Here is a 56,725-nt window from a genome sequence, read left to right as displayed (position 1 = left end):
CTCAAGGAAAAGATGGCCAGTGTCTGCAGGAAAGTTTAAAAAAGAGGCGTTTAACCACCTGATCCCATCCGCCTTTTCTTGCAAGCGTTCAGAAGTGACTCTTTACTCGCCATCGCCGATGGTCGTCCCTAAACGGGATAAGTATGTGGAGCTCTTTATAACAGACAAGCATCCCGCAAGGGGCAGTCATGTTGGGCAGACAAAAACAATATGCTAGATAGTTGACTTCTTTAAATATTAAATTACTTATTAAATACGTTCTTGTCGATAACTTCTTGGTGTCAGTGCAAATTGAGCCTTAAATACTCTACTAAAATAGGTCATGTCATTAAATCCCCAACGATAAGCAATTTGACTAATTTGTTGATGAGGAAGTTGTCTCAATTGTTCCGCGCAATGGTTAAGGCGGCATCTTAAGATATATCTACTACAGGTTGTATGCTCTCGCTGAAATAAGCTGCTCATGTAGCGCATACTTATTTTAAATTGCCTAGCTAATAAAGATGGGCATAGATCTGGGTTATGTAAATTTCTATGAATGTACTCTTTAATCGCCATGAGTTGAGTGGCGGCATAATCGCTTAAATTTATGTCTCTGCAGGATTTTTCAGCGAGAGCAATGGATAGTAGATCTAGTGCTAATTCAGCGAGCTGTTGTTGCTGAATAATCTGCATATTATTTTCTAGCTTTCCTAATCCAAGCAGGAAGTCAAACGCTAGTCTCTCCAATGGATTATTTCGGCTAAGTGGGATAGCAGTAAGTCTTTTCAAATTACCTAATCGCTGTTGTAGATTTTCTCTGGGGATTTGGATGACGGTCTGGTTAAATGCCCCTTCAAAATTCAATTGATAAGGATCACAAGTATCATATATTGAGAAGTCACCAGCATGTAATATGGCCTCGCGTTCACCTTGTCTTAACTGTGATGTTCCTTCAGTGACTAGGCTAATCAGTATAAATTGAGCGTCACTGCGAGCAATTTGTTTATTATTACGATTGACGGACTGTGCTGAGGATACTACTTCTACTGTGGTTAAGTCGGCTAAACTTTGAGCATGAATATGACCCTGAAATAGCTCAGGAGTTGGAATACGACAGTCTAATTCGACAAAGGTTTTGCTTACAACATCTTGCTAATACGACTGACGTTCGTGTGGTGCAACCTGCTGTGTATTATAGAGAGTGCGCACAGATCAATCCTCTTTTTTTATCTAGTTTAGACTCTTTTAAAATGAAATTGCAAAAGATTTGCCAGTCTTAGTGGATGTGGCCGTCGTTGTTCCTATTTATCCGAAAATGACTTCTTTCTAGTCCTAATAGCTTGTATCACATCATTGTTAGTGTAGATATCACCTTAACAACTGATCGGAGATACTCTATGAAAACGTCCTTTAAAGTGGCATGTGTTCAAGCTGCTCCAGCCTTTCTTGATTTAGAAAGAGGCATTGAAAAAACCATTGCTCTAATGGAGTGCGCTAGCGAGAACGGAGCCAAACTGATTGCCTTTCCTGAAACTTGGCTTCCCGGATACCCATGGTTTTTATGGTTAGATTCGCCGGCGGCGAATATGCCTCTAGTGTATCGATATCATCAAGAGTCATTAGTATTAGGCAGTGAACAGGCCGAGCTTATAAGCAAAGCGGCAGCTAGGCTTGGTTTATATGTTGTTTTGGGTTACAGCGAACGGGATAAAGGTAGCCTTTATATTGGCCAGTGGTTGATTAATGATCATGGTGAGACGATTGGAGTGCGCCGTAAATTGAAAGCGACTCATGTTGAACGTACTTTGTTTGGTGAAAGTGATGGTTCTTCTCTTACTACTTACGATACACCACTTGGTACACTTGGGGCTCTGTGTTGTTGGGAGCACTTACAGCCTTTATCAAAATATTCGTTATTTGCTCAGCACGAAGAAATTCATATTGGTGCTTGGCCTAGTTTTAGTCTCTATAAAGGGGCTGCTAATGCCTTAGGTGCTGAAGTTAATACGGCGATATCTCGTACTTATGCTGTGGAGGGGCAGTGTTTTGTTATCGCACCATGTGCTCTCGTTTCTCAAGAAATGCTTGATTTGCTTTGTACCGATGAGAAAAAAAGTGCCTTATTAGACATTGGTGGTGGGCAAGCCCGTATTTATGGTCCCGATGGCAGTGATATCGCATCACCGCTTGGCGAGAATGAAGAAGGTTTACTCTATGCTGAATTAGACCCTGTAGCCTTGATCTTTGCTAAGATGGCGGCGGATCCTGTAGGTCATTACTCTCGTCCAGATGTTACTCAGCTATTGCTTGATCGTCGATCCAGAAAACCAATGTTAACGATTGATCAGCCTAAAGTTAGAGAAGAAGTTGATGAGCTATGTGACACATCAGTGGATGATAAAAGCGCATCTCTCAATTTAGGGGAGAAGTAATATGGAAAGTGCAATTCCTTCACATCTTCAACAGGAGCGGCGAGTTGCTAAGAACACAGAACAAGGATATGAGCCTCTATTTCCTGCTTGGACGGCCCGCTTTGATCCGCTTGTGGATCAAGTCGTTATGGCATACTTCGGCGTGCAATCGAAAGAGTATACGGATTTATTCAGTTTAATTCCCATTACGTCGCTGTTCAATACAGACTTTGCCCCACTCTATTGGGATCCTGCTCATTATGTTGATGCGCAGTGTTTCCATAACTGCATTGCTATTGCTTATTGGCGTGATGTGGCTAGCTTCGATAAATGGCGCAAGCTGAGTGGCTTTGACAAGTGGTGGAATGATCCAATAAGGGAGAAAGAAACGACAGGTTGGTTTTTGGAGGTGGTTAGTCCCGCAGCTGATAGATTTGAGACACTGTTTTCTACTTTGGGCGTCGTCGAAGGGTTGGCGAATTTAGCGCAGGGGATGAGTGAACCTATTCAAGAACATGCTTATTGGGGAAGCATGAGGGATCGTTTGCCTATTGCCCAAACTGAAGAGCTTGCGTCTACAGATACATTGTACGCCTCTCAAGTATCCAATCGAATTCAGGTTAAGGGGCGAGATAACTTATGCTTGATTCGTTCGGGCCAAGATTGGTCAGAAACAAAAGGGAAAGAGCGTGCTATGTATACACAAGATATGCAGCCAGTCCTGATTAAAGGAATGGACTTTCTTCGTGACTATGGAATAGAAGCTGGCTGTATAAGCTGTCGTTTTATGACAGTACTTGATCCGATAACAGGACAGAAAATTGAAAAGACTTTTGGTCTTGCTCATTTTGATGCTCTTTCTAGCCTTGAGAGCTGGGCTAAAACCCATCCTACTCATGTTGCTATTTTTGGTAGTTTTATGAAGTACGCACAGGCATTGGAATTTAATATGGCGATACGTCTGTATCATGAGGTTGCGGTGATTCCGGCATCCGCACAGTTTTTTGAATACATAAACTGCCATTCTAATACTGGTTTGCTGTCTAATTGAAACGGTGGTGTGATGTAAGCAAATAGTTATTTAATTTCTTTAAAAGCCTTCATAATAAATAAAAAGAACCAGTGCTGTATGTTGCACTGGTTCTTTTTATAGCTGCTTTATTCTTTCGAAGTATTTTGACTAATACCTGAAGCACGACAACTAAGGAGTTTCGTACTCGTCATCTTTCGCATAGATACGTTGCATATAGATACCTGCAATCGCAAGGAAAACCCCCGTTACTGCACTAATAAAGGCCAATGAGGCAAACCATACCAAAGCAACTAATCCAACAGTTGACTTAGGAACGTCAATCGCTTGCTCTTTATTACTGACGTAAGCCGCAAGACGATAGATTTGGTTTGAGTTAACCAAGCGGTTAATATCATTTTTCAGTAATGTTTGTTCTTGTTTAAGACCATAAATTTGATTATCAATGGCTCTCACTTCTATTTGAATTTCATCATATTGTGCTAGCTGAGAGTCTTTTTCGCTGGCTGATCGCGAAACTGTTCCATTACGGTTTTGAGCAGCTTGCTGAGCAACTTTATCGTAGTTGGTTCTATAGCTATCGCGTTTTTCTTCAAGCCCTTTTGTTTGAGATAAAATTTGCTCTTCTAAATAAGCCATGCGCTGACGCCCTAAATCGATACGCTTCTGATAATCTTGTCCGAGTACTTGTAGTTGATCCTGAAGCTGCTGTTCACTTTTGGTTTGTTTAGCAAGTGCATCATCGCCAATAGTCCGATCTGCTACTGTGTACAGACGATTTTCTTTTTCGGTGATTAGTTGGCGATATTTTTTCTCAACAGTTGGGCGTGTAAAGAAGTTAGCATCGTCCATTTCTTGCTGCATTTCTGCTTTAAGTTTGTCTAGCTCTCTTTGTAGTTTTTCTTTATCGTTTTCTGAACCTGCAACATAGCTATTTAATAAGCCGCGTAAGCGCTTTTGTAAGGCGCTTCTTTCTACATCCCAAGCGTCATAAATTTCACGTTCTTTTTGATTAAGCTCAGTAATTTCTGTTTGATAACCTCGAATTGCTTCGTTATCTGAGCTGAGCTTGGTAATTTGACGATTGATGTATTCTCGTTCTTTTTCTAAGGTTTGATAATATGCTGAGTTCGCATTTTGAATACTGTTTTGGTAATTATTATCTACTTCCAGAGGATCAATAATATCAATATCTTTTTTACGACGATCAAAATCATCGATTTTTCCTTGTAGTAATAAGGAGGCATTCTTTTTATCGTCGATGGCAATATTCAAACCAGAAAAGTTACGTTCAAAGCCATTGAGCATGGTTTCAAAGGTGATAGAGGCAAGCAGAACTAGGCCAATAAAGAAGAGGATGCGCCAAGAAGTATGCTTTGCATACATCATAGCTGTAGCCACAGGAATTTTAGAGGCTTCAACTACTGCTACTAGTACGAAAGGTAACGCCGCAACTAATATGCTGCTGTAGTCGCCAAAGTTGAGGGTTCTATCCATTTTATCAAGTTCAGCATAGACAGAAAATGATACGATGATGGAAATAAGAAAGCCGATGCTGACGGCGAGTATTTCCACAACCCAGGCAAATTTTACCAGCCTAACGCCGATATTAAAGAGTTTGTGATTTGAGAGTTTATTGTTTGATTCCATGGTTAGAAATGATTTCCCGTACAGTAAGCTGATTTTTACAAATTTAATCATGTGAGTGTTAGATATACATGACAAAAACTGTGACTGGATTCGAAATGTATTTAACTTTTGTTACTTTATGTAAGTCATTGCAGTGAACGAAATTTATGACACCTGATATTTTTATTAAACGACAATGCAAAGCCCGTACCGTTAAGCGTGAAGAAGTGATTCAATCTTTATGGAGTGGTTATGGCGCAGTGATTCGCTATTCATTGACGGGGAATGATTCTGTCTCTTTTGTTATTGCTAAGCACTGTTTGATACCTTTAGAGGTAGATCACCCTAAAGGCTGGCATTCTAATCATGGGCACCAACGTAAAGTTCGTTCATATGAAGTAGAACAGAATTGGTATCGAAATTGGGCGTCACGATGCCACATATCGGCTCGTGTCGCACTCTGTTATGGCGATTTTTATGATAAACATACTGGACAGCGATTAACCTTATTGGAAGATTTAGACGCTGCTGGTTATTCAGACCGATACAATGCCCATAATAGTGATTATTTAATCTCTTGTATTAACTGGTTAGCTGCGTTGCATGCAGGCTTTATTTACCAAACGCCTCCTTTAGAGTGGCCGCATGATTTATGGAAAAAGGGGACTTATTGGCACTTCGATACTCGACAAGAAGAATGGTTTGCAATGGCTGAGGGAGAATTGAAATCTTCTGCGGCTGAGCTTGCTAAATATCTTGATCAGGCTTGCTTTAAGACCCTAGTTCATGGCGATGCTAAAGTGGCTAATTTTTGCTTTTCTCCGCTTGATAATCAGGTTGCCGCTGTTGATTTTCAATATGCTGGTGGTGGTGTTGGCGTTCAAGACTTAGCGTATCTTTTAGGAAGTGCTTTGTCTGGATCTGAGTTGACTGAGAATATAGATTACTTGCTGGAGCATTATTTTTCGGAATTGGGGCGTGAACTAATGGCGCAAGGGGAATCACAGGCTTTTGCCCAAGAGGTTATTGAAGAGTGGCAATATCTGTTCCCTATCGCTTGGGCAGATTTTCATCGCTTTATTATGGGTTGGTCACCAACTCATCCTAAGAACTCGCCTTTTAGCCAGAAAATCACCGAGCAAGCACTAAGTCAATTAAGACGATCTTAGCGCTCGATTGGTTTTCGCAGTGGCTTGTGCACTTATAGGATCTTCTGGCCAAGGATGTTTCGGATATCTCCCCCGCATTTCTTTACGTACTTCTGGGTAAGCTTCACGCCAAAAGAAAGCCAAATCTTGTGTTACCGCAAGCGGTCGCTGTCCCGGTGAGAGCAGTTCTATACGTACGATTTGATTGAGCACGGTTGGGCTATTTGTGTAGCCAAACATTTCTTGAAGTTTCACTCTTAGGGTTGGCTGTTGCTCACAGTAATCAATCGCATGACTCGACCCAGATGGCACAGTTATTCGAGCGGGCACTTTTCGATTAAGAAATTGCTGTAGGTTCCAATCTAATCTACTTAACAATATATCGTTTAGTGCGAGCTTGCTCATGGCTTGTTGATTGGTCACTTTGCCAAGATAAGGTCCGAGCCATTCTTCTAGCTCATTTAATAAGGCGTCGTCAGAACAATCTGGCCAGAGGTTTTGCTTATCGTGTATAAAGGCGAATTGCATACGCGCTCGTAGTTGATCACTGGATTCGTTCCAAGGTAGAACGGAAAGACCTTCTTGGCGAATATATTGGCAAATCGCTTGGCAGATGTCGGCTTCAGAAGGTTTGCTGAGCTTTTGCTTATCAATACAAAGTTTGCCTATCCAGCGTTGTGATTCACTTAATAAACGCGCGTCTTTTTTTGACCACGCGAGATGATTCTTAATACTAAGTAAGTCCGCAAAGTCTTGCGTTAGCATGGCGAGCTGAATTGGGTAAGCGAGGAAAATACGATCCTCTTCTTGACCATGATGGCCGCCGATATCCAGTGCAATAAGCCACTCACTTTGTGCGCAAGGATCAAGAGACGACAGGCTTGCCATTCGCCCATTCGCTAGTTTGTAACGCGTTTTGTCATGGTCTTGTCCAACGCGTTGAGCAATTCTATCCGCAAAAGCTCGAATCAGTAAAAAGGCGATATCGTTTTTATTATCTAATGAAGCTTGTTGAATACTGATCTGCTGACTGCGTCTGTGCCACTGTTGTTGAGCGTTTAAATAGTTCTGTCTCGGGCGTTTGCTCTGCGCCTGATTGTGGCCTGCTAACCAATTTAATCGATCAGACAAATCGCTATGATAATTCGCAAACGGATCGCCTTCCGACAAAATAGTGCAGATAGCGCTGGCTGAATCGCTGTTGCGGTTTTGTTTGCCATCCAATAATAATCGAGCAAGTCTAGGTTCAATACCGAGGCTACTCATTTGCTCACCGAGTGCGCTTAATACTAAGAATGGCTGTGACGTTTGATTCTGTTCAAGAGCTTGCAAGTTGGTTAGCAAGTCGATCGATTGTTGCCAGTGGCTGTTCGGTGGCGGCGTAATCCAATCTAATTCAAGGCGTTCTTGTACACCCCATTTTGCTAAATCCATCACCAAACTACTGAGGTCACTGATCTCTATCTGAGGCTGCGCCTGGAGTGCGAGCTGATGTTGCTGACCTTCACTCCACCAACGATAGCAAATGCCTTCCTCGGTACGTCCAGCTCGTCCCATGCGTTGAATAGTTTCTGCTTGTGTCGCTCGACGAGTGTGTAATCGTGTGGTGGCGGTACTGGCATCAAAGCGAGCTTCGCGACTTAGACCGCTGTCGATCACCACACGAATGCCATCAATGGTTAAGCTGGTTTGCGCGATAGCTGTGGCGAGTACGATTTTACGATTGGGTGCGATAGAGGGTTCAATCACCGCTTCTTGTTCTTTTAAGCTTAATTCTCCATACAAAGGCAAAATGCTTAAATGAGCTTCATGGCCTAAGCGTTGTTGAAGCTGGCTTGCCGCCTGACGAATTTCTTTTTGGCCTGGCAGGAAAACTAATAGGCTGCCAGACTCTTCGTAAAAGGCTTGGCAAGTGAGACGCACAACTTCGTCGGTGATTTGAAATGCCTTGAGTGATTTATTACTGTAATGCGTAGTGATAGGAAAGCTTCGACCTTGACTGGTGAGTGTCGGACAGCCAAGTCGTGTTTCGAGTGCTTCAGTATCTAGTGTCGCGGACATGACCAAGAGTTTGAGTGGGTCTTCGTCGCGATACAGTTCTCGTGCTTGTAGGCACAAGGCAAAGGCTAAATCCGAATGCAGGTTACGCTCGTGAAATTCATCAAAGATGACCAAGGCAATGTCATCTAAACTTGGATCGTCATGCAACATGCGGGTTAACACGCCTTCGGTGACAACCAGCACTTTCGTCTGTGGGCTTTCTTTTCCTTCATGGCGAATGCGATAACCAATGCGTTGTCCAAGCGGTTCTTTCAAAGTATCTGCAAGGCGCTTTGCCGCCGCTTTGGCTGCTAAGCGTCTTGGTTCTAACATGATGATCTTGCGACTTTTAAGCCAAACTTCATCCATTAAGGCAATCGGCACTACCGTGGTTTTACCTGCACCGGGAGCGGCTTCTAATATCGCTTCGTGGTGATGCAATAGTTGGTGCTTTAGCTGAGGAATCAGTTGGTAAATTGGCAGTTCGCTGGACATAAGACGGCTCATTAATTCGCTGCGCTCATGATAACGTTTTTAGGCAGTTAGCGCAGTCTCACTTTAGGCCTGTCGATGGAGATATCGCTTTTGCATGTGGCAATGCAAGGTAGGAAGTAGCCATTCTGCTTTTCTTTTTCGTTTAATCCGTGAGGTTGTCGATTGGCGTAATCAATTTCACCGGATAACAACGGCGTCAGACAAACACCGCAAACACCATTGGTGCATGCTTGCTTAATCGGGATACCTGCAGACACTAACGCAGTTAGCACGATTTCATCCTTCTCGACTAGAATGGACTGCTCAGGATCTACAAAAGCGAGATGGATCTGTTTCTTCTGAGAGATGAGTTTTTGCTGCACGAGAAGCTTTTCCTTTTGTTAATTGTCTATTAACTTTAACATGATATTAATAGCGCAATAATAGCCTCTTCTCTAGCTTGGTGTGCGTCTAATAACAATGATAATGGATTCCAGCCCAGACAATGACAGAACAACATAAAAAAACCTTATTGGTAGTGGATGACGATCAAGATATTCGTCAGTTGCTTTGTGATGCCTTATCGCAAAAGGGTTATAAGGTATTGGAAGCAGAAAATGGTACTCAGATGTGGCTCCATCTTGAAGCTGAGCCCGTTGATTTAGTGCTGATGGATTTATATCTGCGCGAAGAAGATGGTTTGAATCTCGCTCGTGATATTCGAGAGCGTTTTGTGATGCCAATCATGATGTTAACCGGTAAAGGTGACGAAACAGATCGAATCTTAGGTCTAGAGTTAGCCGCAGACGATTACATGATGAAGCCGTTTAATTTACGTGAACTCACGGCGCGAATTCATGCTTTGTTGCGTCGTTCTTACCAAGTGCCACCAACGACGGGAAGTACGATTAATCAAGATCACGACTGTTTAAAATTTGGTAGCTGGACGTTGGATTTAACCGCGCGTCTTTTGCATGATCCAAACGGCAAGCTGGTGACCTTAACCTTGGGTGAGTTTTCTTTGTTGGAAGTGTTGGCTCGGCATCCAGATCGTATTTTTTCTCGTGAACAATTAATAGAGCAAAGCCGAGGCTTAGAAACCGAGGTGTTTGATCGAACCGTTGATGTATTGATTCTACGCCTAAGACGAAAGATAGAGGCGAACCCTAAAACGCCGGAGTTCATTAAAACGCAACGTGGACTCGGTTATTTTTTCCAAGGCCCAGTGCGGATTAATTAGATGCGCTTTACCAGTATCCGTCAAAAAGCTTCTTTGTCTATCTTAGCGATTAGCTTAGTGGCATTTTTTATGGTTGGTATCGGCTGGCAATCCATGCGAGTCAGTGAAGCCTCTTTGTCAGAATTCGAATCAGAAACCCTACCTGAAATCAGCACGTCTTTAACCTTAGCCGAAGGTGTTGCTCAGTTGGCCGCTATCGCGCCTTATACCGCAGGTTCTGGGCGTCCGTTTCAATTACAAACAGAATCTGAACGTATTCATCGACGTATTCTTGAACTTCGTGGTGTTGCAGACAGTTTGACGGATTCTGTTTTTCAACGTGATATCGACGAGCGATTAGACGATCTACAAACCACGCTTGAAGAGCTTGTTGCCTTGGTGCGAGAAGAGCTGTACTTGCGCGAAGACAGTTTGGCTCAGCAATTTCGTATTCGTCAGTTACCTCTTAATGATGATGCTGCCAGCGTAAACAGCCAGCAGGGTTTGGTCTGGTTATTGCAATTATTAGAATCGCCTAGTTTAGTGCCTGAAAGCATACTGAAAAACTTAAAGTTATCAGAGCAAAACGAGCAAGTTGCAAGCATTGCAGAAGACTTACTGATGGCACATCGACGTTTGAATCAAATCCAAGAGCGTAAAAATTACCTACTGATTTCTATTCGAGCTAAATCCGAGCAGCTGAGTAAACAAGTCAGTGATTTTGTGGGCGGATTGCAAAAGAAAGTGAGTCGTCAGCGACAAGCTGTGTCTTCGTTTGTTGCTCGTGGTCAAAACTGGATTATTGGTATATCCGTGTTTCTCTTGTTGGGTCTGACTCGTTTGTATTGGTATAGCCAGCGGATGACCAAAGATTTAGGTGTTGTTACTAACGATATGGAGCAGCTTTCCTTAGGTCGTGTTGATTCAAAACACACAGGAATACGTCGTAATGACGAAATAGGCACGTTAGCCGACACGTTCGAGGTATTCCGCCGTGATGCTTTAAGGCGTTTGGAAGTCACCGCCGAATTGTCGGAACAAAAACGCTTGCTTGAAACCATCTTCGATAACATGAATGATGGCCTGAGCGTGTTTTCCTCAAAAGGCACTCTGATTGCTTGGAACTCGGGTTATCAGAAATTGTTTGATTTATCGGATGATGATTTGAGTGTCGGCATGTCCATTGACCAAGTGCAAAACTTAATAAACCAAGGACAGCATAAAAACCTAAATCTAGAGAACCAGCAAGTTCATATGGAAGAAGTGAATGTCTCTCGTCATTTACGTTTTCAAAGTTTCGAGCGCCATTTTGATTCGGGAAAAATTATCGAGTTTCGTTCCAAGCCGATGCCTGAAGGTGGTTTTGTTACCTTATATACGGATTTAACTGAGCGTAAGAGTGTTGAAAGTCAGTTACGTCAGGCGCAAAAAATGGAGATGTTAGGGCAACTGACTGGTGGCGTTGCCCATGACTTTAATAATCTCTTGGCAGCGATCATGGGGAATCTACAAATGCTGTCTGACTCGCGTCCACAGACCACCGATCAAGCCCGTTACATAGAGCGAGCACTTGTTGTTTCGGAAAAAAGTAGCAACCTAGTGCAGCGTTTATTGGCTTTTAGTCGTCGTCAGCAGCTTTTCCCAGTGTCGATTGCAATAGATGACTTGATCGAAGGTATGCTGGATTTGGTCGAATACAGCGTTGGCTCGCATATTGTTGTCGAGAGTGATTTACAATGTCCTGATGTGGTGAGTCTGATTGATCCGTCCCAGCTAGAAAATGCCTTATTGAATTTATCCTTGAATAGCGCCAGTGCTATGCCTGACGGCGGCCGTTTAGCCTTTTCAACTAAGTTATGTACTTTGCCAGACAGTGAGATTCCTGCGATTCGTATTCGAGTAGAAGATTCAGGCGAAGGTATTGACGATGAAGTGATTGGTCGCATTTTTGAGCCTTTCTTTACCACTAAACCAGTCGGCAAGGGCAGTGGTTTGGGTTTGAGTATGATTTATGGTTTTGTGAAACAAAGCGGAGGTGAAATCAAAGTGACCTCTGAAAAAGGCAAATGGACGCGTGTTTGCCTGTTCTTACCTCAACAAATTACATCGATTGATCTTTTAGCAGAAGATAAAAGGGTATTCGAAGAAAAAGCGAGCAAACAAGACATCATTCTTTTACCGGAGTTTAGTTTAGTGTGGTTGGTGGAAGATGATGAAGAAGTGTGTCGAGTGATGCGCGAGCAATTGGAAAAAATGGGCTTTATGGTTCAAACCTTTGATTGTGCCGAAGCTGTGATGAACGCATTAAGTAAGGCGATTGTTCCTGATGCCATTGTTTCGGATGTAAACCTAGCAGGAACCATGAGTGGTGTTGAGCTGGCGCACAGCCTGAATTCCGATTCGTTTGGCTTTACCGGACCAATATTACTGATGTCTGGTTTGCCAAGAGACGAATTGAAACAAAAATATCAATTAAAAGATGAAGATTTGTTTATTTCAAAACCTTTTACCATCAAGGAGTTAAGTGGAATATTTCAGATCGAATATTGAATTGTTACAAATATTACAAAAAAAGATTAAATGATGAAATTATTCATTAGTTTTTTATCTTCATAGTGTTTTATCAAAGCAGAGTCGGGGCTGGATCTGTTTTTGAATGGCATCGCTGCCAATAATAAAAACAAAAATTGGAGTTATAAAAACAATGAAATTCATGCATCTTATTCCGTACAAAAAATTGGCTTGTCTAGTTGCTGCTGGCACACTGTCAACCGTGGCTATGGCTGAAGCCCCAATTATCGGTCTTATCACCAAAACTAATACCAACCCATTTTTCGTAAAAATGAAAGAAGGCGCACAGCAAAAAGCCACTGAGCTTGGTGTTGAATTGCGTACCTTCGCGGGTCGCTACGATGGCGACAACGAAACTCAGGTTCAAGCAATCGAAAATCTAATTGCCGCTGGTGCTAAAGGTATTCTTATTACACCTAGCGATACCGCAGCTATTGTACCCACTATTCAAAAAGCACGTGATGCAGGTTTGCTTGTTATCGCGTTAGATACCGCCCTTAGTCCTGCTAGTGCAGCAGACATGACATTTGCAACGGATAACTTTAAAGCCGGTGAAATGATTGGTATGTGGGCAAAAGCGAAAATGGGCGATAAAGCCAAAGACGCTAAAATTGCCATGTTAGATTTGAGCACAAGCCAAATTACTGTAGACGTTGCGCGTGACCAAGGTTTCTTGCAAGGTTTTGGTATCGATCTTAAAAATCCCAATCGCATGGGCGATGAAACAGACCCACGTATTGTTGGCAACGATGTGACTCAAGGTTCTGAAGAAGGCGGCCGTCGTGCGATGGAAAACCTACTTCAAAAAGATCCAGAAATTAACTTGGTTTATACCATTAACGAACCCGCTGCTGCTGGTGCGTATGAAGCATTGAAATCTTTCGGACTTGAAAAAGACGTATTGATCGTTTCTGTTGATGGTGGTTGCCCAGGTGTTCGTAATATCAAAGATGGCGTTATCGGCGCTACTTCTATGCAATTCCCTCTTAAAATGGCCTCTGAAGGTGTAACAGCGATTGTTGAGTTTGCTAAATCTGGCTCACGTCCTTCTGCGTCAAATGGTCTAGATTTCTTCGATACAGGCGTTCAGTTAATTACTGATGAACCAGTGAAAGGTGTTAACTCTGTTAGCTCTACAACTGGTTTAGCGATGTGTTGGGGCTAATCAATCTCTTGTGATAGATGGGTGTGAAGGTGCCCTTATTTGCCGTTAGCCGGGAGTTTGGCTAACGGCACTTTTTCTGTCTAGCGCAATGTTTCCTGTCTGGAGTAGTCTATGAGTTCTACCAACACAAAACCGTCCACAGCGGTACTTGATCACGATAAAGTCGCAGATCAGGCACAGTCTTATGTGGCACAATTTGAGCGCCGAGAAACCCCTTTGCAGCGCTTCAAGAAGTTTCTTCATCATTATCCAATTGCTGCGCCTTTGATTGTGTTGCTGTTGGCTGTTATCAGTTTTAGTGTCATTGTCGGTGACCGTTTTTTGCACCCATTTAATTTGTCATTAGTGCTACAGCAAGTGACTATTATTGGCGTGATTGGTGTAGCGCAGACATTGATTATCTTAACCGCAGGCATTGACTTGTCTGTAGGTGCCATTATGGTTCTGACCTCCGTTGTTATGGGGCGGATGGCGGTAAACCATGGTATTGATCCAAGTTTGTCGATTTTGATAGGTATCGGGGTTGGTGCTTTAGCCGGTTTTATTAATGGTTTATTGATAACGCGCTTAAAAATACCGCCTTTTATTGCAACTTTGGGTTCTTGGAATGTGTTCTTTGCGCTGAATCTTTGGTACTCAAAAAGTGAAACCATTCGCTCGCAGGACATCAGTAATATTGCGCCATTGTTGCAATGGACAGGCCAAACAATTGATTTCTTCGGGGCAAGACTGACTTATGGGTCCCTGTTGATGTTGGGGATTTTCTTTCTTATTTGGTACGCCCTAAATTGGACAGCATGGGGGCGTCATGTTTACGCCACGGGTGATGATCCAGAAGCTGCGAAATTAGCAGGCATTCGTACCACTCGTATTTTGATGTCTGTCTATGTCTTGGCTGGCGTGGTATGTGCTATCGGTGCATGGGTACTTATTGGTCGTATTGGTTCGGTCAGTCCACAAGCCGGCACTATGACAAACCTCGACAGTATTACTGCGGTGGTTATTGGTGGCTGTAGTCTATTTGGTGGGCGAGGTTCTATTTATGGGACGCTTATTGGTGCCTTGGTTGTTGGTGTCTTCCGAAATGGTTTAGCGCTTGCTGGTGTTGATGTGCTATGGCAAGAGTTTACTGTCGGTATTTTGATTATTTCGGCTGTGGGCATTGATCAGTGGATTCGAAGAGGGACAGCATAATGACTGCACAATACGATAAAACTCCAGTGTTACAAACAAAGAATTTGGTCAAACGCTATGGCAGTGTGACAGCCATTGATCATGCTGACTTTGAACTCTACCCAGGTGAAATATTAGCGGTGATTGGTGATAACGGTGCAGGTAAATCCTCCTTGATCAAAGCCTTGTCTGGCGCTTTGATTCCAGACGAAGGCGAAATTTTATTAGATGGTAAACCTGTGCATTTCTCTTCACCAATGGAAGCTCGCGCATTAGGCATCGAAACCGTTTATCAAAATTTAGCGGTATCACCAGCATTAAACATTGCGGACAATTTATTCTTGGGAAGAGAGCTGCGTAAGCCAGGTATTTTGGGTTCGGTGTTCCGCATGCTTGATAAGAAAGAAATGGAGCGCCGCGCTAAGGATAAAATGACCGAGCTGGGCTTAATGACTATTCAAAATATCAGCCAAGCGGTTGAGTCACTTTCGGGTGGTCAGCGTCAGGGTGTAGCGGTTGCTCGTTCTGCCTTGTTTGGTAGCAAAGTGGTGATAATGGATGAGCCAACCGCAGCGCTTGGTGTAAAAGAATCGCGTCGAGTGTTGAACTTGATCAAAGAGGTTCGTGATCGCGGATTACCAATTATCTTGATTAGCCATAACATGCCGCATGTGTTTGAAGTCGCGGATCGTATCCACATCCATCGTTTGGGTAAGCGAGCGGCGATTGTCACGCCTCAGTCTCATACTATGTCCGATGCCGTTGCCATTATGACAGGTGCGATGGAAGTTAGTGAGTCAGAGGAAGAAGCGGCCTAAGATAAAAGCCCAGTCGCTATTTTTATCTGCCGTCAGGTAGGGCAAAATAGCGGCCTTTCATCAGGGGAAACAAAATGAGCCTAATTAAACAGTCAATATCGCGTTTTTATAAAGTGCGACAGCTTTGGAAGGGCTATCGCCTGATGCCAAGCCTATTGGCGGTTTCTATTGTCGCTGTTTCACTTTCCCCTTTGGCTTCACAATCCTCAGAGCCTCAGCCACTTAAATCGATTGGTATTAGTGTTGCTGATTTGGGCAATCCTTACTTTGTCCAGCTCGTGGACACGGTTTCATCAAAAGCGGAAGAGCTGGCGGGTGAGCCAGTAAAAATGCTTATTCGTTCAGATGCGTATGATTGGCAACGCCAAATAGGTCAAATCAATGACTTTATTGAGCAAAAAGTTGATTTGATCATATTAACCGCAGCGGACGAATATAAGGTCGCTGCCGTCGTCGCAAAAGCTCAACGAGCTGGGATCAAAGTGATTGCGGTGGATGTAAATGCCCAAGGTGCAGACGCGACTATTACGACAGATAATGTTCAAGCTGGCGCTATAGCGTGTGAGAAACTGGCGGAGAAAATCGGCTACCAAGGTAACTTTGTCATTATTAATGGCGTCTTAGTATCGTCTGTCATTGAACGAGTCGCTGGTTGTAAATCCGCATTAAATAAATACCCAGATATCACGCTGTTAAGCGATCGAATGAACGGTACGGGCAGTGTAGAGGGCGGAATGGAAGCCATGACGTATTTAATGGAAGAATACCATCACATCGATGCGGTATTTACTATTAATGATCCAACAGCATTTGGTGCTTTGCGTGCTGCTCAACAAGCGAATCGTAATGAATTCGTATTGGCATCGATTGACGGTGCGCCATTTGCTGCCGAGCTTATTAAGCAAAAGGGTAACCCTTGGATTGCCACTGCCGTTCAGCGCCCTATTCCTATGGCAGAAAAAGCCATCGAAATTGGTATGGATTTATTGAAGGGGAAAGAGGTAGCCCAGCGTTTTATTTTGATCCCCTCAACGCTTATTGAGAAAAACTAATCGCTATTCCATCTTGGTCTTTTAATGCAAGGGCGTTAAGCTATTGCCCTTCGGGATAGAGGCTATTAATGGACACTTCGACGATATTCTTACAAATCTTTAATACGGTTTTTCCACTGGCCAGTATAGTGCTGGTGGCATTCTTTTATGCACGGGTTCGCCCAACTGACATGACGGTGGCAAACCGCATTAATATCAGTGTGTTTTGCCCCGCGTTGATTTTTTCAGTTATGGCGTCGAAAGATTTCCACATAGCTCAATATGTCGATCTGATTATCGCGGCCACAGTCGTTGTTTTAGGCTCAGGATTACTCGTTTGGCCTCTTTGTAAGTGGCTAAAAATCTCGCCAAAGACATTGGTTCCGCCAATGATGTTTAATAACAGTGGTAACTTAGGTATTCCATTGATTGTTTTGGCGTTTGGTGAATCCGCTTTACCTATCGCTGTAGTGCTGTTTCTCACCGAAAACTTGCTGCATTTTACTGTTGGCATGTATTTGCTCAATCCAAAAACCAACCTGCTTAATGTGCTAAAAATGCCGATGATCATCGCGACGATACTTGGTTTAGTTTGGAGTTTACAAGGTTGGACGGTAATCCCTGCAGTGAAGGTGTCTGTGGATATGATGGGGCAAATAGCCATTCCTCTGATGCTATTTGCGCTTGGTGTTCGTATGACGAATGTGGACTTTAGTGAGTGGAAGCTTGGTGTTATCAGCGGCTTTTTATGTCCGTTAAGCGGTCTGATAATTGCTGCTATTTGGTATTATGTTGTTGGCATGTCGCCAGAAAATTTCGCCTATTTGTTGATCTTTGCCTGTTTACCGCCTGCCGTGTTGAATTACATGGTGGCGGAGTTATACCAACAAGAGCCACATAAAGTGGCGTCGATTGTGTTGATTAGTAATTTGATGAGTGTAGGTATCATCCCTTGTGTGTTGTTTTATGTTTTATAAATCCGTATTAGGAGAAAAAGCATGATGGTGCAAATTGGCTTAATCGCTTTATTGGTGGTGGCTTACATCATTGTTTCTCGCATCTTGAAATCCAGTGTCACATTATTAGGGCAAAAGAAATTCGCGAACGAAGTGCGAATAACCTATGTTTCGAAAATGCTAAACCTTGGCTTTACTGCGATTTTTATTTTATTGATTTGTTTAGTTCTTGGTATTGGGTATGGCCAGCTAGCGATCTTTTTCTCGTCTGTGTTTGCCGTCGTTGGTGTGGCGTTGTTTGCTCAATGGTCCATTTTAAGCAACATTACCGCTAGCTTGATTATCTTCTTTGGTTTTCCTTATCGAGTGGGGGATTGGGTCAAGGTTGTAGATAAAGACGATGAGATCTTAGGGCAAGTGTCAGAAATATCGACCTTCCATGTAATTATTCATCGGTTGTCAGGCGATGTAGTGACTTATCCAAACAGTTTGATTCTACAAAAAGCGGTTATACGCTTTGAAAGTCGAGAAGCAGCGCAGGCAATGAGTCAATTTACAGCATCTAGTACCTCAACTAATAAAGTTGAGGACCAAAGTACTTCTTCTTAACGTTGAGTGAAAAATAATCAATTTTTTAAGATCTCAGATATTTGTGTCATACTAAGAGGCTTTCATCTTTAAGAAAGGAAGTCTCTTGTGAAATCCGATCCTGAGTCTTTGTTAAAAAACAATGATGCGCTTATTCATTCAGATGCGCTGAAAGTGAAATCTCATGCTCAACGCCCTCAAGAAGATTGGGTGCTGCACACCTTAATGATAGAAGGTTACGACGTGCCTTTTCGTTTCAAACGCCAAGGCAAATATCGCACTTTGCGCGGTGCTCGTGTCAACCTAACCTATTACCCTACACAAGAAATGGTTGCGGGAATTCCTGTTGAGATCATGAAGGTTGTGAGAGTAAAACGAACTTAATCATCAAGCGCTACAACTTAACTCGCTTCTGCTTTTCTTCTGCATGATATGAACTTAATATGGCGCCACCTGTCTTTATTGCAGGTTTTCAATATTGCATATTAGGTGTAGAAAAGCATGGAAATGAGTCGTTCTGGAAGTTGGTTTACTACGATGAAGCGCATTGAGCGCAGTGCGTGGTTCCAAGGTTTTATTATTAGCATCATTGTGGTTGCAGCATTAACGGTTGGTGCAAAAACCTATTCCTTACCTTATGGCATCGATAAAGCCATTAATTACTTAGATAACTTCATTACCGTCTTCTTTCTGATTGAACTTTCCCTGCGCTTTATTGCTTGTGATGATAAGCGCCGCTTCTTTACAGACCCTTGGAATATTTTCGATACTGTTATTGTTGTCGGTAGTTTGATGCCGATTTCTGAGACCGAGATGATTCTTGTCGCACGTTTGTTACGAGTGTTCCGAGTTTTGCGTCTGGTGTCTATTATCCCTGATCTGCGCTTCCTGATTAATGCTTTGCTTAAAGCCATCCCGAAAATGGGCTACATTGCCTTGCTGATGTTTATCATCTTTTACATCTTCGCGGCGGTTGGCTCTATCTTTTTCCATCAAGTGAATGAAACGCTTTGGGGTGATATTGCTATCTCTATGCTGACATTGTTTCGCGTTGCAACGTTTGAAGATTGGACGGATGTCATGTACGAAACCATGGAAGTGTATCCGTTTAGTTGGATCTTCTACATCATCTTCATATTCTTAACCGCGTTTGTGTTTTTAAACATGATGGTCGGTGTAGTATTGGATGTGATGACTCGCGAAACAGCACTGGAAGAACATGAGAACCAAGAAAATCACCATCAGGCTTTGGTGACGCAGATTTCAGAGCTACAGGCTCAGGTTGCACGCCTCGCGGATAAAATCGACGCGCAACAGGATCGAAAAGATTAACCAGTCTTTTATTTCCTAACCGTTTTTAAGCGGCGTGCTGGCTTACCTTCTTTAGCCAGCGCCCGCCGAATGTGTTCAGCATTAAGCCAAGCAATACGACTAAAATTCCTACCCATTGCATAGCGCTAACCGTTTCAGACAGGAATACTTCCGCTGAGGTTAGGCCGACAACAGGCACCCCCAAGGTTAACGGAGCAACCGTTGCCGCTGGGTAGCGGGACAATAAATGGCTCCATAAACCGTAGCCGATGAATGTTGCAAAGATTGACAAATAAGCCAGTGATGCAAGGGATTTGAAGTTCAAATTAACGATGTTACTCCACATAACGTCGCCGCCATCAATGAAGTAAGCACACAGAAAGAAAGGCACAGGCGGAACCCAGCTAGACCAAACAATAAGGTTGAGGTTGGCATCGTAGCCTTTTCGGCTGATGACTTTAGTAAAAATATTGCCCATTGCCCAGCTTGAGCCGGCGGCTAAGGTTAAACCAAAACCAAGTGCAGTCATGGTGGTGTCTTCATTGTCTAATCCGATGACCGCCAAGCCACCAATCGCAATACCGATAGCAAGTACTTGATAAGGGCGTACGGTTTCTTTCAACAATAAAATAGCGAACACGAGCGTAAAAATCGCCTGAGATTGCAGCACCAAAGACGCAAGTCCCGCAGGCATACCAAACGACATGGCGCTGAATAAAAACGCAAATTGCCCGAAGTTCAATGATAAGGCGTAGCCAATACACCAAAGTAGTGGTGTATTTGGGCGAGAGAAAAAGAAACAGCCAATCATACCGATGACCAGGAAGCGTAAGCCACCCAACATCATCGGTGTTAGCTCGTCCAAGCCCCAGCGCATAACGATAAAGTTAAAGCCCCATGCGACGATAATAATCAGCGCCAAAAACATATCTTTGCGAATCATGTTGAGTCCTTAACCGTACAATAGTGAGGCGAAAAATAAGCCAATCACTTTACGTGTTTTCGATAAGTTTGCACATGGACAGATAACAAAAGAATGAAGGACACAGACCGAGAATGGTCCCTTTAATTGCAAAAGGCTCCGTATTCATTTTCCATTTCATGTATTGATAGAAGAGATAGCCCATTCTTTCACGCCGGAATATAGGCTAAATTGACAAAGTTCCGAGTAAGAAACTGAATATCACACACATTCAATTTGCCTTATAAAAATAAAGACGTCACAAGAGCATCAGTATTATGCGTATTTTAGTAGTGGAAGATGACCGTATTTTAGGCGAAGCCATTAGCCAAAGAATCAGTCGAATGGGGCATGGTCTTGATCTTGCTCAGACCGGTTTACAGGCAAATCAGATGTTGGCCTTGCAAGAATACGATCTCATGCTACTAGATCTAAATTTGCCGGATATGACAGGCAATCAAATTTTACAAACTCTGCGAAAAAAACACTCTAATACGCCTGTGATTGTGCTAACTGCGCGTGACGGAATTAAAGATCGCATTGAGTTATTGGATTTAGGTGCAGATGACTATATGACTAAGCCAGTGGACTTTGGAGAGCTTGAGGCTCGTTGTCGTGCCTTACTGCGTCGTAGCCAAGGACAAGCGCAAAACACCATAGAATATGGAAATGTCAGTTTAGATCTTCAAGCATGTTCGGTAACCGTTGACGGTAATCTAATTGACCTAAAACAACGAGAGTTTCGTTTATTAGAGGTGTTTATCAGTCACACTGGGCGGGTTTTAAGCAAAGAGGCATTGATCGAACATATTTATAACTTTAATGAAAATCCAAACTCAAGTGTGATTGAAATCTACGTAGCACGCATACGGAAATCCCTGCAAGACAGTGATATCAATATCAGAACCATTCGTGGTCTTGGTTATTTGTTGGAAAAACATCATGGCTAAGGCGACCACGTCGATTCGTCGGCAATTGATCCTAATGGTTGCGACGGTGCTGATCGTCATTAACGTTGTGGCTCTTTGGAGCGCACATATCTACGCGAATAGAGCGGCAAAAGAGTCTTATGACCGACTTTTATATGGTTCAGCTTTACAGATGGCCGAAAACATTAATATTTTGGATTCGCAGTTTTTTATCGATTTGCCCGTTTCCGCTTTTGAAACCTTGGCGTTATCTACCTCTGATCGTGCCTTCTATTCTATTATGAATGGACAATATCAGGTGCTGACAGGTTATAAAGATCTTCCCAATATTCCGTTTACCCAGTTACTTCAGCAATCCAGCGAGAAAGAAAAATTTATTCCTATTTATTATGAAGCCATGTATCACGGTGAGACGGTGCGTTTTGTTGCGTTGGGAAAACGCTTGCTAGAAGCGGATAGTGTGAACGATGTTTTTATTATTGTCGGGCAAACATTGGACGCACGACGCGCAGCCGCGACTGAAATCAGCCAAATGGCATTGCAGTTTGTTACCTTATTTTTCTTTATTACCTTGCTCTTACTACTCTTTGTTATTTGGCGGGTATTGCAGCCTTTACAAGCGATCAAGCAAGCCATAACCGAACGTTCCCCTCAAGAATTATCGCCTTTAGAAGCCAATGTACCCAGCGAAATAGCGCCTTTATTAAAGAGCATTAATTACTTTATGGCTCAGTTGGATAATACATTAAGCCGTTTAAAACGCTTCACGGCAGAAGCCGCCCATCAGATACGAACACCCTTGGCTGGTTTGAATTCACAGGCGCAAAATGCTCTAGATGAAACCGATGAAGTGTTACGTCAAAAGCAACTACAACATATTTTAGAAAGCAGTAATGTATTGACTAACACGGTCAACCAACTTCTTAGTCGCGCTACGTTGACACATCGTTATCAGAGTCATCCTTTTAGTCCGGTGTCTTTGGATCATGTGACCAAAGAGACTTGTCGCGAGCTGGTGGTTTGGGCACTAGAACAACAGGTTGAAATTGAATATTTAGGAGACATCCAAGTTACTATTAACGGTGATGAATTCGCACTAAAGCAGATGCTGCAAAATATCATTGAAAATGCCATTAAATACAGTCCGAAGGGCAGCGTTGTTGAAGTTGAGCTAATGGTGATGGATGAGCTATCTGAGACTTCAGTAGTGTTGCAAATTCGAGATCAAGGTATTGGCGTTCCTGACCAGGATAAAGAGCATATTTTTGAGTATTTTTATCGTAGTCCAGATAACTTTGCCTCTGGTTCTGGGATTGGTTTATCCATTGCCAAAGAAGTCGCAGAGCATCATGACGCCAGATTCCATTTAAAAGACAACCAGCCAACCGGATTGATTGTGGAAGTTATTTTTCCCCAACGAAAAGGACTTTCTTATGAAAGTTAGTTACGTGCTGGGACTTTGTTTAATCTTGGTTAGTCGTATGGTATTCGCTGATGCGGTGCAACAAACTACATATATTACTTTTCCAAGTTTGAATAAACAGCCAAAGTATCAAGAAGATGTACTGGCTATTTATGGCGCTATAAATCATCAGGCGATCTCGCCTTTGTTTAAGGCTTATCAAGAAAAATACCCGAATGTAGCAATTCATTACACTGAATCGAATACTCGTCATTTATACGAGCAATTTATCTCGCAACCTAATGTTAGGCCGGATGTGATGCTTAGTCCCGCGATGGATCTTCAATTTAAATTGGCAAACGATGGTTACGCATTGGCTTATGATTCGCCAGAGCTTAGTAATGTCCCCAAGGATTCACATTGGCGAAATGAGCTGTTTGGGTTTACCTACGAACCTATCGTAACGGCGCTAAATAGCGATATTTTGGCTGGAGAGGCTTTGCCGCTGAGTCGCGAGCAGTTATTGAATTTGATTCGTAGTAAAAATCACCTTCTAGACGATAAAATCGGCTTATTTGATATTCAGCAGTCAGGTTTAGGTTATTTGGCGTGGGCCTATGATGGACAACAATCTCGCAGTTATGGACGATTGTTAGAAGCTTTTGGTACGCATCAAGCTCGGCTTTATACAGATACTTCGTCGATGCTTAATGCGCTATTAAAAGGTCAGATATTTATCGCCTATAATCTTGTTGGTGCTTATTCATATCAGTGGTCACAAAAGTATGCATGGATAAAAACCATCATGCCGACGGATTATACGACAATCATTATGCGCACGGCGTTTATTCCTCGTGATGCTCAACAGCCGACATTAGCGAAGCGTTTTATCGATCTTTTATTGTCCCCAGAAGGGCAGCATATACTTGCTAATCAATCTGGCATTACGCCAATTAGTACCAAGGTAAAAGGTCCATATAGTCGTGATGAGTTGAGTAAGTTACCGCATGGGATTTTTCGCCCAATTCCTCTAGGCCTTGAACTACTGATTCAAACAGATGATGCCAAAAAACAGCTCATTTATCATGAGTGGGATAATGCTATGTTTACTGTTCCTAACGATTCTTCAGCATTACCGTAGATTTAATTTTTATGGGTTATTAAAGGCCCATGAAAGGTTCATGAAAGGTTTCCTCGCTAAAGTGTTCTAGGCAATAACAAAACAAAAATAAGTTGGAGAATACTATGTTTAAAAAACTGCTTATAGCGAGCGCTTTGTGTGCGACCTTAGTAAATAGCCCTTTACAAGCTGCTGAGCGCGTATCCATTGGTACCGGCGGAACCGGTGGTTTGTTTTATGTGATTGGCGCGGGCATTTCTGAAACACTTAACAAATATATGGAAAATACCACGGCACGAGCTGAAGTAACTGGTGCATCTGTTGAAAACAATCACCGAGTTGCAGCGGGTCAAATGACGCTAGGGCTTTCATCATCTTCTACACTGTTTGAAGCTAAGAATGGCGAAGGCCCATTTAAAGTAAGTGGGCCATTGGATGTTGCCGGTATTGCCTATTTATATCCAGCCGTATTGCAAGTTGCGACGATTTCCGGAAATGGAGTTGACTCTTTTGAACAGTTAAAAGGCAAGCGTGTCAGCATGGGACCTCCAGGAAGTAATGCTGCTGTATTAGCAACTCGCTTGTTGCAAGAATACGGTGTCTTTGACGATATCACACCACGTTTTCTTTCATACAATGAAGGTGTAAAAGCACTGGTGAACGGTCAAGTTGACGCTACTGTGGTTTTGGCTGGTGCACCAACTTCTTCTTTGATTGACCTAGATTCACAGACAGATATGAAGCTTTTGTCTGCCAGTATTGAGAAACTAGATAGTTTGATTCAAAAGTATCCTTTCTACCAAGCTTTCTCTTTGCCAGCAGGCACTTATCCAGATCAGAACAAACAAGTCTTGATGATTAACGATCCAGCGATTTTGTTTACGAGCGGTAAAGAAGATCAGAGCAAAATTTATAACATCACCAAAACTATTTTTTCTCATCTAGATGAACTAGGTCAAATTCACCCGCAGGCAAAAGCAATTTCGTTAGAAACGGCGAAACGTACTCCTATTGCTTTGCACCCAGGTGCGAAAAAATATTATGACGAAGTAAACGGAAAATAGGAGCGTCATTATGTTGAACTCAGGTTCCAGCAATGGCTTTCAAAGCTTGCTCCTTGAATCAAAATTCGCTGGTAGCAAGGAACGTCTAGCAGTCTCTTTATTATTTAGTGTGATCGCCGCTGGAATCGCCGGTCTTGTACTTTATGGCGCGTATTATGGCGGCATTACCGCGTTGTTATTGAGATCGTCGTTTTTCTCTTTAGTCGCGGCGGCTGCCATGCTGTTTTATGCGCTTAGATACAAAAGTGTTGCGGGTCGTGGAGCGTTTTATCTATTGGCTCTATTGGCGTTAATTCCGGGACCTTATTTGTGGCATTACTATATTGATATTGTCATGCGTGGCGCTATGTCGGTTGAGCAAGATAGGTTGATCTTTATTGCTCTCATTGTGGTGGTGTTTGTCTTTGTTCGTATCGCGGTAGGCTGGGCATTGATTACCCTAATGACCCTCGCTTTCCTTTACGCGTACTTTGGCTATTTGATCCCCGGTAAATATGGTCACGGTGGTTATGACATTAGTCGTTTTACCTCAACTCTGATGTTATCAACAGAAGGGGTTTATGGTGTGCCAATGGGCGTCGCCGTTGAGTATATTTTCCTATTTGGTTTGTTTGGTGCCATCTTAACTAAGATTGGCACTGGTGAGGTTTTTGTTGATTTAGCCCGTGGTTTGACAGGGCGTGTGCAAGGTGGTCCTGGATTGTCTGCTGCTTTGTCTAGTGCATTGCTTGGTTCGCTTAACGGTAGTGCCGTCGCGAACGTAGTGACCACAGGTACCTTTACCATTCCATTAATGAAGCGTGTCGGCTACAGCGCGAAATTGGCTGGTGCGATTGAAGCCGCTGCGTCTTCGGCTGGGCAAATTATGCCGCCGGTTATGGGCGCAGCTGCTTTCTTGATGGCGGAAATGATTGGGATTCCTTATGCTGAAGTTGCAATGGCGGCCTTGGTTCCCGCTCTTTTGTATATTTTAGCCTTGATGATTTCGGTTCGCCTTGAGGCAGGACGTCTTAACTTAGCAAGAGATACAGAAGCTGGCTTACAGCTGTTACTAAGAACTCTTAGAACGAAGAGCTATCTTCTGCTTCCATTGGTGGTTTTGATCGGCCTGATGATTTCAGGCAAGTCACCAACTCAAGCCGCTGTTATGGGGATTCTAGCTGGTTTGTTAGTTTGTCCTTGGAAAAAAGCCACTCGTATAAATGCGCTAGATATTATAGCTGCTTGTAAAGAGACATTGTCTTCAACCTTACCAATCGTTGCAGCTGTGGCGGCGGCAGGCGTTATTATCGGGATATTGAATTTAACTGGTATGGGCTTGATGTTGTCAGGTTTGATCATTGAACTAGGCGACGGCAATTTGTGGGCTGTCTTGTTGCTCACTGCGTTGGCGTCTTTTGTCTTAGGAATGGGATTACCGACATCGGCAGCGTATTTATTGCTCGCGGTATTGGTTGCTCCGGCGATGACTCAGTTAGGTATGGAAACCTTGTCTGCGCATATGTTTATTTTTTACTTTGGTTTGGTATCAGCGATTACTCCTCCTGTCGCATTGGCTGCTTACGCTGCTTCTACTATTTCCGGAGCAGATCCTAATGAGACAGCGATTGAATCTATGCGTTTGGGTTTTGTAAAGCTCTTGGTGCCGTTCTTGTTCGTCACTATGCCGGGGGTTTTGTTGATAGGAACAACTGCTAGTGTTATCGCAGCGATCTCGTTTGCGACTTTGGCAACCTCATCAATGAGTATCGGCTTTTCTGGCTGGTTACGTGAGAACTTATCTTGGCCTACTCGGTTAGCCTATGTGGTCGCAGCGGTATTAATTGCATGGCCTGCAGCGGCAACGGACACGTCTATTGCTGTGTTGGGCGCTCGCGTTATCGGTATTGTGTTATTTGCTGGATTACTGTTCAAAGCAAGCATTCAAACAAAGCCCAATACCATGAAAGCTGAAGCTTAGTAGTCTAGGGTACTAAATAACCAATACTAAAAAAGCGCATATTTCTATAAATGAAATATGCGCTTCTTTTAATCAATTTTCTTGGTAACTATGCCTTTTTAAGGCAACCCAGTCATCAGTAGTTTAATGCCGTAAGACGCAGTTAATACTGCAATAAAACCGACACCGTATAAGAGCAAAAACCATTGCCACGATTTGAGTTTGGCGGCTTTTTCTTTCAGGCTTTTTAACAGCATTAGTACCCCTCCTGATAATCTTCCACCTTACCAGCAAAAACGCGATAGCCCCATAAAGTGTAGGCACAAATCAATGGTACGAAAATGCATATACCTGGTAGCAAGAAGAGTAAGCTGCTGTCTGGCGATGCGGCTTCCATAAAGGTTAATTGTCTTGGTATCAGATATGGAAACAAACCGACAACAAGACCTGCGAAGCCCAGTAAGAACAGCGTTGCGGCATACCAAAAAGGTCGACCTTCATGATGAACGGTTCCTGTAGCGTGACTGTTTAGATCTCTCCAGGCCAAAACCGCGACCACCAAGGTGATAATAGGTAAGGGCGATAACCACAAGAAATTCAAACCAGAGAACCAACGCTGACGAATGTCTACTTGATTTGCCACTGTCCACAAGCTCACTATTACCATGGCTAAAATGGTGATCAGCAAGAGGCGTTTGCCTAACTTAGCTGCGTGATCTTGAATGCGGCCACGACTTTTCATAAACAAATAACAAGCGGCTAATAGAGCATAACCAGCCATTACGGCAAAGCCAGTTAATATAGAAAAAGGCGTTAGCCAATGTAGGCTGGATAAGCTGTCGACACCGACTGGAACGCCTTGAACGATTGAGCCTAGCAACATGCCTTGGCAAAACGCCGCGATAGCAGAGCCTGCGCTAAAAGCGAAATCCCAATAAGGTCGAGAGGTATCGGACTTAAAGCGATACTCGAACGCCACGCCACGAAAGATCAAAGCAAACAGCATCAGCATGATAGGCAGATAAAAGGTTGAGGTAATACCAGCATAAGCGGCTGGAAACGCCGCAAACAACACCACACCACCAAAGACCAACCAGGTTTCGTTGCCATCCCAAACGTGTGAAATAGAACGCATTAAATGGTCGCGCTCGCCTTCTTGGTTAAACCAAGGGTAGAGAATGCCAATCCCTAGGTCGAAGCCATCGAGTAACACGTACATAAAAATGGCAAAGCCTAAGACAAGGAAGTAGAAAAGAGCCAAATCCATCATTTATCTCCTTGTTCTATTGTTGATTGATCTTTTGTTTTCAAATCTGTCGAATGCTGTTCTTTCGTTTTCAGCGACTTCACCCAAGCCAATGCATAGCCCGGCGCTTTCATACCAATAAGTTGCTGCTCTAGTGTTTCCATTGATGGCGGTCCTTTCTTAATCAGCTTACGCATGAAGTAGAGATAAACACCGATCAGCAGACTGTAAATGATGACAAACATGGTTAAGGTAAACAGCACACGTTCTGGAGGAAGTGGCGATACAATCTCGGATGTTCTAACAAGGTTGTAGACAATCCAAGGCTGACGACCGATTTCGACCACATACCAACCTGCCAGTACTGCAATGACACCCATAGGTGTAAATAATGTTACGAGAGACAGGAAGGCTTTGTTTTCATATAGGCGGCCTTTACGGCGTAACAAGAGCGCTAGTGCCGCGATACCCATCATGCCAAATCCAATACCCACCATGACACGGAAAGACCAAAACACTAACGGTACATTCGGTCTGTCTTCTGGTGGTACGGCTTTTAAGCCTTGCACAGCGCCATCCCAAGAGTGAGTCAGGATCAAGCTACCTAGGTTTGGAATACCGACTTCATAATCGTTCGACTCGGTTTGCATATTCGGCATAGCGAATAACAATAACGGAACGTTTTCTTCTTCCGCTGGCCAAATGCCTTCCATCGCCGCCAATTTAGTTGGCTGATGTTCTCTTACGTTCAAACCATGCATATCACCAATCCAGGCTTGTAGTGGTGTTAGTACCAAGGCAAACCACATGCACATGGACAAGCCTTTTTTCGCAAAAGGAATGTTTTTCTTTTTCAATAAGTAATAAGCACTAATACCAGCGACCACGAAAGTCGCGGTAATTAATGACGCAACTACCATGTGAGTAAGGCGATATGGCATAGATGGATTGAAGATCACTTCCATCCAGCTTTCGACTTCAAACTTGCCATTGATGATCTTGTAGCCTGTTGGTGTTTGCATCCAAGAGTTCGCCACAATGATCCAAAACGCTGAAATCCAAGTACCTATCATAACGGTGAGCGTCGCGAAGAAATGCAGCTTGCGACCAACACGTTGCCAACCGAACAGCATGACGCCAAGAAAACCGGCTTCCATAAAGAAAGCGGTCAGTACTTCGTAGGCCATCAATGGCCCAAGCACCGCGCCGGTAATCTCCGAGAATTTGGAGAAGTTGGTACCAAATTCATAGGACAAGACGATGCCAGAAACCACGCCCATGCCGAATGTAATCGCAAAGGGTTTGATCCAAAACTTGGCTAGCTGCAAATAGTAAGGGTTGTGGGTTTTAAGCCATAAGCCTTCCCAAATGGCAATCAGCGTCGCCAAACCAATGGTGATGCTGGGGAAAATAATGTGAAAGCTCACAGTAAAAGCAAACTGTATGCGAGATAAGATGGCGACGTCGAGGTCCATAATGGCTCCCTTGGGAATCAATAAGCGTTAAGAGATATATAGATAAGGTTAGGAGTTTCTCTTAACTCTTAGCGTACGCATTTGCTGCAAAGCCAGAGGTAGTAGCGCTAAGCCTACAATGCTAAAAAGCGCGATGATTTCGGTCATTAAAAAGCCAGTATTCATGATGCTTGTCCTATAAGTTGATAATAGTTTGATATGGATCAAAGATTGCTTTTAGTAGAGCAAAGGACAGGCCAACTATTAATGGGATTTATGTATTTGATTTTAAAGGGAAAAAATATATCTTTGCTTGAGGTGTAAAAAAGGTTTACGATTTTCTCACTTTTAGGTGTAAACGAGGTTTACGATTTTGACGCTTTCATTGATGTTTGAAGTTGCCATGCTGGTGACGAGCGTGTGCGGCGTATTGGTAGCTGTTTGGTTATTGTGGCGAGCGAGAAAGCAAAGTGATCTGCAAGCCTTGGCAGGTTTCGCCATCATGATGGCGATTTGGTGCTTCGGGCATGTGGTTTTGTTCCAAGGCTACGAGCAAATTGGTATTCATATCATTCTTGCTAACCCGTTTATGCCGACCTTCTTCTTACACTTTGCGATTCGTTTTGTGAACTCTGGCTCGGTTAAAGAGCCGATGCTAGAACGCTTATATCAAGCGGTACCTTGGTTTTATCTGACCAGTTTTGCGGTGGTTTTACAGAGCTGGTGGATTGGTGCGGGCGATGCTATCAGTACGCTCGACACGCGTTCATTTTTTATCTTTACCGAGGCGGGGACATGGAACCTCGCCTATACAGTGTTGATCGGCATGCTGGCTCATGGCGTGCTGTTATTTGGTTGGTATCGACATTCTGGTAACAAGAAACGCTCCATTCTCGCCATGTTTGGTGTTGGAGCTTGGGGCTTGTTGTTGGCGACCAGTTTTGTATTTCCCTCCTTTGGCATAAGTTGGTTTCCGTACCCTATGTTACTGCTGCCAACTTATTTGCTGTTGTTGGTCTACGCGGTGGTGCGCTATCAGATTTTATCGGTGAATGCGTTCGCCAATCGTGCCTTGCTTTGGGTTGCCATGATGCTGGTGATTCTCTGTGTCATCGCAGTGATAAGCGTTGTGTCTGGACGCATAGGTTTACAGGCGTTAGCAAATGTTCCCAGTTGGCAGCTTTGGTTGTATTCCTTGTTTATCTTGGTCGTCGCAGCTGTCATTTATCAGCCTCTGAGTCGCTTGGTGTCACGTCTTATTTATCCCGGAGCCTCCTTGAATGAAGCTGTGTTGGATACCTGGTCAACGCAATTAAAAGAAGCGCAAGATTGGCCGCAACTGATTGCTATTGGTGAACGCTTACTTTCGCTACAAATTAGACATAGCGTGGCAATACAACTAAAAAGTTCTGCTTATCCCGTTAAGGAACAGAATGACGCTTTGGCAATTCGAGTATCGCGATCAGATTCTGATTGGCACTTTGTTTTGATCGGTTGGGAAGATGCCAGTCCTGGTATGCGTTTAACAGCGGAAGTGTTTGCTTCCTTGTTTTCGACCAGCTGTGGTTTGCTTGAAAGGTCGTTGGCCTTGGCGGTAGCGGAACGAAAACGCATGGACGAACAGCATTTGGTTGAGCTGGGCAGTTTGTCTGCGGCCATGGCTCACGAGTTGCGTAATCCTCTGAACATTATTTCTATGGCCGCCTATGATGCACCAGCCGAGACGCGTCAGCATATTCAGACTCAGCTAAAACGTGCGGATCGTTTGGTGAGCGATATGTTGGTCTATTCCGGTGGCTTGACGTTGCAAGTTGTCGCCACGCCGTTACGATCTTTAATAGCGAGTATTCTGGCGCAAGCTCAGCTAGAAGGAGTGGCGTTTGAGCTTGATATCGATGAAACGATAGAACTGGATGCAGACCCACAACGATTACAACAGGTGTTTATTAATCTGATCGATAACGCCGTATCTTTTTTGCGCAATATGCCAGATGGAAAGTTATCCATTGAAGCCAAAGAACAAGATCAACAGATAGTCATCCAAGTGCATAACAACGGGCCAGCAATCGACTCAAGTCTGCAAGGTGAGGCTTTGTTTCAACCCTTTGTGACTAAGCGAGCAGGCGGCAGTGGTCTTGGTTTAGCGATTGTGCGTCGTATTGTCGATGCTCATGACGGAAAGATTAGACATCTGTCTGATTCGGCTTGGCCAGTGACCTTCGAGCTTATTTTACCTCGCCACTTTTCTGGCGCTGCGATTTCAAATAGAGAATTTCATGACACAAAATAAAATATTACTGGTTGACGACGAACCAGCTTTTCGTGAATTGGCTAGCCGCTGGTTAGCGAATCAAGATTACCATGTCAAAACAGCAGGTAGCCTAGACGAAGCGCGAAAAGCGTTGGCGTCGTTTGATGCGGATTTGGTGTTATTAGACTTGTCCATGCCGCCGCATTTTGACCCGCAAGTAACCTTGGATGCTATGGACGATTTTGCTGGTCGTCCGGTGATTATTATTACTGGTCATGCGGATCGGGATTTGGCACTTAAAGCCATTGAACTTGGCGCATGGGATTTTATTGCTAAGCCGATTGACCCAGATATGTTAGCGGTTGTGGTGCGTCGAGCAATCACCAAAACCACCTTAGAGCGAGAGCTCACTCAGCTAAAACAAGTTAGTAATTCCTCCCAAGGTGCGTCTGCGTATATCGGTCATTCGATGAGTTCGCAAAAGGTCAGGGCGCTGGTGGAACGAATCGCACCGACGGATGTTCGGGTCTTGGTTACTGGCCCATCGGGAACCGGTAAAGAAGTCATTTCTCGCACCTTGCACGACTTGAGTCATCGCGCTGCCAAGCCGTTTGTTTCTGTGCATTGCGGCGCTATTCCTGCGGATTTATTGGAAAGCGAGTTGTTTGGTTACGTGAAAGGCGCTTTTACTGGGGCGGAAAAAGACAAAGTTGGTCTATTAAGTTTAGCCGATGGCGGCACCTTGTTCTTGGATGAAATCGGCGAAATGCCGTTGGCTATGCAGGTGAAACTGCTGCGAGTGCTGCAAGAGGGCACCTTCTTCCCTGTCGGTGGCCGAGAGCAGAAATACATCGACATCCGTGTGATTTCCGCGACCAACGCCGACTTACTTGAAAAAGTCCGAGAAGGTAGCTTCCGAGAAGATTTGTATTATCGAATTAAGGGCGTGAACATTGAAACGCAATCCCTTGCTGAACGGCTAGAAGACGTCCCCGTATTGCTACAGTCATTTCTACAGCGTTTGCAAAGTCAGCAAGCTAAACAATTACAACTCAGTCCGGAAGCTGTGCAATGGTTCCGAGATCAGTCATGGCCGGGTAACGTGCGTGAATTGAAAAACGCCCTAGAAAGCGTCGCATCTATTTGTCCACAAGGCCGAATCACCATGGAAGATATCCAGCTGTTATACCCAAGTGGCGAACCTGTTCGTCAAACCATGGCAAGCTTACTAACGAGCGACGCCTCATTAGATGAACAAGTTCGAGACCTTGAAATTCGATTAATTAACCAAGCCTTAGAAAAAAGCCAAGGCAACCGCACCCAAGCCGCCAAGCAACTGGGTATTTCTCGGCAAGGGCTGATTAAAAAAATTGAGAGATATGGCTTGTGAGGCCTCAAAGATGAATTTTGTTTTTCTTGATGACTATCAATGTTTTCGATTATTAATAGCTTTGTTATTTATAGTAAGAAAATTGTTTTGTTTTTGTCATTAACTGCGGTGTAGTATCTGACGATAAACTTACAATAAGAAAGAATAATAAGGATGTTATTATGAAGTGGCAAAGTCTATCCATTAGAAGTCGCATGTTCTCTGTTCTTGCTGTGTTGCTTGTTGCCAGCACAGTTGTCTCAGTCAGTACTCAGGCTCTTTCCACACTGGACACAGAGCTAGAGCAGTTAAAAAAAGAAGTTTTACCAACCCATCTCAGTAATCTAGCCTCGCAAATCAGTACAGAAATTACCCCTTTAATTACAGCCTCTCATCTCATGACAAACGACAACTTCGTTGAAGATTGGGTTCGTAATGGTGCAGCTGATAATCAGCTTTCTTTCATCGAAAACAAATTGAAATCCGTTAAGGAAATCGCGGGCAGTGATTCGACCTTTTATGTTGTAAATGGTGAAAATGGGCTGGAATATTTTGGTTATGAAAAAGCATTTTTTAAAACCTTGTTAAAAGACTATCCGTACAAAGAGTTCTATCCGAATTTTTTGGCCACAGGTCACGATTATGAGCTGAATTTACAGTACGAGCATCAAATGCTGTTTATTAACTATCGTAGTGATGCTATGGATCCGAATACCAATAAACCTTTTTCGGTAGCGGGTTTAGGGATTAAAGCTGATAAGCTTATTAATATGATTAAGAAGCTAAATGTTGGTCAGCAAGGTCGTGCCATGTTGGTAACAAGTGATGGCTTGATTCAAGCAAAAGGTGATTCTGCATTTATGGAGATTGTCGATAAAAGCCATATTTCTAGCTTGCTTAACAATAAAACCGACGTTGTCATTGATGATATAACGATTAATGGGCAGGTTTATTACCTTGGCTCATTGTGGGTACCAGTGTTAGATAGATTTATCATGCTAGCCGTGCCAAAACAGCAAATTATGATGCCGATTTATACGCAGTTACAGAATGCGTTTCTCTACTCTATCGTTTTTATTTTAATTTCTCTGCTCATTCTTCATTTCGTGATTGGCTCTCTGACTCGTCCTATTGTCGCTATTGGCAAGGACGTTCGTTATGTATCGGATAATTTGGATCTCAACTATCAAATTAAGAGCTCTGATAAGGCTGAAATAGGTGCATTAGCCGATGCTATTAACTCTTTGCTACTGACATTAAAAGGCTCTCTGATTACCGTGAATGATGCGGTTAAGACAACTGATAGCGCGATTGAAGGCTTGAATCAGCAAGTGGATGAGCTTTCCCAGGCCTCTGAGGCGGAGAAGCAATCGGTAGAGCAGATCTTTATCTCTACTCAAGATATTACTGAGCAAAGCGCTCAGGTAAAAGATTTGGCAACAAGAGCGGGAGAAATGTCGGATCTGAGTAATGCCGAACTTCAGCAAGCCAACAAAGAAGTTCAGAGTAGCTTAGTTTTCTTAGAAGCTTTAGAAGTCGATATGATGCAAAGCAAAACGAGCCTAACTGAGCTAAACGGAAATATTGAGAAGATTGTTTCAGTATTGAATGTTATTAGTTCCATATCAGAACAAACTAATTTATTAGCTCTAAATGCTGCCATAGAAGCCGCTCGTGCTGGCGAACATGGCCGAGGTTTCGCCGTTGTATCTGATGAGGTTCGCATGCTTTCCCAGCGTACGAGTGAATCGACTAATGAAATTCAAAGCATTATTTCGCAGTTGCGAGCCGCATCGACTCAAGTCACCTCACAAATGGACGTGGCGTGTGAAAAAAGCATTCAGACGTTAGGCAGTCAAAAATTGGTATCGGAAAAATTCATCGCGCTTGATGCATTCTTGCAGCAATTGTTTGATATGAACGAGCAAGTGGCTGAACGTGCCGGAATCCAGAATGCTTCCGTTGAGGATATCAACCAGCATCTCTCTATGTTGGCTGCACAAAGTGAGCAGACAGTAGAATTGTTCCATCAAAGTCGAGCGGCAACTAATGCCATTGGCGATGAAATGAGACATTTGAAAGATAAAGTAGAGCTGTTCAAAGTAACGTGATGCAAGCTAATGATTGGAACCAAGCCTAGTTTATTAGGTTTGGTTCCAATTTACTTATGCGTGGCGCTAGCCTTGGTTTTTAAGTGACTCGGTGAGGTGAGTTAGAAAATACCTTACGATAACAGGGAGCTTTCTTCTCGACATAATTTGCACCTGCAGGCTGCGCTGAGCTAACGACGGTTCGCGCATTGGCCGTATAACTAGACCATCTCGTTTTGCCCGTCTCGCAACCGTTAACTCCCCACAAAGGGCGATAGCGTTTTCACTTTCGCTCGCAAAGGTATAAATAGAACCCGCAGAGTCGCTAGACAAGGCTGGGATGATTTGTACACCTTCAATATGACAAGCTATATCAAATAAGTAACTGAGTGTTGTTCCTGATCCGGATGTGGCAATAGGGTATTCGGTTAAATCCCTTACGCTAATGTCTTGCTGGCTGGCTAGCGGGTGATTTTTGGATAATAAGGCGACGATCGGAGAAGGCACTTGCAGCGACACTTCAACGCCTTGCTCAGGTTGCAAATTGAAGGTAAACGCAGCATCTACTCGGCCTTCTCTAACCAGTTGAGTTGCTCTGCTTGAGTCGACAACTTGTAGTGAAAAGCGAGCACTTGGGTATTCCAAGCGGAATTTTGCGATTACATGCGGGAGAAAGTCCCAAGCCATGCCTTCCGGGCAAGCCAGAGCGATAGATTGCTGCTGGATATTACTGATGCCTTTCATTTCTGACATCACGTTTTTAAATTCCAACGTATTACGCAGCGAATAGGTATAAAGAATATCGCCTGCTGGTGTTAGAGACATGCCTCTGGCTTTGCGTTCGAACAACGTTAGCTGAAGTTTTTCCTCTAACTGGGTTATTTGTCGACTGATAGCCGAAACCGCGACGTGGAGTTCTTCCGAAGCGGCAGACAAAGAGCCTGTTTTCGCAACAGCATGAAAGTATTTTAACGAGATATCATTCATAAGCTTTCTATTTTATAGAAGGTTTTATTGTGTAATTGATAATTGTTGTAAAGCTTATTACATCTTAAGCTAAATGACATAATAAATTCGCGTATTTTGGAGAGATTATGTCCCAAGCAACGAGTCAAAGTGGCCGTCAAGCAGCCTTACAACAGGCCGTTTCGACCATTAAAAACGGTCAGTTTATCGAAACTCTAACGCGTCGCGTGGCGTTTGCTAGTGAAAGTCAAAACCCAAGCGCCAGTGCTGAACTAATGAAGTATCTAACCGATGAAATTCAGCCAACGTTAGTTAAGCTGGGTTTTGAATGTGAGATATTTGCAAATCCGATGGCGTCTTGCCCGCCGTTATTAATTGCAAAACGCATTGAAGATGAATCTTTACCGACACTATTAACTTATGGTCATGGTGATGTCACCAATGGGCAAGCTGAATTATGGCAAGAAGGTACTCATCCTTGGGAATTGTCTCAGATTGGCGAGAAAATTTTTGGCCGTGGTACCGCAGATAACAAAGGGCAGCACACGATTAACCTGCTAGCGCTAGAATCGGTATTAAACGCTCGTGAGGGGAAGCTGGGTTACAACGTTAAAATCTTATTCGAAATGAGTGAAGAAGTTGGCTCTAAAGGGTTAGAGCTTTTTTGTCATGAGCAAAAAGAATCGTTAAAAGCTGATTTGTTTTTAGCATCTGATGGTCCTAGATTAAATGCTCAAACGCCGACTATTTTTTTAGGTTCTCGTGGCGTTTGCCAGTTTCGCTTGCGTTGTGAAACCGGCAACGGTGTACGCCATTCTGGCAACTGGGGGGGAGTTATCACTAATCCAGTGACTCGCTTACAACATGCTCTTTCTAGCTTGACGACAGCCGATGGGCGAATCACTGCTGAGTGCTTACGAGCGCCTTTGCCAAGTGGTTTGACTGCTGAAATGATGCGTGAATTAACGGTTGGTGGTTATGCTGGTGATCCAACATTGAATGACCAATGGGGCGAGAAAGAGCTTACCGCTGGCGAGCGATTGTTTGGTTGTAATACCCTCGAAGTAATCGCTCTTGGTGCAGGAGATATTCAAAAGCCTATTGGTGCGATCCCTGATGTTGCTGAAGCTGTATGTCACTTGCGTATTGTGCCGGGAACAGACTGGCATAATCTGGTTGCTAACCTATCAACCTTTTTAGAAGAGAAAGGTTTAGGTGATGTTAAGGTGATTTTTGAGGGTGGTTACAGTGCGACGCGTTTAGACCCGACTCATCCTTGGGTTGGATTTGTTAAGCGTTCTATGGAAACCTCGTTAGAGCAAACGGTGACCGTTCTACCTAATTTAGGTGGTACTATTCCAAATCATTGTTTCGCAGATGTGTTGGCGCTGCCTACGGTATGGATGCCACATTCTTATCCATCCTGTAAACAGCACGCGCCTGATGAGCATCTTCTTGAAAGCGTAGTGGAGCAAGGGCTTCTGGCTGCTGCTGGTTTGCTTTGGGATCTAGGTGAACATTGGCCTGAATAATGGCGCGGTTTTTTTACGTCTGAAACGGTGGCCCAATGAGGCCACCGTTTTTCTTTGTATTGGTCCATGATGACCTAATTTTTTGTGAATAAACTTTATGATGGATTTTCTTTTGTACCTAGTGTTGGGTTCCTGCTCTGGACTAATGGCAGGACTGTTTGGTATCGGCGGTGGGCTGATTATTGTGCCTGTGCTGGTATTTAGTTTTACCTTACAAGGCATATCGACTGAGATTTTGACGCACCTTGCAGTAGGAACATCACTCAGTGCCATTTTCTTTACCTCGATTAATTCGGTGATGGCGCACCATAAAAAAGGCGCGGTAGAATGGCGAATGGTTATCTGGCTTAGCGCTGGGATTTTGTTTGGTAGCGCGTTGGGTGGCGTGACTGCGTCTTATATCCCAGGAGCGAATCTGCAGCAAATTATTGGTGTATTTTCCTTGCTGATGTCACTACAAATGGCGGCGAATTGGCACCCTAAAGGCCAAGGTTCTGGCTTAACGAAACCGTTGATGTCTGTGGCTGGCGTAGTCATTGGTTGGGTGTCGGCAATATTCGGCATTGGTGGTGGTTCTTTGATGGTGCCATTTTTATCTTGGAAGGGAATTGATATCAAAAAAGCGGTAGCGACCTCAGCGGCTTGCGGATTACCTATTGCTTTGTCAGGTACTCTTTCCTTTATGGTTATCGGTTGGAATCACTTAGATTTACCATCTAACAGTATCGGTTTTGTGTATTTACCTGCGTTAGCAGGTATCGCCTTGATGAGCATGTTTTCTGCTCGTTTTGGTGCTCAACTAGCACACCGTTTGAATCCCATAATGTTAAGACGACTATTTGCTTTGCTGCTATTTGTGGTGGGAGTGAACTTCTTAGCTTGATGGCATTTATGAAAATTTAAGATATCAAAACGCCGCGTAAAGCGGCGTTTTGATATGGTCATATAAGCTCTTTTATTAGTTGATCTTGAAGTGCCTACGGATTCCAAACAGGGCGAGCAAGCTGATCAAACTGGTCAGCAATAGGTAATAACTTGGAGCCAATTGATCACCTGTAGCGCTGATGGTCCAGACTAATAGGAACGGAGTGAAGCTACCAAACAAGGTCGTACTGATGTTGTAGCTTAGCGCCATCCCCGTAGCTCGAACACGAGTAGGGAACATTTCAGACATCAGTGCTGGCAAACCACCAAAATACATGGATTTTAATACGCTCAACCAAAATAGAACGCTGGCCAGCATGATTAATGTCGGGTGGTGAGACAATATGAAAAAGGCGGGCCAAACCGTAATGAAGAAAAGTACGCCTGCGGCGATCATTAAACGAGTGCGACCAATACGGTCGGATAAAATCCCAACAAATGGTGTTAATAACATTAGCACTGTATAGCTGATTAGAGTGCCGCCGTAACCAATGGAGTTACTTAAGCCTAGATATTTTGTGGCATAAGTTGGCATGAAAATAATTGAATAGGTTACTGATGTAGACAGTATCATGGCGCCGATATTGAACAGGATGCCGAGTTTGTTATTCGCAAACAATTCTACTAATGGCACTTTCTCTTCTTTCGATGCGGTAAATTCACCCGTCTCTTCAATGTGTCGGCGGATGTATAAACCCACAGGACCAATCAATAAACCGAAGATGAAAGGAATGCGCCATCCCCAGCTTTCTAGCTGATCCGTGGTTAATGTGGTCGTCAGCAACAAGCCAAATCCTGCTCCTAATAAACCGCTTAGCCCTTGGCTTGCAAACATGAAGCTAGAGATAAAGCCTTTACGTTCTGGGTGATGTTCAACCAGCATCGCAGTGGCGCTACCAAACTCTCCGCCAGCAGAAAAACCTTGTAACAATCGAGCAAGCAAAATCCCTAACGGCGCTAGTAAACCGATGGTTTCGTAGGTTGGCATTGCCGCAATCAAAAAGGTTCCTGCCATCATTAGCCAAATCGTTAGTAGCATTGCAGCTTTGCGGCCGATTTTGTCCGCGTAGCTGCCGATAACGATCGCGCCAATCGGGCGAATAAGATATGACATCGCGAAAGTGAAGAGCGCGAGCATAAGTGACAGCGTTTCATTATCAGTAGGGAAGAACAATTTTGAAATAGTACGAGCAAAGAAGGCGTAGACGATTAAGTCAAACCATTCCAATGCGTTGCCAATAGAGGAGGCAACAATGAGCTTTAGTAATTTTTTATCTGCTAGTTTTTTTGTGGAGGCTGTAGTGCTCTCCATCTTATAAGTGTCCGACATTTAATGTGGCTCCGTTGTATTTTTTATCTTGCTAGTAACTCTCCAATCGATACTAGGGAATGATGAGATTTTGCACAATTATTCATTTATTAAAACTTCGTTGCTTTTTTTCGAAAGCTCAGAGCGTCCGTTTTGGGGCAAAGGTGGATAGTTGGCGTTTTTTTAAAGGGAGTTTTGGGGATTTATGTTTCGCGTTGGCATTAGATTCTTATAAGAAGGAAGCCAATATTTTGGCTGTACAATCAAGCACGATACATTATCGTACTTGATTGGTTTAGGGCTGTTAACGATCGGTTACATCACACGAAATGATGCCATCCTGAACTCTTACCGAAATAGTATCACCTTTTTTAACGTCCTTAATGGAACGAATCACTTGCTTGTCTTTGGAGGCAATGGCGTAACCTCTAGCTAAGGTATTAAGGGGGCTGACGAGGTTCAGTTTGTCGATAATACGAGCAAAGGCGGTTTGCTTGTTGGTTAGGGTGTTGCTTAATGCACGAGCAAGTCGCGCGTCGATGTCTTTTAGCTTTTGTCTGTCCTGATCGATACGGCGAGTCGGGCTGTTTCTTTCAAGTCGATGGGCCAAATTCGCGGTTTGGGCTTGTTTCTCCAACACCTTGCGCTGCATGCTTTGTTGCAAACGGCGTTTGAGTTGTTCAAGTTGATTCTGTTGTTGCTCTATTCGCTCTTTTGGGTGGCGAATACGTTTGGTCATGAAGTCGAGCTGTTGTTGGCATTGTTCGAGAATGCGAGACATGCGTCGAACGAGTTGCTTCTCTTGCTGCTCGATTTGTCGAATTAATTGATTGCGATCTGGGCTTAAAAGCTCGGCAGCAGCCGTTGGTGTTGCTGCGCGAACATCGGCGACAAAGTCAGAAATGGTAAAGTCTGTTTCATGACCCACTGCAGAAACAATAGGTGTATTGGCTGCGAAAATAGCTCGCGCCAATGTTTCGTCATTGAAACTCCATAAATCTTCTAATGAGCCGCCGCCACGACCAAGAATAATCGCGTCAAAGTGTCCGCTGCCATCGGCTCGCTGTAATTGTCTTAAGATGTTCTTGGCGGCATCTTGGCCTTGTACCAAAGAGGGTAGAATCGTTAGTTCGGTTAACGGAAAACGTCGACGAAAGGCAATAATCATATCTCGAACCGCAGCGCCGACCGGTGAAGTGATAATGGCGATACGTTCTGGTTTTGTTGGTAGTGGTTTTTTGTGTTCAGGTGCGAACAGGCCTTCGGCTTGTAAGTTGTTTTTTAGTCGCTCAAACGCTTGTTGTAATGCGCCTTCGCCAGCGGATTCCATGCCTTCGACGCTGAGTTGGCAGTCGCCTCTTGGGCCATAAAAAGTGACGCGAGCACGCAAACGAACCATATCACCATCTTTGGGTTTGAAGCGTACAGCCGCGTTCTTGCCTTTAAACATGGCGCAGCGAATTTGTGCCTTGTCATCTTTAAGAGAAAAATACCAATGTCCTGAACTCGGTTTGGCTAGATTGGATATTTCTCCTTCTACAAGAATCCACGGTAAACTGGCTTCAAGTAGTTGTTGTATCTGTCTATTTAGCTGCGATACGGTAAAAGCCGTTTCTTGTGACACAGAAGTTGTAAATTTTTTCATCAATCTCTCGTGGTTTTGATTTACCGAATGCAACTATTGGAGTAGAATTACTTGCCATCTTAACACCCTTGTTGGCATTGGAAACTCCCCATTATGTTACGAATCGTGCAAGAAGCTTTAACGTTTGACGACGTATTGCTTATCCCCGGCTATTCCGAAGTTCTTCCTAAGGATGTTAGCCTCAAAACGAAAATCACTAAAGATATTGAGTTAAATATTCCGCTTACGTCTTCAGCGATGGATACCGTTACTGAACATCGCATGGCGATTGCTCTGGCTCAAGAAGGTGGCATAGGCATTGTGCACAAAAACTTGACCATTGAAGAGCAAGCTCGTGAAGTGCGTCGTGTTAAAAAATTCGAAAGCGGCATTGTTCGTGATCTTGTTACCATCAATCCTGAAGCCAGCGTTAAAGAGCTAATGGATTTGACGGCCGCGAATAGCATCTCAAGTGTACCTGTTGTTAAAGGTTCTGATTTGGTTGGTATCGTAACAAGTCGAGATGTGCGCTTTGTTAAAGACTACGATAAAAAAGTCTCTGACATTATGACTCCAAAAGATCGCCTTGTTACAGCGCTTGAAGGTGCATCATCTGGTTCTATTCGCAAATTGCTACATGAAAATCGCATTGAGAAAGTGTTGATTGTGAATGAGCAATTTGAATTGCGTGGCATGGTTACTGTAACCGATTTTAATAAAGCCACGACTTACCCGAATGCATGTAAAGATGATCAAGGTCGTTTACGTGTTGGTGCCGCTGTTGGTACTGGCGCGGATACTTGCGATCGAGTAAAAGCTTTGTCTGATGCTGGTGTTGATATCATTGTTGTTGATACAGCTCACGGTCATTCTAAAGGCGTTATTGATCGCGTTCGTTGGGTAAAAGAAAACTTCCCTCATATTCAAGTTATCGGCGGTAATATCGCGACAGCGGATGCGGCGATTGCCCTTGCTGATGCAGGCGCTGATGGCGTGAAAGTAGGTATCGGCCCAGGTTCTATTTGTACAACTCGTATCGTTGCTGGTGTGGGCGTTCCACAAATCAGTGCGGTGGCAAATGTTGCTGAAGTAATGAATGCTCGTGGCATTCCCGTTATCGCTGACGGCGGTGTGCGTTTTTCTGGTGATATCAGTAAAGCTATTGCAGCTGGTGCGAGCGTTATCATGGTTGGTGGCTTGCTTGCAGGTACGGATGAAGCGCCGGGTGAAGTGGTACTTTTCCAAGGTCGTTCATTTAAAGCTTACCGTGGCATGGGCTCGCTAGGTGCGATGTCTCAATCTCAGGGGTCAAGCGATCGCTACTTCCAAGATTCAAGCAGTGTTGAAAAATTGGTTCCAGAAGGTATTGAAGGTCGTGTGCCATCAAAAGGCCCAATGGCAGCCGTTGTTCATCAGTTGATGGGTGGTGTTCGTTCTTCTATGGGCTACACTGGATCACCTGATATTGAAACTATGCGTACTAAGACTCAGTTCTCTCAGATTACGGGTGCTGGTATGCGTGAAAGTCACGTTCATGATGTGACTATTACGAAAGAAGCGCCAAATTATCACGTCGGTTAATCGCGAGATAATTTGACACTGAGATGGGGCGTACAACACGCCCCATCTTTATTTATTGCTCTTACTATTTATTGATTACTTCTACGAAAAGATTTGTCTCTTAAGTAGAGTGAAAGGAATGGCTAATAATGTCGCAAGATATCCACGCTCATAAAATTCTTATTCTTGATTTCGGTTCTCAGTATACTCAGCTGATTGCGCGTCGCGTTCGTGAAATCGGTGTTTACTGTGAAGTTCGTGCTTTTGATATGGAAAATCAAGAAGTTATCGACTTCAATCCAAAAGGTATCATCCTTGCTGGTGGTCCTGAATCCGTTCCTGAGCCAGGTTCCCCTCGTGCTCCAGAAGCAGTATTTACATTGGGCGTGCCGGTATTTGGTATTTGTTACGGCATGCAGACTATGGCAGAGCAGTTGGGCGGTAAAGTTCAAGGTTCTGAAATTCGTGAGTTTGGTTACGCACAAATTCGCAAGCATAAAGGTCCTTCGTTGTTTGACGGTATTCAAGATCATATCGCCAATAATGGTGTTGCTTTGCTTGATGTTTGGATGAGTCACGGTGATAAAGTTATTGCCATGCCAGAAGATTTCGCCTTGATGGCGTCGACTGACAGCTGCCCAATCGCGGCGATGGCGAATGAAGCGAAGAAATTTTACGGTGTGCAATTTCACCCAGAAGTAACTCATACGCTACAGGGTGGCCGTATTTTATCCCGTTTTATCGTGGATATTTGTGGTTGTGACACTTTGTGGACCCCTGCGAACATTGCGCAAGACGCTATCGAGCGTATGCAAGAGCAAGTTGGTGATCGTAAAGTATTGTTAGCCTTGTCTGGTGGTGTGGATTCGTCTGTCGTTGCTGCTTTGCTTCATAAAGCGATTGGCGATCAATTGACTTGTGTGTTCGTAGACAATGGTTTACTTCGTTTGAACGAAGGCGATCAAGTGATGAAAATGTTCGCAGACAACATGGGCGTAAAAGTGATCCGTGTTGATGCGGAAGATTTGTTCCTTGGCAAGCTTGCTGGCGAAGCGGATCCTGAGAAAAAACGTAAGGTTATTGGTAATACCTTTATCGAGATCTTCGATGAAGAGTCTTCTAAATTAGATGGCATTGATTTCCTTGCTCAGGGCACGATTTACCCTGACGTAATCGAATCTGCGGCTTCAAAAACTGGCAAGGCTCATGTTATCAAGTCCCACCACAATGTTGGTGGTCTACCTGATGATATGAAAATGGAGTTGGTTGAGCCACTTCGTGAATTGTTTAAAGACGAAGTGCGTAAGTTAGGTCTAGAGCTAGGTCTTCCTTACGACATGGTTTACCGTCATCCGTTCCCAGGGCCAGGTCTTGGTGTTCGTATCTTGGGTGAAGTGAAAAAAGAATACGCAGACATTCTTCGTCGTGCGGATGCTATCTTCATTGAAGAGTTACGTCGCTCTGGTTGGTACGATAAAACAAGCCAAGCTTTCGCTGTCTTTTTGCCAGTCAAATCTGTTGGCGTAGTGGGTGATGGTCGTCGTTACGAATACGTGGTTGCGCTTCGTGCCGTTGAAACCATCGACTTCATGACAGCTCGTTGGGCTCACCTTCCTTACGAATTGCTAGAAACAGTTTCTGGTCGCATTATCAACGAAATCGAACACATCTCTCGCGTGACTTACGATGTATCGTCTAAGCCACCTGCGACGATTGAGTGGGAATAATTCAGCTAAGTACGTCTTAACTGAATAAATAGAAACACCTAAAAACCCGCTTCGTTTGAAGCGGGTTTTTTTATTGCCTGAAGGAAATAGGTAGTAATTGTCGTATTCCAAAAGGGGGCAAACGCTTGTTAAGGCGAGAAGCCAATATTTTCCTGTGAATAGGCTCGTCATACTTACTATCAAATTACTTTTCTAGTCATTCCCGCGAAGTCGGGAATCCAAGTCGCAAAAATACAACGGCTTCCGTTATTATCAAAAACTAAAGAGTTTTTTATGACACTTTAGCAGTCAAAAAGGCTGGATAAACCAAAGTGGTGGCTTTGATTGTATTGAATGAAAGCTTACTGGATTCGATCAGTAAGCTTTCTCGTGTTATCAATAAGGTCGTTATGTTTTTTGTATCATGACCTTCTCGAATTTGAAAAACTCTTCTTTACTCGAGTCACTGGTATCATGGGGATCGGTGCTACGGGCTTTTTCATTCTTTTCTAAGTGGTTCTTGTTGAAGAATTCTACAATCTGAAAACCACACTTATTGACATAGAAGTGAATGTTTCGTTTCTCGAAATAGGGTGTAACGGTGCTCCATACCTTAGTGTCAGGATAGGTCGCTTCAATGGTTTTCCAAGTCGCTAGGCCGAAGCCTTTGCCATGGTGTTTGGGATAGATAAAGAATAGATCCAAGCTGTTGTGCTGGGTATCTTCATTAATCTTCAGCACTACGCCTCCTATCTTTTCTTGTCCGTAAAAAATGTGTCGTATTACCGCACCTTGGGCGTTAAAAGATTCGTTTATATCGTCGTCAGAGGGAATGGGTTCACTGCCAAACTGACTAAATTGATCGACCAAAGCAGCAGTAAAGGTTTCTTGTAGCTCGGTTTTAAAGGTGCTGAGCTCATCTCGACTTACGGGTAATAAATGTATTTTTGTCTTATTCATAGTTCCAATCTACCGCCTAAGGCTTTGTATAAGAAAACAGCATTATTCAATTCTTGCTGTTTAAGGTCTAGTAAGGTTTGTTTGGCTACATACAGTTGTCGCTGGGCATCCAACAATTCCAAGCGTCTTTCTATGCCCGCTTGATAACGTAGGTTGGATAGTCTGGCTCTGCGTTCAGCGGCGGAGACGACTTTCTTTTGTGCAGTCGTTTGTAGTTGATACGTTTCGCTACCAACCAGTCCGTCGGCCACTTCTTTAAACGCTGTCTGAATGGCTTTTTCATATTCGGCAATCGTTGTTGATTTGCGCACCTTCGCTAGGGCCAACTCGGCGTCGAGCTTACCACCTTGAAACAGGGGTAGGCTAATTTGCGGTGCAAATGACCAAGTGGCACTACCCGAGCTAACTAAGTTTTTCATATCTTGGCTGGCATAGCCGATGGAGCTGGTCAGAGATATGCGCGGGAAATAAGCGGCTCGTGCAACACCAATGTCTTCGTTTGCGGCAATCAAGTCCTGCTCTGCTTGCAAAATATCGGGACGATGTAACAGCAAGTCGGAGGGCAGACCCGGTGACAACGAGGTGGTTACTGCTTGATCAGAGAATAAGTCTGATGCAGGTAGGTTGGTGGGAATGTCAGCGCCTACTAGTAGACGTAGTAAGTTCTTTGCTTGGGATAAGCTCCTTTGATTGGCGATGAGAGTCGCTTCAGCGCTTGCTACTTGCCCCTCCGCTTGCGCCACATCGAGTTCGCTGCCTTGGTTCGCTTTGCGTAATTGCAAGGTTATCTTTAGTGACTGCTGCCAATCCGTGAGGGTGTTTTCTGCTAATGTTAGTTGCTCATAGGCGATTTGCTCCGCGAAGTAAGCTTCACTGATGGCGCTGATCAACGCCATTTGTGCAGCTTGATGCCCATAGTCACTTGCTAAGTAACGGGCAAAAGCCGCCTTTGACATGGAACGAGCGCGTCCGAACAAATCGATTTCGAAGGCGCTGATACCAAGGCTGAGACCACTCTGTTTTTGTATTTGGGATGTATTTTTACCGCCGTCCGTGGTGACTGAACGCTGTTTGGTGCTATCCAATGTAACGCCAATATTGGGCAACCGTTCTGCTCGTGCTATGCCGTATTGGGCTTTGACAGCTTCCACATTTAACGTGGCAATACGTAAATCTCGGTTGTTGGCTAATGCCAATTCGATAAGCGCTTGTAAGCGCTTATCACGGAACATGTTACGCCATCCTAGATCGGAAATATTGTAGGATGAAGGTGTGCCAACACTAGGTTGGTTGGCAAAGTTTTCTGGTATCGGCGCGGCTGGCTTGGTTAACTCTGGGGTTAAAGAGCATCCCGCCAGCAATACCGTCATCACAATAACAAGAGAACGCATAGTATTAACCTTTAAAGTCTGTTGGTGGTGTCTTATTAGAGTTTGTCCAAGATGCCAATCGCTCTTGAATGCTCATTACGAATACGAAGAAAGCGGGCACAAAATAAATAGCGAGCAGAGTCGCGCTAATCATGCCTCCAAATACACCTGTACCGATAGCGCGTTGCGTTTCTGCACTGGCACCGCTGGCAAGTATCAAAGGCAAAACTCCTAGAGTAAAGGCAAGGGAAGTCATTAAGATGGGCCGCAGACGTAACTTAGCCGCTTTAATCGCAGATTCTGCCAAGCTGAAACCTTGCTCGCGTAATTGCTTGGCGTATTCCACGATTAGGATCGCATTTTTTGCAGACAGACCAATGACGGTGATCATGCCCACTTTGAAGAACACATCGTTAGGCATATCTCGTAAAACAACCGCCAGCACAGCACCCAGCAAGCCTAATGGCACGACGAGCATGACGGATAAAGGAATCGACCAGCTCTCGTACAGTGCCGCTAACACTAAGAACACCACCAACATAGATAGCGCCATCAACATGGGAGCTTGTTGGGCGGATTGACGTTCTTGCAATGCTTGTCCTGTCCACTCAATGGCATAGCCTTGTGGTAATTGCTTAGCCAGTTGCTCTATCTCTGCCATGGCTTGACCGCTTGATACGCCAGCCGCAGCACTACCTGCAATGCGGATGGCTGGATAGCCTTGAAAACGAAGCAATTGTGGGATGGACTCTGACCAAGACGGTGTCACCAGCTCCGATAGTGGCACCATGCCACCACTACTGTTGCGTACGTGTAGACTCAGAATGTCATCAATTTGCATTCTCGCTGAGGGCTCAGTTTGCATAATGACTTGTTGCATTTTACCTTGATTTGGAAAGTCATTAATGTAGGTCGAGCCTGCTGCTGAAGACAAGGTTTCACTAATATTGGTAAACGACACGCCTAATACCTCGGCTTTCTGACGATCAATCTCCAAGTGAATGCTGGTTCCGGCAGGTAAGCCATCGGTATAAAAGCCCTTTAACAATGCGCTTTTTTGAGCAAGATCTATCATTCGGGACTCAGCATTCTTTAACTGCTCGTACCCTTGGTTAGCGCGGTCTTGTAAGAAAAAGCTTATGTCAGAATTAGTGCCTAGTTCTTCAATAGACGGTGGCAACATCTGCATGACAGAGCCTTCTTTAACATCTGCCATGGCTTGTTCCGCAAGCTGTAGCTCATTTTGTGTTGAGGTGCCGGAGCGGTGATCCCAGTCTTTTAACATGGTAAAACTTTGTGCGGCATTTGTTCCTGAGCCGGAAAAACCAAATCCAATGACTGTCATTGTTGATTCAATTGCAGGGCGACTGAGTGCATGTTCTTCAAACTTTTTCACCACGGCTAATGTACGCTCTGTGGTGGCGTCGGCCGGTAGTTGGATGCTGGTCATAAAGTAGCCTTGGTCTTCTTCTGGTAAGAAAGAAGATGGTAGCTGTCGGTAGATAAGGATCAAAATGGTGCATAAGACCACAAAGATCAGCATCATGAAGCCTTTACGACTCACCAAGTTACCAACTTGTGTCTCATAGCGGTTATTCATGCGATTAAAGCTGCGGTTAAACCACTGGGCAAAACGTGTTTGCTGATGATGACCTTTGACTGGTTTGAGTAAAGTGGCGCACAAAGCTGGCGTGAGTGTCAGAGCCAAGAAGGCGGAGAACAGAATAGATACGGCCATAGATAAGGTGAACTGTTTATAGATCGCTCCCACCGAGTCACTAGCAAACGCCATGGGGATGAATACTGCGGTGAGCACCAGTGTGATACCGATAATGGCTCCCGTGATTTCTTTCATGGCTTTGCTGGTCGCTTCTTTCGGTGATAAGCCTTCTTTGGCCATTATGCGTTCCACATTTTCTACTACCACAATGGCATCGTCGACAATGATGCCGATGGCTAACACCATACCAAACATGGTTAACACGTTGATAGAAAAGCCTGTTAACAGCATGACTGTGAAGGTGCCCAGCAAAGCGATGGGAGCCACAATGGCGGGAATTAAGGTATAGCGAATACTCTGCAAAAACAGATACATAACCAAAAAGACTAACACCATGGCTTCGAGTAGCGTGGTGATCACCTTATTGATGGAAACCTTAACGAAAGGAGCGGTGTTAAATGGGATCGAATAGGACATGCCTACTGGTAACGTTTGACTCAGTTCCGCCAAACGTTTCTCTACTGCTTCGGCCGTTTTGACCGCATTTGCTCCCGGTGTGAGTTGTATGGCCGCCGCGGTTGCGGTTTTGCCATTTTCTCGATTCAAAAAGCCGTAGGACTGAGAGCCTATCTCGACCTTGGCAACATCGCTGAGCAAGACTTTTGAGCCGTTACTGTTAGCGCGCAGAATGATATTGGCAAAATCTTGCACGCTGGTTAACTGGCCTTGTGCTGTTAGGGGGAGCGTGACTCGTTGGCCCTCTACTGTTGGTGTTGTACCTATGCTTCCAGGGGTGATCTGTGTATTTTGTTCAGTCACCGCTTGGCTAATGTCATTCATTGTCAAACCCAGTGAATAGAGCTTGTTTGGGTCTACCCAAATGCGCAGCGCTTTTTCTGCTCCAAAAGACTGGACGCGTCCGACACCCTCTATAAGACGTAATTCTTTTACCAGATTACGAGCTAAGTAGTCGTTTAGGGCAATTTCATCATAGCGATTGTCGTCGGATTTTAATCCCACAATCATAAGAAAGTTGGAGGTAGCCGACTCTATGGTTAAGCCATCTTGGCGTACGGCCCTTGGTAGGCGAGACTCCACCGCTTTCATTTGGTTTTGTACGTCAATTTGTGCTAAATCAGGGTTTGTTCCTGGCTTAAATGTGACCGTGATTGAGGCCGAGCCAGAGCTGTCGGCAGAGGACTCGAAATACAGCAAGTTTTTGACGCTGGAGAGCTCTCCTTCCAGCAGACTTAGCACTCCATCATTCATTGCCTGTGGGCTGGCACCTGGATAGGTTGCCATAATGTTCACGGTAGGCGGTGCAATAGAAGGGTAGCGGGATATTGGCAACTTTGGAATCGCAATACAGCCAAACAAAATAATGAAAAGCGCAATAACCCAAGCAAACACTGGACGCTGTATAAAAAATTGGGACATAAATTTCAGACTCTCTAATAATCTTAATCAGTGGGTCACAGGTGCGGAAGGAGCGTCGAACTCTTTCCATGGGTGTTGATTGACGAGCATACCGTCCTGAAGCCTATCCATTCCTTCGATGACGATGATATCTCCGACTTCTATTCCATCTTGTATGTGATATTGCCCCTGGATGAGTTCCCCCAGTGCTATCGGCTGAAAGTGAGCAAAGTTTTTCTCATCAATACGCCAAACATGAGGTACACCCGACAGATGCATAACGGCTTGCTGTGGAACCATCAGTGCATTTTGGTAACTTGAATGGAGAACTTTTGCTCTGATAAACATGCCTGGTAACAGTAGGCGTTGAGGGTTATCAACCAGTACGCGTAGCAAAACATCGCCTGTGCTCACGTCGATATTAATGCCGGAGAATAAAGCCTGACCTTTGATAGGATAGGGTTGGCCGTTACTGTGCAAAATTTCGATTGTTGCGCCTGATGCATTCGATTCACCCGCCGAATTTGCCGCTAAGGCTTCACGTGTTGCTTGAAACGAGGTAGCGGGGCGACGAATATCCACAAACACTTGATCAATCTGCTGGATACGCGCCATGGGGCTTGTATCTGTGCTACTGACTAATGTCCCTTCACTTACTAAAGCTTGCTCAATGTGACCTGATATGGGGGCTGTCACGTTGGCAAAGGTCACATCAAGCTGACGACGTGCCAGAGTTGCTTTTGCAACAGCAATATCGGCTCCCGCTTGGTCACGGAGTAACACGGCATCGTCATAATCCTGACGACTGATAGCATCGGCGGCTAGCAGTGGTTTGAGGCGCGTGACTTTGTCGTCAGCCAATTTGAACGTAACCTGTGCTCTCAATAAGTTGGCTTTGGCCGTGTCGGCTTCTGCCACAAAAGGGGCTGGATCAATCTGAAATAGTGATTGGCCTGCTTTTACTTCTGCCCCTTGTTTGAATAGCCTTTGTTGTATGATCCCCGTTACTTGTGGGCGAATGTCAGCTGTACGGACGGCCATGACTCGGCCAGGAAGTGTTTCATATATCTCAAGAGGCGTAGGCTCTACTTTAATCGTTGACACTAAGGGAGTGGGTATTGTTAATTCGATCTCATCCTTGTCTTCTTGATTCGACTGATGACAACCGACCAACAAGCTAATTATCAAGATATGTAAGCCACTACATACACATGTATTTATCTTTTTCACTGCGTTATCCTTTGGGGAAATGAACGTAAAAGCGTTTAAGTAATTCAATTGTTCGTGAGTTTACTATTTGTGTGTGGAGGTTCTGCTGAGTGAATGTGGAGGTTTGATGGAGGGGCATTTGTTTTCTGAAAATCACAAGGTTATGTCTAAGTCTGATCAAGAAGGCCCAGATCATCGTCAAGCATTGGTTCTGATCGTGGAGGATGAGTTGGAAATTGTTGATATTTTATCGGCTTATCTGACGCGTAATAACATGCGTGTCCTTCATGCTGGTGATGGACAACAGGCGCTTGAACTTCATGCTTCTATTCAGCCGGATCTGATTTTGCTGGATATCCAGATGCCGAAAAAGGATGGTTGGGAAGTGTTGTCTCAGTTACGACAAAATAGTAACACCCCCGTCATTATGCTTACGGCGATGGATCAAGATTTGGATAAACTGATGGCACTTCGAATTGGCGCAGACGATTATGTCGTGAAGCCCTTTAATCCGGCGGAAGTGGTGGCGAGAGTGCAAGCTGTTTTACGACGTACTTTAGAGGTTAACTCCTCTGCAAAGAGTAAGACATTGCGTGCAGATCCTTTTGAAGTGGATTTGGAAAGCCATGACATAACCGTTTATGTTAGCGGCGAAGCGCATTCACTTGCGTTGACATTAACCGAATTTAGGCTCTTAACTCATTTCATTCGTTCACCGAAACGCGTGTTTACCCGAGAGGAGCTATTGGTCTCTTGTTTACCAGAGGGGGATGCTCTAGAGCGAACAGTGGATAGTCACATTAGTAAAATTCGTAAAAAACTCGATGCTTTTGGGGTTCATGGTGTGCCCGCTGGAGTTCGTGGTGTTGGTTACCGCTTGAAAGGTGACTCATGAAATTAAGTGGTTTGAGTCGTCAAATTGCTTTTTCAATGATAAAAATAGCCATTGGATCCGCTTTATTGGTCACCATAGGGTCGTTTGTTTTTTATTATCTATGGGAAGCGTACTGGCCTAACGTGCTGCCGAATGAGGAAAACCTTGCCCCAACAGGACCAGAGTGGTTGTGGATTTTATTAACCTTAGTAATAGTTATTTTATTGGCAATCAATGTCGCCATTCGGTTATCCCAGCGCATATTGGAGCCTTTAAATTTGGTTGCCGAAGGGATCCGAAGAATTGCCGAAGGGGATCTCAATTATCGCGCCCATGTCGGGGATCGATCTCTTGGTGAAGCCGCTTTATTGGTTGATGACCTAAATTTGTTGGCAGAAAAGCTGCAGCGTATGACCGAAGAGCACACTTTTTGGAATGCGGCCATTGCCCATGAATTAAGAACCCCTGTGACCATTTTACGAGGACGACTACAAGGCTTGGCAGAAGGGGTGTTTACGCCAGATGAAGCCCAATTTGTTAGACTTTTGGTTCAAGTGGAAGGGTTGTCGCGTTTAATTGAAGATCTTCGTGTTATTAGCTTAATGAACAGTGGTGAGTTAAAAGTTAACTTAGAAGAAACCCAGTTATCGGACGAAATCAAGCTGCTTACCGATTTATCCGCTAATATGCTTAAAGAGGCAGGTCAGCATGTGGTGCTAAATTTAACGAGATTGCCTGTAATTTGTGACCCTACTCGAATTCGTCAGGCTTTGTTAGCGATATTGGAAAATGCCAGTAAGTATGCTCTTCCGGGGGAAATAATCATCACGTCTGCACTTAAAGATGAGGATTGTTACTTGTCTGTGGCAGATTCTGGGCCGGGTATTCCGTTGGAGTTGCTACCACATGCATTCACGGCTTTTCGCAGAGCCAAAGACAATACTAAAAACGGTAGCGGGTTAGGTCTCGCTGTGGTCGCGGCCATAGCAAAAGTGCATGGCGGAAATGTTAACTGCTACCTAAATGAAAAGGGTGGGACGGTAATCGAGCTATGCTGGCCATCTTAAACAGAAATTATTGCCTTTGGTGACACAGTGTCATTGGATTTATAGCCACCACTGTTAATGGTTTGCGCTGTTACTTTTAATCTGAACTGGGTGAGCGATAGATAAAGGTCAATGACGGACACAACATGACGAGTAAATAAAGGGTCCGATAGTAAGGTGCGTAGTCGTCCTAGAACTCGGCTCATGGCGGATTAGCTGAGGTTTAAGCGAGCAGCAGCTTTGCTTTACGCTGCGCTCCTCAACGAGGATTTGTAACGCCACTAACAGGTTTAAATCCCGACGATAGCTTTCTTCTAATATCATACCTAGCCTGAAACAATGGAATAAAATTGACAGTGTAACCAATAACTCTTGGAAAACACGCTTTAACAAGGGTGAATTATATTCCTTCAAAGCGTTAAGGCTTGGCCTTTCCTAGACGTAATTTTGCTTATTATCCCCTCGGTCTAAGCTGTTCTATCAAAATTAAAGAAAATATCCTGCAAATAAGGTAAGACCGAAGTCTATTAGAATCGCGCCGGCCACTCTTTCAACTATGTGTATGTAGGCTTTTAAATAGGTTTGAACTTGGGGGCGACCGATGGCGGCTGCAATAAATAAGTCCCAAAACAGCACAGCAAGGAACATCCATACGCCGCAAGAGATTTGTTGAATCAATGTCACTTCACTGCCAAGGATGACTGTCATTAAGCTCATATAAAATAAAGCGTTTTTAGGATTGAGTAGAGCAGAGTTTAATCCGAGGCTGAGTTGGTGCATGGCGGAGGGTGGAGTCTCTTGACCGGTTTCCTGTAGCGCGTTGTTTTTTCTACTGCGGAGGAGTTTTTGCCCAACCCATAAAAGGTAAATGGCACCAGCGGCTTGGATCAATGCAAAAGCCATTTGACTGTCTCGAAGGTTTGCCCATCCCAGTATGACGAGTGCGATATAAATCGCATTACCTAGGGCGACGCCAAGACAGATAAACCGACTTCCTTGTAATCGGTGGCGAATAGAGTGGGCAATGATTAGGAAAAAGTCCTGCCCTGGGCTTAATAACGCGACGAAGTGAGCCAGTGCTAATGCAGGAAAAGCTGCAGGAAGAAGGGTTGCGAGTGACATAACAGGTTACCTATAGATTATTTTTCCCAACTATAGGCTTTGGGTGTCAGGGAATATTGTCGAAAATTGACGTTCCCTGTTGATATTGGCGAGGCGTTGAAGCGGTATAATTCACAAAAGTACGATGTAGTTGGCTCTGATCTGAAAAACCAACTTCCGCGGAGACATCCACTATGCTCATTCCTTGTCTTAATAAAATCTTAGCTTGCTCGATACGGTTATTATTAAGAAAGGATTTTGGCGTGATGCCGTAATGCTTTTTAAAACAGCGGATTAATGTTTCCGCAGGTTTGCCAAGCTCTTTCGCTATGACATCAAGGGACGGAGCCTGTGTTATATCTTGTAAGAGTCGAGTTTTTAGCTCACTGGCTAAATGGCTTTCGTCCTTATGTTCCAGAATAGGAGAGCAATAGCGGCTGACTAGGTTAAACACCTGCCTTTCTAGGCGGCTTGCTGTTTCCTCGTTGTCTTGATTTAACACAGTATGGATTAGCTCCGACAATTTTATCTCATTGTCTAGGGCTGGTAGTAAATTGTGCTGGCTGTCGTATTTTTTGATCTCGTAACCATAGAGTTTCGACAAAAAGTGGCAGCACCATGTGTTGTCGATATAGAGCATGTGGTAACTGCGTGGTTGACCTTGCAAGGGGTTACAGGAGTGAACGACGTTGGGTTCAATAAGAACAATGTCCGCTTTTTCAAGCATCATCTCATTGTTTAGTAGGGTTAACTGTGTTGTACCTGACTCAATGATGCCAATGGATAGTTCGGAGTGACAGTGTGCTTTATAGCTTTGCGTGCTGTTTTGAGTTGTGCGTATTGTGAGGAATGGAATACCCTTGCTACTCCAAAAATGCTGATTAATATTACGAACCGTATCCCTCACAAAGCAAAACTCCAAACCAAGGATCTTATGATCCTATTGCACCAATTGGTTTTGCGCAACCGCCTAGGGCACTCTTAACGTTGGTGTCTGTTTAAGGTCTATGAAAATGCCTTTCCTTACATGAGAGTGGTTGTTTTAGATTGTGATGGTTTTCATAAAGAATTCTGGAGTCCTTCTGTGAAATTTCCAACGCCCTTAATAGAAGGGAAATTGATTAAACGCTATAAGCGTTTTTTGTCTGACATCGCATTGCCAAATGGTGACGTTGTGGTGGCTCATTGTCCAAATACGGGCTCCATGAAACGATGTCAGCAGGATGGGGCTCGTGTCTGGTTGTCTAAAAGTGATAACCCAAAGCGTAAGCTGGCTTACACCTGGGAGCTGGTGGAAGTCGACGCTCAGTATCTAGCGTGTATTAATACAGGTTACCCAAACAAGTTGGTCGGTGAAGCCATTTCCAATGGGGTGGTGAAAGAGCTTGCAGACTACCCTGAACAAAAAGCGGAAGTGAAATACGGTGAAAAAAGCCGTATTGATTGGTTGCTTACAGGTAATGATGGTCGTAAGTGCTATGTTGAAGTGAAGAGTGTCACTTTATTAGAAGAAGATGGTTTGGGGTATTTTCCTGATGCAGTGACGGATCGTGGGCGTAAGCATCTATATGAGTTAGCGAAGATGGTCGAAGAGGGTCATCGAGCAGTAATGTTCTTCTGTGTGAGTCACACAGGGATTGATTCTGTTACGCCTGCAACTCACATCGATAAAAGGTATGCGCAGGCTTTTGTTGAAGTGGTCGGGAAAGGGGTTGAGGTAATTGCCTATCAGGTTGCAATCGATTCTCAAGAGATGAAAGTTGTGTGTGCAGTTCCTGTGGTTATGCCTGAATTGATAGATTAATTACGTTTGAATTTTCTTGGGTCGGTTGCTTTATGACCAAAAAGAGTGGTTTTTGACGGTTTTATGAACGAATGCGCTTTTATTTAAAATAAATTGAAAGAAAATGTCGAAAAGGGTTGCACAAAATCTGTAGATCCTTAATATACGCCCTCGCTGACACGGACAAGGCTTCAGAGCAACGAAGACCAAGTTCAACTTTACTAGATTAAGATCTAGTTGAGTCTTCAAGTCAG

46 protein-coding genes and 1 pseudogene are annotated in these 56,725 nt (G+C 44.0%); 28 read left to right on the top strand and 19 right to left on the bottom strand.

Annotated elements, in window-relative coordinates:
• Positions 1-249 precede the first annotated feature (249 nt).
• Entirely contained in the window at positions 250-558 is a 309-nt protein-coding gene (locus CCS02_RS22520; RefSeq protein WP_269800437.1) for a helix-turn-helix domain-containing protein, read from the bottom strand.
• Between the two features lie 66 nt (positions 559-624).
• Positions 625-1,119: pseudogene (locus CCS02_RS22515) on the bottom strand (cupin domain-containing protein); the annotation flags it as partial.
• A gap of 260 nt (positions 1,120-1,379) precedes the next feature.
• Here CCS02_RS22515 and CCS02_RS20805 point away from each other — a divergent pair.
• Positions 1,380-2,414, top strand: coding sequence for a carbon-nitrogen hydrolase family protein (locus tag CCS02_RS20805; RefSeq protein WP_100637596.1), 1,035 nt, complete (start codon positions 1,380-1,382; stop codon positions 2,412-2,414).
• A gap of 1 nt (position 2,415) precedes the next feature.
• The gene (locus CCS02_RS20800; RefSeq protein ID WP_100637595.1) at positions 2,416-3,444 is read left to right on the top strand and encodes a phenylacetaldoxime dehydratase family protein; all 1,029 of its coding nucleotides are present in this window, start codon (positions 2,416-2,418) and stop codon (positions 3,442-3,444) included.
• A gap of 150 nt (positions 3,445-3,594) precedes the next feature.
• Here the strand turns inward: CCS02_RS20800 and CCS02_RS20795 are convergent, their stop codons facing one another.
• Positions 3,595-5,073, bottom strand: coding sequence for a hypothetical protein (locus tag CCS02_RS20795; protein WP_100637594.1), 1,479 nt, complete (start codon positions 5,071-5,073; stop codon positions 3,595-3,597).
• Between the two features lie 146 nt (positions 5,074-5,219).
• Here CCS02_RS20795 and CCS02_RS20790 point away from each other — a divergent pair, with 146 nt between their 5' ends.
• Positions 5,220-6,221, top strand: a complete 1,002-nt coding sequence (locus tag CCS02_RS20790) for a phosphotransferase (RefSeq protein ID WP_100637593.1) — start codon at positions 5,220-5,222, stop codon at positions 6,219-6,221.
• Here the strand turns inward: CCS02_RS20790 and hrpB are convergent.
• The gene (gene hrpB / locus CCS02_RS20785; RefSeq protein WP_100637592.1) at positions 6,207-8,735 is read right to left on the bottom strand and encodes an ATP-dependent helicase HrpB; all 2,529 of its coding nucleotides are present in this window, start codon (positions 8,733-8,735) and stop codon (positions 6,207-6,209) included. The two genes, CCS02_RS20790 and hrpB, sit on opposite strands and share 15 nt — an antisense overlap.
• A 47-nt stretch (positions 8,736-8,782) precedes the next feature.
• Positions 8,783-9,097, bottom strand: coding sequence for a 2Fe-2S iron-sulfur cluster-binding protein (locus tag CCS02_RS20780; RefSeq protein WP_269800436.1), 315 nt, complete (start codon positions 9,095-9,097; stop codon positions 8,783-8,785).
• A 122-nt stretch (positions 9,098-9,219) separates the two neighbouring features.
• Here CCS02_RS20780 and CCS02_RS20775 point away from each other — a divergent pair, with 122 nt between their 5' ends.
• From CCS02_RS20775 to CCS02_RS20730, 10 genes are all read left to right on the top strand, one after another.
• Positions 9,220-9,954 (top strand): response regulator, encoded by a 735-nt coding sequence (locus CCS02_RS20775; protein WP_100637591.1) that lies wholly within the window; start codon positions 9,220-9,222, stop codon positions 9,952-9,954.
• Positions 9,955-12,483, top strand: a complete 2,529-nt coding sequence (locus tag CCS02_RS20770; protein WP_100637590.1) for a PAS-domain containing protein — start codon at positions 9,955-9,957, stop codon at positions 12,481-12,483. It abuts the gene before it with no gap.
• A 154-nt stretch (positions 12,484-12,637) separates the two neighbouring features.
• A complete protein-coding gene (locus CCS02_RS20765; RefSeq protein WP_100188526.1) occupies positions 12,638-13,669 on the top strand; it encodes a sugar ABC transporter substrate-binding protein in 1,032 nt (343 codons plus the stop codon).
• A gap of 111 nt (positions 13,670-13,780) precedes the next feature.
• The gene (locus CCS02_RS20760) at positions 13,781-14,863 is read left to right on the top strand and encodes an ABC transporter permease (protein ID WP_100188527.1); all 1,083 of its coding nucleotides are present in this window, start codon (positions 13,781-13,783) and stop codon (positions 14,861-14,863) included.
• Positions 14,863-15,660 (top strand): ATP-binding cassette domain-containing protein, encoded by a 798-nt coding sequence (locus tag CCS02_RS20755; RefSeq protein WP_072842030.1) that lies wholly within the window; start codon positions 14,863-14,865, stop codon positions 15,658-15,660. Before CCS02_RS20760 ends, CCS02_RS20755 begins: the two co-directional genes overlap by 1 nt.
• A 74-nt stretch (positions 15,661-15,734) precedes the next feature.
• Positions 15,735-16,712, top strand: a complete 978-nt coding sequence (locus CCS02_RS20750; protein WP_100637589.1) for a substrate-binding domain-containing protein — start codon at positions 15,735-15,737, stop codon at positions 16,710-16,712.
• 68 nt (positions 16,713-16,780) lie between these two features.
• Entirely contained in the window at positions 16,781-17,668 is an 888-nt protein-coding gene (locus tag CCS02_RS20745) for an AEC family transporter (protein ID WP_100637588.1), read from the top strand.
• Between the two features lie 21 nt (positions 17,669-17,689).
• Positions 17,690-18,256, top strand: a complete 567-nt coding sequence (locus CCS02_RS20740; RefSeq protein WP_100637587.1) for a mechanosensitive ion channel domain-containing protein — start codon at positions 17,690-17,692, stop codon at positions 18,254-18,256.
• 87 nt (positions 18,257-18,343) lie between these two features.
• Complete coding sequence (locus CCS02_RS20735) at positions 18,344-18,619, top strand: hypothetical protein (RefSeq protein WP_072842024.1); 276 nt, start codon at positions 18,344-18,346, stop codon at positions 18,617-18,619.
• 117 nt (positions 18,620-18,736) lie between these two features.
• On the top strand, positions 18,737-19,567 hold the full coding sequence (locus CCS02_RS20730; protein WP_100637586.1) for an ion transporter: 831 nt from the start codon (positions 18,737-18,739) through the stop codon (positions 19,565-19,567).
• 25 nt (positions 19,568-19,592) lie between these two features.
• On the opposite strand, the gene CCS02_RS20725 is transcribed toward CCS02_RS20730, so the two are convergent.
• Positions 19,593-20,489 carry an EamA family transporter gene (locus CCS02_RS20725; protein WP_100637585.1) on the bottom strand — a complete coding sequence of 299 codons (897 nt, stop codon included), beginning with the start codon at positions 20,487-20,489 and terminating at the stop codon, positions 19,593-19,595.
• A 296-nt stretch (positions 20,490-20,785) separates the two neighbouring features.
• On the opposite strand from CCS02_RS20725, the gene CCS02_RS20720 reads away from it, so the two are divergent.
• The 5 genes from CCS02_RS20720 to CCS02_RS20700 all read left to right on the top strand — a co-directional run bounded on the left by CCS02_RS20720 (position 20,786) and on the right by CCS02_RS20700 (position 26,982).
• Positions 20,786-21,457 (top strand): response regulator transcription factor, encoded by a 672-nt coding sequence (locus CCS02_RS20720; protein ID WP_100637584.1) that lies wholly within the window; start codon positions 20,786-20,788, stop codon positions 21,455-21,457.
• Positions 21,450-22,880 carry a sensor histidine kinase gene (locus tag CCS02_RS20715; protein ID WP_100188533.1) on the top strand — a complete coding sequence of 477 codons (1,431 nt, stop codon included), beginning with the start codon at positions 21,450-21,452 and terminating at the stop codon, positions 22,878-22,880. Before CCS02_RS20720 ends, CCS02_RS20715 begins: the two co-directional genes overlap by 8 nt.
• Positions 22,870-23,979, top strand: a complete 1,110-nt coding sequence (locus tag CCS02_RS20710) for an ABC transporter substrate-binding protein (protein ID WP_100188534.1) — start codon at positions 22,870-22,872, stop codon at positions 23,977-23,979. Before CCS02_RS20715 ends, CCS02_RS20710 begins: the two co-directional genes overlap by 11 nt.
• A gap of 104 nt (positions 23,980-24,083) precedes the next feature.
• Positions 24,084-25,022, top strand: coding sequence for a TAXI family TRAP transporter solute-binding subunit (locus CCS02_RS20705; RefSeq protein WP_072842011.1), 939 nt, complete (start codon positions 24,084-24,086; stop codon positions 25,020-25,022).
• Positions 25,023-25,032: 10 nt separating this feature from the next.
• A complete protein-coding gene (locus tag CCS02_RS20700) occupies positions 25,033-26,982 on the top strand; it encodes a TRAP transporter permease (RefSeq protein ID WP_100637583.1) in 1,950 nt (649 codons plus the stop codon).
• A 98-nt stretch (positions 26,983-27,080) separates the two neighbouring features.
• Here the strand turns inward: CCS02_RS20700 and CCS02_RS22200 are convergent, their stop codons facing one another.
• Genes CCS02_RS22200 through CCS02_RS20690 form a run of 3 tightly spaced genes read right to left on the bottom strand, consistent with a single transcriptional unit; the run spans position 27,081 to position 29,682 of the window.
• Entirely contained in the window at positions 27,081-27,218 is a 138-nt protein-coding gene (locus CCS02_RS22200; protein ID WP_157789929.1) for a hypothetical protein, read from the bottom strand.
• Positions 27,218-28,228 carry a cytochrome d ubiquinol oxidase subunit II gene (gene cydB / locus CCS02_RS20695; protein ID WP_072842007.1) on the bottom strand — a complete coding sequence of 337 codons (1,011 nt, stop codon included), beginning with the start codon at positions 28,226-28,228 and terminating at the stop codon, positions 27,218-27,220. The genes CCS02_RS22200 and cydB overlap by 1 nt, the downstream gene beginning before the upstream one ends.
• The gene (locus tag CCS02_RS20690; protein WP_100637582.1) at positions 28,228-29,682 is read right to left on the bottom strand and encodes a cytochrome ubiquinol oxidase subunit I; all 1,455 of its coding nucleotides are present in this window, start codon (positions 29,680-29,682) and stop codon (positions 28,228-28,230) included. The genes cydB and CCS02_RS20690 overlap by 1 nt, the downstream gene beginning before the upstream one ends.
• Positions 29,683-30,034: 352 nt before the next feature.
• Here CCS02_RS20690 and CCS02_RS20685 point away from each other — a divergent pair, with 352 nt between their 5' ends.
• The 3 genes from CCS02_RS20685 to CCS02_RS20675 all read left to right on the top strand — a co-directional run bounded on the left by CCS02_RS20685 (position 30,035) and on the right by CCS02_RS20675 (position 35,392).
• Positions 30,035-31,951, top strand: coding sequence for a sensor histidine kinase (locus tag CCS02_RS20685; RefSeq protein ID WP_232728932.1), 1,917 nt, complete (start codon positions 30,035-30,037; stop codon positions 31,949-31,951).
• A complete protein-coding gene (locus CCS02_RS20680) occupies positions 31,938-33,302 on the top strand; it encodes a sigma-54-dependent transcriptional regulator (protein ID WP_100188539.1) in 1,365 nt (454 codons plus the stop codon). Before CCS02_RS20685 ends, CCS02_RS20680 begins: the two co-directional genes overlap by 14 nt.
• 161 nt (positions 33,303-33,463) lie before the next feature.
• Positions 33,464-35,392 carry a methyl-accepting chemotaxis protein gene (locus CCS02_RS20675; RefSeq protein ID WP_100637580.1) on the top strand — a complete coding sequence of 643 codons (1,929 nt, stop codon included), beginning with the start codon at positions 33,464-33,466 and terminating at the stop codon, positions 35,390-35,392.
• 66 nt (positions 35,393-35,458) lie between these two features.
• Here the strand turns inward: CCS02_RS20675 and CCS02_RS20670 are convergent, their stop codons facing one another.
• Positions 35,459-36,358: a LysR family transcriptional regulator gene (locus CCS02_RS20670; protein ID WP_100188541.1), complete on the bottom strand. Its 900-nt coding sequence runs from the start codon at positions 36,356-36,358 to the stop codon at positions 35,459-35,461.
• A 107-nt stretch (positions 36,359-36,465) separates the two neighbouring features.
• Here CCS02_RS20670 and CCS02_RS20665 point away from each other — a divergent pair, with 107 nt between their 5' ends.
• Positions 36,466-37,869 (top strand): M20 family metallopeptidase, encoded by a 1,404-nt coding sequence (locus CCS02_RS20665; RefSeq protein WP_100188542.1) that lies wholly within the window; start codon positions 36,466-36,468, stop codon positions 37,867-37,869.
• Between the two features lie 97 nt (positions 37,870-37,966).
• Positions 37,967-38,752 carry a sulfite exporter TauE/SafE family protein gene (locus CCS02_RS20660; RefSeq protein WP_332870750.1) on the top strand — a complete coding sequence of 262 codons (786 nt, stop codon included), beginning with the start codon at positions 37,967-37,969 and terminating at the stop codon, positions 38,750-38,752.
• A gap of 75 nt (positions 38,753-38,827) precedes the next feature.
• Here CCS02_RS20660 and CCS02_RS20655 read toward each other — a convergent pair whose 3' ends face one another.
• Positions 38,828-40,123, bottom strand: coding sequence for an MFS transporter (locus tag CCS02_RS20655; RefSeq protein WP_198515434.1), 1,296 nt, complete (start codon positions 40,121-40,123; stop codon positions 38,828-38,830).
• Positions 40,124-40,406: 283 nt separating this feature from the next.
• Complete coding sequence (xseA, locus tag CCS02_RS20650; RefSeq protein ID WP_100637579.1) at positions 40,407-41,747, bottom strand: exodeoxyribonuclease VII large subunit; 1,341 nt, start codon at positions 41,745-41,747, stop codon at positions 40,407-40,409.
• 93 nt (positions 41,748-41,840) lie between these two features.
• Between xseA and guaB the strand changes: the two genes are divergently transcribed.
• Positions 41,841-43,307, top strand: coding sequence for an IMP dehydrogenase (guaB, locus tag CCS02_RS20645; protein ID WP_100637578.1), 1,467 nt, complete (start codon positions 41,841-41,843; stop codon positions 43,305-43,307).
• A 128-nt stretch (positions 43,308-43,435) separates the two neighbouring features.
• Positions 43,436-45,013, top strand: coding sequence for a glutamine-hydrolyzing GMP synthase (gene guaA, locus CCS02_RS20640; protein ID WP_100188544.1), 1,578 nt, complete (start codon positions 43,436-43,438; stop codon positions 45,011-45,013).
• Positions 45,014-45,400: 387 nt separating this feature from the next.
• On the opposite strand, the gene CCS02_RS20635 is transcribed toward guaA, so the two are convergent.
• Genes CCS02_RS20635 through CCS02_RS20620 form a run of 4 tightly spaced genes read right to left on the bottom strand, consistent with a single transcriptional unit; the run spans position 45,401 to position 51,688 of the window.
• Positions 45,401-45,952 carry a GNAT family N-acetyltransferase gene (locus tag CCS02_RS20635; RefSeq protein ID WP_100637577.1) on the bottom strand — a complete coding sequence of 184 codons (552 nt, stop codon included), beginning with the start codon at positions 45,950-45,952 and terminating at the stop codon, positions 45,401-45,403.
• Complete coding sequence (locus CCS02_RS20630; RefSeq protein ID WP_100637576.1) at positions 45,949-47,343, bottom strand: efflux transporter outer membrane subunit; 1,395 nt, start codon at positions 47,341-47,343, stop codon at positions 45,949-45,951. Before CCS02_RS20630 ends, CCS02_RS20635 begins: the two co-directional genes overlap by 4 nt.
• A gap of 4 nt (positions 47,344-47,347) precedes the next feature.
• Entirely contained in the window at positions 47,348-50,479 is a 3,132-nt protein-coding gene (locus CCS02_RS20625) for an efflux RND transporter permease subunit (RefSeq protein ID WP_100637575.1), read from the bottom strand.
• A 27-nt stretch (positions 50,480-50,506) separates the two neighbouring features.
• The gene (locus tag CCS02_RS20620) at positions 50,507-51,688 is read right to left on the bottom strand and encodes an efflux RND transporter periplasmic adaptor subunit (protein WP_198515433.1); all 1,182 of its coding nucleotides are present in this window, start codon (positions 51,686-51,688) and stop codon (positions 50,507-50,509) included.
• A gap of 118 nt (positions 51,689-51,806) precedes the next feature.
• Here CCS02_RS20620 and CCS02_RS20615 point away from each other — a divergent pair, with 118 nt between their 5' ends.
• Complete coding sequence (locus CCS02_RS20615; protein WP_232728931.1) at positions 51,807-52,562, top strand: response regulator; 756 nt, start codon at positions 51,807-51,809, stop codon at positions 52,560-52,562.
• A complete protein-coding gene (locus tag CCS02_RS20610; protein WP_100637574.1) occupies positions 52,559-53,608 on the top strand; it encodes an ATP-binding protein in 1,050 nt (349 codons plus the stop codon). Before CCS02_RS20615 ends, CCS02_RS20610 begins: the two co-directional genes overlap by 4 nt.
• Here CCS02_RS20610 and CCS02_RS22310 read toward each other — a convergent pair.
• From CCS02_RS22310 to CCS02_RS20595, 3 genes are all read right to left on the bottom strand, one after another.
• A complete protein-coding gene (locus tag CCS02_RS22310; RefSeq protein WP_198515432.1) occupies positions 53,605-53,793 on the bottom strand; it encodes a hypothetical protein in 189 nt (62 codons plus the stop codon). The two genes, CCS02_RS20610 and CCS02_RS22310, sit on opposite strands and share 4 nt — an antisense overlap.
• 280 nt (positions 53,794-54,073) lie before the next feature.
• Entirely contained in the window at positions 54,074-54,709 is a 636-nt protein-coding gene (locus tag CCS02_RS20600; protein ID WP_100637573.1) for a LysE family translocator, read from the bottom strand.
• Between the two features lie 46 nt (positions 54,710-54,755).
• Entirely contained in the window at positions 54,756-55,595 is an 840-nt protein-coding gene (locus tag CCS02_RS20595) for an AraC family transcriptional regulator (protein WP_198515431.1), read from the bottom strand.
• A 120-nt stretch (positions 55,596-55,715) separates the two neighbouring features.
• Between CCS02_RS20595 and sfsA the strand changes: the two genes are divergently transcribed.
• Entirely contained in the window at positions 55,716-56,492 is a 777-nt protein-coding gene (gene sfsA, locus CCS02_RS20590; RefSeq protein WP_100637572.1) for a DNA/RNA nuclease SfsA, read from the top strand.
• Positions 56,493-56,725: the final 233 nt, after the last annotated feature.

This window comes from Marinomonas sp. ef1 (assembly GCF_002806845.1).
In the GTDB taxonomy this organism is placed as follows: domain Bacteria; phylum Pseudomonadota; class Gammaproteobacteria; order Pseudomonadales; family Marinomonadaceae; genus Marinomonas; species Marinomonas polaris.
Note: the sequence above shows the minus strand (reverse complement) of the source record. Positions and strands in the feature narration are given on the sequence as shown.

Excerpts from the sequence above, each read along its gene's own strand:
- CCS02_RS22520 (WP_269800437.1), bottom strand. The coding sequence starts at position 558 with ATGGCGATTAAAGAGTACATTCATAGAAATTTACATAACCCAGATCTA.
- CCS02_RS20805 (WP_100637596.1), top strand. The coding sequence starts at position 1,380 with ATGAAAACGTCCTTTAAAGTGGCATGTGTTCAAGCTGCTCCAGCCTTT.
- CCS02_RS20800 (WP_100637595.1), top strand. The coding sequence starts at position 2,416 with ATGGAAAGTGCAATTCCTTCACATCTTCAACAGGAGCGGCGAGTTGCT.
- CCS02_RS20795 (WP_100637594.1), bottom strand. The coding sequence starts at position 5,073 with ATGGAATCAAACAATAAACTCTCAAATCACAAACTCTTTAATATCGGC.
- CCS02_RS20790 (WP_100637593.1), top strand. The coding sequence starts at position 5,220 with ATGACACCTGATATTTTTATTAAACGACAATGCAAAGCCCGTACCGTT.
- hrpB (WP_100637592.1), bottom strand. The coding sequence starts at position 8,735 with ATGTCCAGCGAACTGCCAATTTACCAACTGATTCCTCAGCTAAAGCAC.
- CCS02_RS20775 (WP_100637591.1), top strand. The coding sequence starts at position 9,220 with ATGACAGAACAACATAAAAAAACCTTATTGGTAGTGGATGACGATCAA.
- CCS02_RS20770 (WP_100637590.1), top strand. The coding sequence starts at position 9,955 with ATGCGCTTTACCAGTATCCGTCAAAAAGCTTCTTTGTCTATCTTAGCG.
- CCS02_RS20765 (WP_100188526.1), top strand. The coding sequence starts at position 12,638 with ATGAAATTCATGCATCTTATTCCGTACAAAAAATTGGCTTGTCTAGTT.
- CCS02_RS20760 (WP_100188527.1), top strand. The coding sequence starts at position 13,781 with ATGAGTTCTACCAACACAAAACCGTCCACAGCGGTACTTGATCACGAT.
- CCS02_RS20755 (WP_072842030.1), top strand. The coding sequence starts at position 14,863 with ATGACTGCACAATACGATAAAACTCCAGTGTTACAAACAAAGAATTTG.
- CCS02_RS20750 (WP_100637589.1), top strand. The coding sequence starts at position 15,735 with ATGAGCCTAATTAAACAGTCAATATCGCGTTTTTATAAAGTGCGACAG.
- CCS02_RS20745 (WP_100637588.1), top strand. The coding sequence starts at position 16,781 with ATGGACACTTCGACGATATTCTTACAAATCTTTAATACGGTTTTTCCA.
- CCS02_RS20740 (WP_100637587.1), top strand. The coding sequence starts at position 17,690 with ATGATGGTGCAAATTGGCTTAATCGCTTTATTGGTGGTGGCTTACATC.
- CCS02_RS20730 (WP_100637586.1), top strand. The coding sequence starts at position 18,737 with ATGGAAATGAGTCGTTCTGGAAGTTGGTTTACTACGATGAAGCGCATT.
- CCS02_RS20725 (WP_100637585.1), bottom strand. The coding sequence starts at position 20,489 with ATGATTCGCAAAGATATGTTTTTGGCGCTGATTATTATCGTCGCATGG.
- CCS02_RS20720 (WP_100637584.1), top strand. The coding sequence starts at position 20,786 with ATGCGTATTTTAGTAGTGGAAGATGACCGTATTTTAGGCGAAGCCATT.
- CCS02_RS20715 (WP_100188533.1), top strand. The coding sequence starts at position 21,450 with ATGGCTAAGGCGACCACGTCGATTCGTCGGCAATTGATCCTAATGGTT.
- CCS02_RS20710 (WP_100188534.1), top strand. The coding sequence starts at position 22,870 with ATGAAAGTTAGTTACGTGCTGGGACTTTGTTTAATCTTGGTTAGTCGT.
- CCS02_RS20705 (WP_072842011.1), top strand. The coding sequence starts at position 24,084 with ATGTTTAAAAAACTGCTTATAGCGAGCGCTTTGTGTGCGACCTTAGTA.
- CCS02_RS20700 (WP_100637583.1), top strand. The coding sequence starts at position 25,033 with ATGTTGAACTCAGGTTCCAGCAATGGCTTTCAAAGCTTGCTCCTTGAA.
- CCS02_RS22200 (WP_157789929.1), bottom strand. The coding sequence starts at position 27,218 with ATGCTGTTAAAAAGCCTGAAAGAAAAAGCCGCCAAACTCAAATCGTGG.
- cydB (WP_072842007.1), bottom strand. The coding sequence starts at position 28,228 with ATGGATTTGGCTCTTTTCTACTTCCTTGTCTTAGGCTTTGCCATTTTT.
- CCS02_RS20690 (WP_100637582.1), bottom strand. The coding sequence starts at position 29,682 with ATGGACCTCGACGTCGCCATCTTATCTCGCATACAGTTTGCTTTTACT.
- CCS02_RS20680 (WP_100188539.1), top strand. The coding sequence starts at position 31,938 with ATGACACAAAATAAAATATTACTGGTTGACGACGAACCAGCTTTTCGT.
- CCS02_RS20675 (WP_100637580.1), top strand. The coding sequence starts at position 33,464 with ATGAAGTGGCAAAGTCTATCCATTAGAAGTCGCATGTTCTCTGTTCTT.
- CCS02_RS20670 (WP_100188541.1), bottom strand. The coding sequence starts at position 36,358 with ATGAATGATATCTCGTTAAAATACTTTCATGCTGTTGCGAAAACAGGC.
- CCS02_RS20665 (WP_100188542.1), top strand. The coding sequence starts at position 36,466 with ATGTCCCAAGCAACGAGTCAAAGTGGCCGTCAAGCAGCCTTACAACAG.
- CCS02_RS20660 (WP_332870750.1), top strand. The coding sequence starts at position 37,967 with ATGATGGATTTTCTTTTGTACCTAGTGTTGGGTTCCTGCTCTGGACTA.
- CCS02_RS20655 (WP_198515434.1), bottom strand. The coding sequence starts at position 40,123 with ATGTCGGACACTTATAAGATGGAGAGCACTACAGCCTCCACAAAAAAA.
- xseA (WP_100637579.1), bottom strand. The coding sequence starts at position 41,747 with ATGAAAAAATTTACAACTTCTGTGTCACAAGAAACGGCTTTTACCGTA.
- guaB (WP_100637578.1), top strand. The coding sequence starts at position 41,841 with ATGTTACGAATCGTGCAAGAAGCTTTAACGTTTGACGACGTATTGCTT.
- guaA (WP_100188544.1), top strand. The coding sequence starts at position 43,436 with ATGTCGCAAGATATCCACGCTCATAAAATTCTTATTCTTGATTTCGGT.
- CCS02_RS20635 (WP_100637577.1), bottom strand. The coding sequence starts at position 45,952 with ATGAATAAGACAAAAATACATTTATTACCCGTAAGTCGAGATGAGCTC.
- CCS02_RS20630 (WP_100637576.1), bottom strand. The coding sequence starts at position 47,343 with ATGCGTTCTCTTGTTATTGTGATGACGGTATTGCTGGCGGGATGCTCT.
- CCS02_RS20625 (WP_100637575.1), bottom strand. The coding sequence starts at position 50,479 with ATGTCCCAATTTTTTATACAGCGTCCAGTGTTTGCTTGGGTTATTGCG.
- CCS02_RS20610 (WP_100637574.1), top strand. The coding sequence starts at position 52,559 with ATGAAATTAAGTGGTTTGAGTCGTCAAATTGCTTTTTCAATGATAAAA.
- CCS02_RS22310 (WP_198515432.1), bottom strand. The coding sequence starts at position 53,793 with ATGAGCCGAGTTCTAGGACGACTACGCACCTTACTATCGGACCCTTTA.
- CCS02_RS20600 (WP_100637573.1), bottom strand. The coding sequence starts at position 54,709 with ATGTCACTCGCAACCCTTCTTCCTGCAGCTTTTCCTGCATTAGCACTG.
- sfsA (WP_100637572.1), top strand. The coding sequence starts at position 55,716 with ATGAGAGTGGTTGTTTTAGATTGTGATGGTTTTCATAAAGAATTCTGG.